This window comes from Kluyvera fluvialis (genome assembly GCF_059725275.1).
The window spans coordinates 3,213,649-3,271,319 of record NZ_AP046142.1; the positions used below are offsets into that span (position 1 = coordinate 3,213,649).

Annotated in this window: 53 protein-coding genes and 1 pseudogene (2 of these 54 only partly in view); 30 read left to right on the forward strand and 24 right to left on the reverse strand. The window is 51.3% G+C overall.

Going from position 1 to position 57,671, the window contains the following annotated elements:
* On the forward strand, nt 1-906 hold the 3' portion of the coding sequence (locus tag AC6I4B_RS15160; protein WP_497766244.1) for a VirK/YbjX family protein. 51 nt of this gene lie to the left of the window's left edge; only the last 906 of its 957 coding nucleotides appear in the window; its start codon lies off the left edge, out of view; it ends in the stop codon at nt 904-906.
* Here AC6I4B_RS15160 and AC6I4B_RS15165 read toward each other — a convergent pair.
* Nucleotides 903-2,561, reverse strand: coding sequence for an ATP-dependent endonuclease (locus tag AC6I4B_RS15165; protein ID WP_497766246.1), 1,659 nt, complete (start codon nt 2,559-2,561; stop codon nt 903-905). The genes AC6I4B_RS15160 and AC6I4B_RS15165 overlap by 4 nt on opposite strands.
* A 449-nt stretch (nt 2,562-3,010) precedes the next feature.
* Between AC6I4B_RS15165 and aqpZ the strand changes: the two genes are divergently transcribed.
* From aqpZ to hcr, 4 genes are all read left to right on the forward strand, one after another.
* Nucleotides 3,011-3,703 (forward strand): aquaporin Z, encoded by a 693-nt coding sequence (gene aqpZ, locus AC6I4B_RS15170; RefSeq protein WP_497766247.1) that lies wholly within the window; start codon nt 3,011-3,013, stop codon nt 3,701-3,703.
* Nucleotides 3,704-3,867: 164 nt separating this feature from the next.
* On the forward strand, nt 3,868-4,767 hold the full coding sequence (locus AC6I4B_RS15175) for a LysO family transporter (RefSeq protein ID WP_497766249.1): 900 nt from the start codon (nt 3,868-3,870) through the stop codon (nt 4,765-4,767).
* A gap of 147 nt (nt 4,768-4,914) precedes the next feature.
* Nucleotides 4,915-6,567, forward strand: coding sequence for a hydroxylamine reductase (gene hcp / locus AC6I4B_RS15180; RefSeq protein ID WP_497766250.1), 1,653 nt, complete (start codon nt 4,915-4,917; stop codon nt 6,565-6,567).
* An 11-nt stretch (nt 6,568-6,578) separates the two neighbouring features.
* Nucleotides 6,579-7,547, forward strand: coding sequence for an NADH oxidoreductase (gene hcr / locus AC6I4B_RS15185; protein ID WP_497766252.1), 969 nt, complete (start codon nt 6,579-6,581; stop codon nt 7,545-7,547).
* A gap of 71 nt (nt 7,548-7,618) precedes the next feature.
* Here the strand turns inward: hcr and AC6I4B_RS15190 are convergent, their stop codons facing one another.
* Both AC6I4B_RS15190 and AC6I4B_RS15195 read right to left on the reverse strand, forming a co-directional pair.
* Nucleotides 7,619-9,265 (reverse strand): hypothetical protein, encoded by a 1,647-nt coding sequence (locus AC6I4B_RS15190; protein WP_497766253.1) that lies wholly within the window; start codon nt 9,263-9,265, stop codon nt 7,619-7,621.
* A gap of 383 nt (nt 9,266-9,648) precedes the next feature.
* The gene (locus AC6I4B_RS15195; RefSeq protein WP_497766255.1) at nt 9,649-10,083 is read right to left on the reverse strand and encodes a DoxX family protein; all 435 of its coding nucleotides are present in this window, start codon (nt 10,081-10,083) and stop codon (nt 9,649-9,651) included.
* A 219-nt stretch (nt 10,084-10,302) separates the two neighbouring features.
* On the opposite strand from AC6I4B_RS15195, the gene ltaE reads away from it, so the two are divergent.
* The 3 genes from ltaE to AC6I4B_RS15210 all read left to right on the forward strand — a co-directional run bounded on the left by ltaE (nt 10,303) and on the right by AC6I4B_RS15210 (nt 13,860).
* Nucleotides 10,303-11,304 carry a low-specificity L-threonine aldolase gene (ltaE, locus tag AC6I4B_RS15200; RefSeq protein ID WP_497766257.1) on the forward strand — a complete coding sequence of 334 codons (1,002 nt, stop codon included), beginning with the start codon at nt 10,303-10,305 and terminating at the stop codon, nt 11,302-11,304.
* A 12-nt stretch (nt 11,305-11,316) separates the two neighbouring features.
* Entirely contained in the window at nt 11,317-12,759 is a 1,443-nt protein-coding gene (locus AC6I4B_RS15205) for a DUF2867 domain-containing protein (protein WP_497766258.1), read from the forward strand.
* A gap of 87 nt (nt 12,760-12,846) precedes the next feature.
* Nucleotides 12,847-13,860 (forward strand): 3-beta-hydroxysteroid dehydrogenase, encoded by a 1,014-nt coding sequence (locus AC6I4B_RS15210; protein ID WP_497766260.1) that lies wholly within the window; start codon nt 12,847-12,849, stop codon nt 13,858-13,860.
* A gap of 9 nt (nt 13,861-13,869) precedes the next feature.
* Here the strand turns inward: AC6I4B_RS15210 and AC6I4B_RS15215 are convergent, their stop codons facing one another.
* Together AC6I4B_RS15215 and AC6I4B_RS15220 are read right to left on the reverse strand one after the other, a co-directional pair.
* A complete protein-coding gene (locus AC6I4B_RS15215; protein WP_497766262.1) occupies nt 13,870-14,706 on the reverse strand; it encodes an N-acetylmuramoyl-L-alanine amidase in 837 nt (278 codons plus the stop codon).
* Nucleotides 14,703-15,026 carry a heavy metal-binding domain-containing protein gene (locus tag AC6I4B_RS15220; protein WP_497766264.1) on the reverse strand — a complete coding sequence of 108 codons (324 nt, stop codon included), beginning with the start codon at nt 15,024-15,026 and terminating at the stop codon, nt 14,703-14,705. The genes AC6I4B_RS15215 and AC6I4B_RS15220 overlap by 4 nt, the downstream gene beginning before the upstream one ends.
* A gap of 244 nt (nt 15,027-15,270) precedes the next feature.
* Here AC6I4B_RS15220 and AC6I4B_RS15225 point away from each other — a divergent pair, with 244 nt between their 5' ends.
* From AC6I4B_RS15225 to artJ, 6 genes are all read left to right on the forward strand, one after another.
* Entirely contained in the window at nt 15,271-15,786 is a 516-nt protein-coding gene (locus tag AC6I4B_RS15225) for a lipoprotein (RefSeq protein ID WP_497766266.1), read from the forward strand.
* A gap of 310 nt (nt 15,787-16,096) precedes the next feature.
* Nucleotides 16,097-16,825, forward strand: coding sequence for an arginine ABC transporter ATP-binding protein ArtP (gene artP / locus AC6I4B_RS15230; protein WP_497766268.1), 729 nt, complete (start codon nt 16,097-16,099; stop codon nt 16,823-16,825).
* A 17-nt stretch (nt 16,826-16,842) separates the two neighbouring features.
* The gene (gene artI, locus AC6I4B_RS15235; protein WP_497766269.1) at nt 16,843-17,574 is read left to right on the forward strand and encodes an arginine ABC transporter substrate-binding protein ArtI; all 732 of its coding nucleotides are present in this window, start codon (nt 16,843-16,845) and stop codon (nt 17,572-17,574) included.
* A gap of 6 nt (nt 17,575-17,580) precedes the next feature.
* Nucleotides 17,581-18,297, forward strand: coding sequence for an arginine ABC transporter permease ArtQ (gene artQ / locus AC6I4B_RS15240; protein WP_497766271.1), 717 nt, complete (start codon nt 17,581-17,583; stop codon nt 18,295-18,297).
* Nucleotides 18,297-18,965, forward strand: a complete 669-nt coding sequence (artM, locus tag AC6I4B_RS15245) for an arginine ABC transporter permease ArtM (RefSeq protein WP_497766273.1) — start codon at nt 18,297-18,299, stop codon at nt 18,963-18,965. Before artQ ends, artM begins: the two co-directional genes overlap by 1 nt.
* Nucleotides 18,966-19,158: 193 nt before the next feature.
* On the forward strand, nt 19,159-19,890 hold the full coding sequence (gene artJ, locus AC6I4B_RS15250; RefSeq protein WP_497766274.1) for an arginine ABC transporter substrate-binding protein ArtJ: 732 nt from the start codon (nt 19,159-19,161) through the stop codon (nt 19,888-19,890).
* Between the two features lie 68 nt (nt 19,891-19,958).
* Here artJ and AC6I4B_RS15255 read toward each other — a convergent pair whose 3' ends face one another.
* The 13 genes from AC6I4B_RS15255 to AC6I4B_RS15315 all read right to left on the reverse strand — a co-directional run bounded on the left by AC6I4B_RS15255 (nt 19,959) and on the right by AC6I4B_RS15315 (nt 32,402).
* Complete coding sequence (locus AC6I4B_RS15255; RefSeq protein ID WP_497766276.1) at nt 19,959-21,452, reverse strand: sulfatase; 1,494 nt, start codon at nt 21,450-21,452, stop codon at nt 19,959-19,961.
* 13 nt (nt 21,453-21,465) lie between these two features.
* Entirely contained in the window at nt 21,466-21,789 is a 324-nt protein-coding gene (locus AC6I4B_RS15260; protein WP_497766278.1) for a PTS sugar transporter subunit IIB, read from the reverse strand.
* Between the two features lie 28 nt (nt 21,790-21,817).
* Complete coding sequence (locus tag AC6I4B_RS15265; protein ID WP_497766280.1) at nt 21,818-23,161, reverse strand: PTS sugar transporter subunit IIC; 1,344 nt, start codon at nt 23,159-23,161, stop codon at nt 21,818-21,820.
* A gap of 296 nt (nt 23,162-23,457) precedes the next feature.
* Complete coding sequence (gene rlmC, locus AC6I4B_RS15270; protein ID WP_497766282.1) at nt 23,458-24,585, reverse strand: 23S rRNA (uracil(747)-C(5))-methyltransferase RlmC; 1,128 nt, start codon at nt 24,583-24,585, stop codon at nt 23,458-23,460.
* A 42-nt stretch (nt 24,586-24,627) separates the two neighbouring features.
* On the reverse strand, nt 24,628-25,116 hold the full coding sequence (locus tag AC6I4B_RS15275; RefSeq protein ID WP_497766283.1) for a YbjO family protein: 489 nt from the start codon (nt 25,114-25,116) through the stop codon (nt 24,628-24,630).
* Between the two features lie 60 nt (nt 25,117-25,176).
* A complete protein-coding gene (gene potI, locus AC6I4B_RS15280; RefSeq protein WP_497766285.1) occupies nt 25,177-26,022 on the reverse strand; it encodes a putrescine ABC transporter permease PotI in 846 nt (281 codons plus the stop codon).
* Nucleotides 26,019-26,972 (reverse strand): putrescine ABC transporter permease PotH, encoded by a 954-nt coding sequence (gene potH, locus AC6I4B_RS15285; RefSeq protein ID WP_497766286.1) that lies wholly within the window; start codon nt 26,970-26,972, stop codon nt 26,019-26,021. The genes potI and potH overlap by 4 nt, the downstream gene beginning before the upstream one ends.
* A gap of 9 nt (nt 26,973-26,981) precedes the next feature.
* Nucleotides 26,982-28,115 (reverse strand): putrescine ABC transporter ATP-binding subunit PotG, encoded by a 1,134-nt coding sequence (potG, locus tag AC6I4B_RS15290; RefSeq protein WP_497766288.1) that lies wholly within the window; start codon nt 28,113-28,115, stop codon nt 26,982-26,984.
* 133 nt (nt 28,116-28,248) lie between these two features.
* Nucleotides 28,249-29,361, reverse strand: a complete 1,113-nt coding sequence (gene potF, locus AC6I4B_RS15295; RefSeq protein ID WP_497766290.1) for a spermidine/putrescine ABC transporter substrate-binding protein PotF — start codon at nt 29,359-29,361, stop codon at nt 28,249-28,251.
* Nucleotides 29,362-29,802: 441 nt separating this feature from the next.
* A complete protein-coding gene (locus AC6I4B_RS15300) occupies nt 29,803-30,282 on the reverse strand; it encodes a type III secretion system chaperone family protein (RefSeq protein ID WP_497766292.1) in 480 nt (159 codons plus the stop codon).
* A 122-nt stretch (nt 30,283-30,404) separates the two neighbouring features.
* Entirely contained in the window at nt 30,405-31,307 is a 903-nt protein-coding gene (gene rimK, locus AC6I4B_RS15305) for a 30S ribosomal protein S6--L-glutamate ligase (protein WP_497766294.1), read from the reverse strand.
* 98 nt (nt 31,308-31,405) lie between these two features.
* Nucleotides 31,406-32,128, reverse strand: a complete 723-nt coding sequence (gene nfsA, locus AC6I4B_RS15310) for an oxygen-insensitive NADPH nitroreductase (protein ID WP_497766295.1) — start codon at nt 32,126-32,128, stop codon at nt 31,406-31,408.
* Nucleotides 32,112-32,402, reverse strand: a complete 291-nt coding sequence (locus tag AC6I4B_RS15315; protein ID WP_497766297.1) for a YbjC family protein — start codon at nt 32,400-32,402, stop codon at nt 32,112-32,114. The genes nfsA and AC6I4B_RS15315 overlap by 17 nt, the downstream gene beginning before the upstream one ends.
* 207 nt (nt 32,403-32,609) lie before the next feature.
* On the opposite strand from AC6I4B_RS15315, the gene AC6I4B_RS15320 reads away from it, so the two are divergent.
* Entirely contained in the window at nt 32,610-32,873 is a 264-nt protein-coding gene (locus AC6I4B_RS15320; protein WP_052284291.1) for a GrxA family glutaredoxin, read from the forward strand.
* A gap of 20 nt (nt 32,874-32,893) precedes the next feature.
* On the opposite strand, the gene AC6I4B_RS15325 is transcribed toward AC6I4B_RS15320, so the two are convergent.
* The gene (locus AC6I4B_RS15325; protein ID WP_497766298.1) at nt 32,894-33,280 is read right to left on the reverse strand and encodes an inner membrane protein YbjM; all 387 of its coding nucleotides are present in this window, start codon (nt 33,278-33,280) and stop codon (nt 32,894-32,896) included.
* A gap of 330 nt (nt 33,281-33,610) precedes the next feature.
* Between AC6I4B_RS15325 and AC6I4B_RS15330 the strand changes: the two genes are divergently transcribed.
* The gene (locus tag AC6I4B_RS15330; protein WP_497766300.1) at nt 33,611-35,299 is read left to right on the forward strand and encodes an aspartate:alanine antiporter; all 1,689 of its coding nucleotides are present in this window, start codon (nt 33,611-33,613) and stop codon (nt 35,297-35,299) included.
* A gap of 205 nt (nt 35,300-35,504) precedes the next feature.
* Here the strand turns inward: AC6I4B_RS15330 and AC6I4B_RS15335 are convergent, their stop codons facing one another.
* A complete protein-coding gene (locus tag AC6I4B_RS15335) occupies nt 35,505-36,053 on the reverse strand; it encodes a TetR/AcrR family transcriptional regulator (protein ID WP_497766302.1) in 549 nt (182 codons plus the stop codon).
* Between the two features lie 24 nt (nt 36,054-36,077).
* Here AC6I4B_RS15335 and AC6I4B_RS15340 point away from each other — a divergent pair.
* Both AC6I4B_RS15340 and AC6I4B_RS15345 read left to right on the forward strand, forming a co-directional pair.
* A pseudogene (locus AC6I4B_RS15340) lies at nt 36,078-37,337 on the forward strand (MFS transporter); the annotation flags it as partial.
* Complete coding sequence (locus AC6I4B_RS15345) at nt 37,337-38,149, forward strand: Cof-type HAD-IIB family hydrolase (RefSeq protein WP_497766303.1); 813 nt, start codon at nt 37,337-37,339, stop codon at nt 38,147-38,149. The pseudogene AC6I4B_RS15340 and the gene AC6I4B_RS15345, both read left to right, overlap by 1 nt.
* A 36-nt stretch (nt 38,150-38,185) precedes the next feature.
* Here the strand turns inward: AC6I4B_RS15345 and AC6I4B_RS15350 are convergent, their stop codons facing one another.
* On the reverse strand, nt 38,186-39,421 hold the full coding sequence (locus AC6I4B_RS15350) for an MFS transporter (protein ID WP_497766305.1): 1,236 nt from the start codon (nt 39,419-39,421) through the stop codon (nt 38,186-38,188).
* 274 nt (nt 39,422-39,695) lie between these two features.
* Between AC6I4B_RS15350 and ybjG the strand changes: the two genes are divergently transcribed.
* Nucleotides 39,696-40,304, forward strand: coding sequence for an undecaprenyl-diphosphate phosphatase (gene ybjG, locus AC6I4B_RS15355; RefSeq protein ID WP_497766306.1), 609 nt, complete (start codon nt 39,696-39,698; stop codon nt 40,302-40,304).
* A gap of 71 nt (nt 40,305-40,375) precedes the next feature.
* Nucleotides 40,376-41,134, forward strand: coding sequence for a DNA-binding transcriptional repressor DeoR (gene deoR / locus AC6I4B_RS15360; protein ID WP_497766308.1), 759 nt, complete (start codon nt 40,376-40,378; stop codon nt 41,132-41,134).
* A gap of 7 nt (nt 41,135-41,141) precedes the next feature.
* On the opposite strand, the gene dacC is transcribed toward deoR, so the two are convergent.
* Complete coding sequence (dacC, locus tag AC6I4B_RS15365) at nt 41,142-42,344, reverse strand: serine-type D-Ala-D-Ala carboxypeptidase (protein WP_497766310.1); 1,203 nt, start codon at nt 42,342-42,344, stop codon at nt 41,142-41,144.
* 234 nt (nt 42,345-42,578) lie between these two features.
* Between dacC and AC6I4B_RS15370 the strand changes: the two genes are divergently transcribed.
* Nucleotides 42,579-43,199, forward strand: coding sequence for a glutathione S-transferase family protein (locus AC6I4B_RS15370; protein ID WP_497772193.1), 621 nt, complete (start codon nt 42,579-42,581; stop codon nt 43,197-43,199).
* 5 nt (nt 43,200-43,204) lie between these two features.
* Here the strand turns inward: AC6I4B_RS15370 and AC6I4B_RS15375 are convergent, their stop codons facing one another.
* Nucleotides 43,205-44,215 (reverse strand): LacI family DNA-binding transcriptional regulator, encoded by a 1,011-nt coding sequence (locus tag AC6I4B_RS15375; RefSeq protein ID WP_497766311.1) that lies wholly within the window; start codon nt 44,213-44,215, stop codon nt 43,205-43,207.
* 144 nt (nt 44,216-44,359) lie between these two features.
* Here AC6I4B_RS15375 and AC6I4B_RS15380 point away from each other — a divergent pair, with 144 nt between their 5' ends.
* Nucleotides 44,360-45,439, forward strand: a complete 1,080-nt coding sequence (locus AC6I4B_RS15380) for a glycoside hydrolase 5 family protein (protein ID WP_497766313.1) — start codon at nt 44,360-44,362, stop codon at nt 45,437-45,439.
* 24 nt (nt 45,440-45,463) lie between these two features.
* Nucleotides 45,464-46,750 carry an ABC transporter substrate-binding protein gene (locus AC6I4B_RS15385; protein ID WP_497766315.1) on the forward strand — a complete coding sequence of 429 codons (1,287 nt, stop codon included), beginning with the start codon at nt 45,464-45,466 and terminating at the stop codon, nt 46,748-46,750.
* Between the two features lie 59 nt (nt 46,751-46,809).
* Here the strand turns inward: AC6I4B_RS15385 and AC6I4B_RS15390 are convergent, their stop codons facing one another.
* Nucleotides 46,810-48,858: a beta-galactosidase gene (locus AC6I4B_RS15390; RefSeq protein WP_497766316.1), complete on the reverse strand. Its 2,049-nt coding sequence runs from the start codon at nt 48,856-48,858 to the stop codon at nt 46,810-46,812.
* 231 nt (nt 48,859-49,089) lie between these two features.
* Between AC6I4B_RS15390 and AC6I4B_RS15395 the strand changes: the two genes are divergently transcribed.
* From AC6I4B_RS15395 to AC6I4B_RS15425, 7 genes are all read left to right on the forward strand, one after another.
* Entirely contained in the window at nt 49,090-50,172 is a 1,083-nt protein-coding gene (locus AC6I4B_RS15395) for a LacI family DNA-binding transcriptional regulator (protein ID WP_497766318.1), read from the forward strand.
* Between the two features lie 254 nt (nt 50,173-50,426).
* Nucleotides 50,427-51,671 carry an oligosaccharide MFS transporter gene (locus AC6I4B_RS15400; RefSeq protein ID WP_497772195.1) on the forward strand — a complete coding sequence of 415 codons (1,245 nt, stop codon included), beginning with the start codon at nt 50,427-50,429 and terminating at the stop codon, nt 51,669-51,671.
* Between the two features lie 215 nt (nt 51,672-51,886).
* Complete coding sequence (locus AC6I4B_RS15405; RefSeq protein WP_497766319.1) at nt 51,887-52,639, forward strand: MurR/RpiR family transcriptional regulator; 753 nt, start codon at nt 51,887-51,889, stop codon at nt 52,637-52,639.
* Nucleotides 52,639-53,961 (forward strand): 6-phospho-beta-glucosidase, encoded by a 1,323-nt coding sequence (locus AC6I4B_RS15410; RefSeq protein ID WP_497766321.1) that lies wholly within the window; start codon nt 52,639-52,641, stop codon nt 53,959-53,961. Before AC6I4B_RS15405 ends, AC6I4B_RS15410 begins: the two co-directional genes overlap by 1 nt.
* A 15-nt stretch (nt 53,962-53,976) precedes the next feature.
* The gene (locus AC6I4B_RS15415; RefSeq protein ID WP_497766323.1) at nt 53,977-54,666 is read left to right on the forward strand and encodes a 6-phosphogluconolactonase; all 690 of its coding nucleotides are present in this window, start codon (nt 53,977-53,979) and stop codon (nt 54,664-54,666) included.
* A 6-nt stretch (nt 54,667-54,672) separates the two neighbouring features.
* Complete coding sequence (locus AC6I4B_RS15420; RefSeq protein ID WP_497766324.1) at nt 54,673-55,974, forward strand: PTS sugar transporter subunit IIC; 1,302 nt, start codon at nt 54,673-54,675, stop codon at nt 55,972-55,974.
* Nucleotides 55,975-56,353: 379 nt separating this feature from the next.
* A protein-coding gene (locus tag AC6I4B_RS15425) for a hypothetical protein (protein ID WP_497766326.1) crosses the window boundary here: on the forward strand, nt 56,354-57,671 show its 5' portion. Its footprint extends 1,277 nt past the window's final position; 1,318 of the gene's 2,595 nt are visible here — the first part of the coding sequence; the start codon lies at nt 56,354-56,356; the stop codon falls past the right edge of the window.

A 57,671-nucleotide genomic window follows, 5' to 3' on the forward strand; every position in this document is an offset into this window, starting at 1 on the left:
AGTTGGCAGCTTTTCCGCTTACTGGCGAGCGGAGCCTTAACGCCGGGTCGCGCGTGGAATAATCCGGCGTATCGACGTAAGTTTGTCCTGCGTTCACTCACCACACCGCTGAAAACGCAGAAACTGTTGGCCCGTCTGGCAACACAGCCGCAATTGATGCAAATTTTGCACGTTCAGCCAGGCCTGCCATGCCGGTTACATCGGCCGTGGTTATCCATGCATATGAGCGCACAGCAGACAATTGATGCGCTGTGCTGGCATTATCAGCACCTGCTCGGCCAGCTTCCTGACAACATCGCGAAAGGCTACCTGTCGACCAGCGGCGCGCAGTTGGCGACGATTGCGGGCAAAGACGAGCAGTTGTACAGCATTCGTCTGCGCGCCGATGCCATGCTGGATAAAGAAGGTGAAGCGACGCTCACCTTTAATGATGAAAACAACACCGTGCTGGCAGAGTTAACCTTCACCCTTTGCCAATATAATGGTGTGAATACGTTCTTTATTGGTGGGCTGCAAGGGGCAAAAGCGAATGTTCCGCATCAGTTGATTCAGGGCGCCACCAAAGCCTGTCACGGCCTGTTCCCAAAACGTTTGGTGGTTGACGCGCTACTCACGCTGGGCACGTTGTTGTCGGTAGAGCACGTTCGCGCCGTCAGTAATGAAACGCACATTTATCGCAGTGTGCGCTATCGCCGCAAAAAACGTGACAAACTGCACGCAGACTACAACAGCTTCTGGGAGTCTCTGGGGGCTACGGTTGATGCCGAGAGCGACTACGTGCTGCCGCTGGCATTACCGCGTAAAACGATGGAAGAAATCGCCAGTAAGAAGCGCGCTGAGTATCGCCGCCGTTACACGCTGCTGGATGCGCTCCAGCAGCAGATTATTGACAACATCCAGCGTTAATCCGCTTTCCCGCGCGCCAGCCAGACGACGCGGGAAAACATCTTTTTCAGCAGCGGCGGCACGGCTTCAATTCCCCGCCGCCCAGCTTCCATCGCCACCTCAATCGCTAAATCCGGTTTTGAAGAACGGTGAATCGCTTTGGTTATCACGCGCCGCATGTTCATCGGGATATTTTCCGGCAGTTGCGCCACGCGGTGATACACATTAGAAAACCCCTGCTTATACATAAAGTGTTCCATGTCCAGCGCCGGTAGCGTGGTCAGATGATGATGCTCCAGCTCCTGGTTGTTATTCAGCAAGCCGCGCACGGTAGCCGCATATTTTTTCCCCGCTTCATCGCCATCGACCAAAACATGCCACTCAATGCCCATTCGGCGGGCAAATTTAATCAGCGGTTTTAAGCCTGACTGCGCAAATTCAATCACCTTTATCCCTTCAGCATCAAAATGGTGACCGCACTGGCGCGCCAGTTCGTTAATAACCCAGGTTTCAGTTTCGCCTTCCACCAGCAGCCAGCAGCGGGCAAACAGCGAAGACGCGCGATTAAAGCGAATATGGAAAGAGATACGGCGGCTGTCTTCGGCGTTCATCCCTTCCGGCCCTAAGCGCCAGGCCGAGACGCGAGATGACTCGCGCACCAATCGACAGACATTCTGCATCGGCGTTAGCGACAGCAACTCGCCGGAGTTCGTCGTCGCAATACGCTGCAAAGGCAGCAGATTCAACAGGCTCCAGGCAACGGAGAGCATTATCGGGTGCAGGCGCGTTTCCGGGTCTTCAACCAACAGCAGCGGGCGCGCGTCTTTATCCAGCCTGACCGTGCCTTTAGCTTGTAATAGCGTGGCGAACATCCCCAGCAAAATAACCCGATGGTTACGCGCCCCCGGCTTATCAATCACGCGGTTGATTAAATCCAGATACCGCCAGCTTCGCTGTTCATCGTGCGAGCGGCGGCGCATTAAACGTTGGATTGCCGGGCCAGAACCCTGCTCAGAAAAGTAGTGTTCCAGCAGTTGCCCCATTGCCGATAAGCCTTCACGAATTTGCCCATCGCTTAAATTCTGCGGGCTGGTGACTAATTCACGGGAAAGATAATCCAACTGGCGAGCGGTAATTTCGACATCAGGCACATTCGGCACCGTGCCATTGCGGATGCGGCGCATAAAGCGGGCATCGCGCAAACGCAGCACCGGCATCAGGCGGATAAGCTCACGCGCTTTGCTATCAATATCATCCAACTCAAGCGCCTGCCCATCGCGGTCGATAAAACTGCGCAGCGTCAGCACGCTACCGTCGGCGGCGAGTTCACCTTCCAGACGGTAAAAAATACGCTGATAACCGTCATCACACAGCGACCAACAATCTGATAAACCACGGTAGCGGCGTCCACGATAGCGCCCTGGTTCATGTTCGCGGAAGGTGAGGATAATATGCAGATGATGTTCACGCCCCTGGACATCGCCCGGCGGGAACCAGAAATCATTATGGACAAAATGGTACAGCCCATCATGCGGGGAAAGTAGCAGCGTTAACGCATCCAGCAGGCTCGATTTACCCCATGCGTTTTCGCCGATTAAGACGTTATTCTCCTCAAGCATTAACGATAAACGATTAATGCCGCGAAACCCTGCAATCTCGGTGCGTTCAAGAAGCATAACTCCTCCGTTACACGATACCTGCTGTCCTTTCATTATCGGCAGTATAGCGGGATGCGCATGGCTTGACACGCACTGCCCCCTACGCATAAGGACAATCTGCTGCTTTATTCACCAGCTAAAGTAATAAAGTGCGCTAGCAACCCTCCTTTGCGATTATTCCGAAAAGAATGCACTACACTCTAATTCATCACGCAAATTGTTTAAGGAATAACACCGCATTGTTTTGTATCAAATTTCGCGTATTTATTTAACTGGTTAAAGGATGACGTTCGTTTTTAAAATAGCGCCAATTATGCTGGCTTTTGAATATACCCCCAATAATTCGCGTTGCTTGTAGGCGGCAACTGAGCGAATCCCCTGGCAACGTGAAGTATGACGGGTATAAACAGGCGTAAATTGTGTCGTCATCCCTTGTGACGATAATATTTTTTGATACCGAGGTGGTTATGTTTAGAAAATTGGCTGCAGAGTGTTTCGGCACCTTCTGGCTAGTATTTGGTGGTTGCGGTAGCGCCGTTCTGGCTGCGGCATTCCCGGAACTAGGGATTGGTTTTGCAGGCGTTGCCCTGGCGTTTGGTTTAACTGTTCTCACTATGGCTTATGCTGTAGGTCATATTTCTGGCGGTCACTTTAACCCGGCGGTTACTCTGGGTCTGTGGGCCGGTGGTCGTTTCCCGGCGAAAGAAGTGATTGGCTACATTATTGCTCAGGTTGTTGGCGGGATCATCGCTGCCGCCATTCTGTATGTTATTGCTAGCGGTAAAGCAGGCTTTGACGCAGCAGCCAGCGGTTTTGCTTCTAACGGCTTCGGCGAACACTCTCCAGGCGGCTTCTCCATGCTGTCTGCTATCGTTATCGAAATCGTCCTGACCTGTGGCTTCCTGCTGGTTATTCACGGTGCTACGGATAAAAACGCACCGGCAGGTTTCGCACCGATTGCTATCGGCCTGGCACTGACCCTGATTCACCTGGTCAGCATTCCGGTTACTAACACCTCCGTTAACCCTGCACGTAGCACCGCAGTCGCTATCTTCCAGGGCGGTTGGGCACTGGATCAGCTGTGGCTGTTCTGGGTTATGCCAATCATCGGCGGTATCCTGGGTGGCGTTATCTATCGCACCCTGCTGGAAAAAAAGTAATGCGGTAACCCGGTCAATGCGCCCTGGCGCTAACGCCGGGAACACACCGACAGTCACTCCAGACCCGGGCTTTCCGGGTCTTTCTTTTTTCATGGCTTTACTCAGTATGCGGTTTTCTGTAGTGTCTGTGCGCGATGTAAATACTGCAAGGAACTGTGTCAGTCATGTTATCGGGATTGCTAATCATTCTGGTGCCGTTAATTATCGGCTATCTGATCCCTCTTACTCACCGAGGTGCGTTACAGCTCATTAATCGTCTGCTGAGCTGGATTGTTTATCTTATTCTCTTTTTTATGGGAATCAGCCTCGCATTTCTGGATAATTTAACCTCTAACCTGTTAGCTATTTTTCACTATTCTGCTATCAGTATTGTGGTTATTTTTATCTGCAATATGCTGGCACTCCTGTGGATTGAAAAAGTTCGTCCGTGGGGGCATCCGCATCATCAGGAGAAATTACCTTCCCGATTAGCGATGGCGCTGGAATCACTCAAGCTATGTTTTGTGGTGATTGGCGGGTTTGTCGTCGGTCTGAGCGGTTTGTCTTTTTTACAACATGCGACTGACGCCAGCGAATATACGCTTATTTTCCTGCTGTTCCTCGTGGGTATTCAGCTACGTAATAGTGGCATGACGCTGCGCCAAATTATTCTTAACCGCCGGGGAATGCTTATTGCCCTAGTGGTTGCTGCCAGTTCAATGGTCGCGGGCGTCATTAACGCTGTCATTCTCGACTTGCCGATTAAAACCGGGCTGGCGATGGCCTCTGGCTTCGGCTGGTATTCGCTGTCCGGTATTTTATTGACGGATGCATTTGGGCCTGTAATTGGTAGCGCCACCTTCTTTAACGATCTGGTACGCGAGCTGCTCGCGATTATGCTGATCCCCGGTCTGGTTCGCCGCAGCCGTTCTACGGCGCTTGGCCTGTGCGGCGCAACGTCAATGGACTTTACCCTGCCAGTGTTACAGCGCTCCGGCGGCGTAGAAATGGTGCCACCGGCCATTGTTCACGGCTTTATTCTGAGCCTGCTCGTTCCGATATTAATGGCCTTCTTCACCGCTTGATACTCCTAAGGCGGTAGCGTCTGCTGCCGCCAAAATTGCGCTAAATCAACCTCCCGCCAAGTTCCACTAAAAATGCCTTTTCAAGCGTATAGCACGGGCTTAACCTTAAACATGTATATTAAATATAACTTTAAAAAAGGTGTGACCATGTTTTGTGTGCAATGTGAACAAACCATCCGTACTCCGGCAGGAAACGGCTGCTCTTACGCGCAGGGTATGTGCGGGAAAACGGCTGAAACGTCGGATCTACAAGACTTGCTGATTGCTTCCCTGCAAGGTCTGTCCGCATGGGCGGTCAAAGCGCGTGAATACGGCATTATCGACCACGAGATTGATAATTTTGCCCCGCGCGCGTTCTTCTCTACTCTGACCAACGTTAACTTTGACTCCCCACGCATCGTCGGTTACGCGCGTGAAGCCATTGCTCTGCGTGAAGCGCTGAAAGCACAATGCCTGGCAGTAGACGCCAACGCCACCGTAGACAACCCAATGGCTGAGCTGCAATTGGTGAGCGATGACCTCGGTGCGTTGCAACAGCAAGCCGCAGAATTTACCCCAAACAAAGACAAAGCAACCATTGGCGAGAACATTCTCGGCCTGCGTCTGCTGTGCCTGTACGGCCTGAAAGGCGCGGCAGCTTACATGGAGCACGCACACGTTCTGGGTCAGTACGACAACGACATCTATGCTCAGTACCACAAAATCATGGCATGGCTGGGGACCTGGCCTTCCGATATGAACGCTCTGCTGGAGTGCTCAATGGAAATCGGCCAGATGAACTTCAAAGTGATGAGCATTCTGGATGCCGGTGAAACCACCAAATACGGTCACCCAACGCCCACTCAGGTCAACGTAAAAGCGACTGAAGGCAAGTGCATTCTGATCTCCGGTCACGACCTGAAAGACCTCTACAACCTGCTGGAACAAACCGAAGGCACTGGCGTTAACGTCTATACCCACGGTGAAATGCTGCCTGCGCACGGCTACCCGGAGCTGCGTAAATTCAAACACCTGGTGGGTAACTACGGTAGCGGCTGGCAGAATCAGCAGGTGGAGTTCGCACGCTTCCCTGGCCCCATCGTAATGACCTCTAACTGCATCATTGACCCAACCGTTGGCGCCTACGACGACCGTATCTGGACCCGTAGCATCGTCGGCTGGCCAGGCGTGAGCCACCTCGAAGGCGACAACTTCGGCCCGGTTATCGCTCAGGCGCAGCAAATGGCAGGTTTCCCGTACAGCGAAATTCCACACCTGATCACCGTCGGTTTCGGTCGTCAGACCCTGCTGGGTGCGGCGGATACCTTAATTGACCTTGTAAGCCGTGAAAAACTGCGTCACATCTTCCTGGTCGGCGGCTGCGACGGCGCACGTGGCGAACGTAACTACTTCACCGACTTCGCCACCAGCGTACCGGACGACTGCCTGATCCTGACCCTGGCGTGCGGGAAATACCGTTTCAACAAACTGGAATTCGGCGATATCGAAGGCTTGCCGCGCCTGGTCGATGCTGGTCAGTGTAACGACGCTTACTCTGCCATCATCCTGGCGGTGACTCTGGCCGAGAAACTGGGCTGTGGCGTGAACGACCTGCCGCTGTCTCTGGTACTGTCCTGGTTCGAACAGAAAGCGATCGTTATTCTGCTGACCTTGCTGTCTCTCGGTGTGAAAAACATCGTCACCGGCCCAACTGCACCGGGCTTCTTCACGCCGGATCTGCTGGCCGTTCTCAACGAAAAATTCGGTCTGCGTTCCGTGACCACCGTTGAAGAAGACATGAAGCAACTGCTGAGCGCGTAAGGAGTTTAACCATGACGATGCCAACCCCTCAGTGCCCGTGGCGGATGCAGGTTCATCACATCCATCAGGAAACGCCGGATGTGTGGACGATTTCGTTGTTATGCCACGACTATTATCCGTACCGCGCCGGCCAGTATGCACTGGTCAGCGTACGGAATTCGGCGGATACGCTGCGTGCCTACACCATCTCCTCGACACCGGGCGTTAGCGAATACATCACGCTGACCATTCGCCGTATCGATGATGGCGCTGGCTCTCAGTGGCTGACCCGCGATGTGAAGCGCGGCGACTACATTTGGCTGTCTGATGCAATGGGTGAGTTTACCTGTGACGATAAAGCAGAAGACAAATTCCTGATGCTGGCGGCGGGTTGTGGCGTAACGCCGATTATGTCGATGCGTCGCTGGTTGGCAAAATATCGCCCACAGGCGGATGTACAGGTTATTTTTAACGTGCGCTCGCCTGAGGATGTGATTTTTGCCGAGGAGTGGCGTCAGTATCCGGTGACGCTGGTTGCAGAAAACAATGCCACCGAGGGCTTTGTTTCTGGCCGACTGACCACCGACCTGCTGAAAAGCGTGCCAGATTTAGCCTCGCGCACCGTAATGACCTGCGGGCCAGCTCCGTACATGGATATGGTTGAGCAGGAAGTCAAAGCGCTGGGCGTAACCCGCTTCTTCAAAGAGAAGTTCTTTACTCCGGTTGCCGATGCCGCAAGCAGTGGCCTGAAGTTCACCAAACTACAGCCAGCACAAGAGTTCTACGCACCGGTAGGCACTACGCTACTGGACGCGCTGGAAAGCAATAAAGTGCCGGTGGTTGCTGCCTGCCGCGCGGGCGTTTGCGGTTGCTGCAAAACCAAAGTGGTTGATGGTCACTACACCGTCACCAGCACCATGACGCTGACCGACGCTGAAATTGCCGAAGGCTATGTGCTGGCCTGCTCTTGCCACCCGCAGAGTGATTTAGTGCTGGCATAATCAGTCGCGTAAAAGTAAAAACGCCGCTCGGGGTCAACCAGAGCGGCGTTTTTTTAGTCATTAAAGAGTCATCACCCTTCCGCCAGCGGCGAAGGCGGTGTCACTGCCGGTGTTTTCTTCAGGCAAAGCATAATCTTCTGTTTATTCTGATCGAACGTATAGATAGCTATCAGAGGGATAGCCATCACAATCATCCCCGATAATACCGAAGAGATCTGGCTATTAAATTTATTCAGCAATGGCACTCCACTTATTGCCGTCGTGATAACACGCTGCACATATACACCCGCAATTGCTGAAGCCGTTCCAAACATAATAACTTTCAGGCTATCCAGTTTCCCGTCGTCATTGCTGCACAACACGCGAACGCTGCGCACCACACTCAGCGTACTTTCTCTGATGATGGTATACACGAAGGAAGGCATCTTCACGAACAGAGAAATGATTATCTGAGGCAGAACGCTTAGCGCACCGGAAACGCCAGACTCAATCCCCAGCTCACGTGCTCTTGCCCAAATTTGTCGTTCTTCAAATCGCTGATTTAAACGGGAATGGATTCGTTCTTTTTTCTCCTGAAGGTCTTTCACCAACCCATCTTTAGTCATCAGTTTGAAGTTTTTAATTTCATCCATGAATACATCTAAGGTTTCAACGACAATCAGGCCAACCACCTGCTGTAACGCCATACCCGCTCCACTTTTTACGATCGTAGAGGCAACTTCCAGGCCTGCATAAAGCCTGGCTTCACGCACCGCCTTTTTACTATTGTCATAAGCATCTTCAAGGTCGCGCTTATCAAGCACCCGCTTCTCGCCCGTACTTCTAATAGTGATCACCACTTTATTATCATCGGGCTGATCAGCATCTTTGAATTTATCAATCCATTCCCAGAGATCGTGATCGCTTTTCTGGCAGTTTGTTTTTTTATCTGCATAAACCAAATTGCGGCTGTCATTCATGACATCGCCGAGTTCTTTATTGGTTAAGCCAACACTGAGTAACACATCGCTGAAAAGCGCTTTACGTGACGTCACGTGTTCAACGTCAATATTCCCTTTTTGTTTAATCAGCGGATCATCACGGTTATAGCCATTATCAACAATCATGCCGTCATCTTTGATGGCGTTTTTCATTTCGGCATAGTTTTGATGTTTTGATCCAATAAGACTATCGTTTTCACTGTTTTTACGAAACTCTTGCCAGTTAACGCTGAGTTTGTCGTATTTAAGAGCGCTTTGATCATCAAGGTTATTAAGGATTGGCCCTAACATAAAGACAGAAACAGCACGACGAAGGGCTTCATCCCGACATTGATCAAATATCTGGTCAACCGTCGATACTGGCGTAGGCAAGCGGGAACGAATTTCATCGACGACTTCCATCGTTGTTTTATCAACTTCGAGGGTTTTCCTGAAATAGTCAGTCGTCTTCGAGACACCGCGTGAAACCAGCTCGTTCGCCTTTTCTTTGCTGCTTTCTAAGTCAAAATTTTGCACCGCATCAACGGTATCTCCCGCCATTTTTTTGGCGGCATGGGTCGCTTTATCCCCAGCGTCTTTAGCCTTAGCACCCCAATCTTTACCAGTGTCTATGGCGGCATTACCCAGATTACCGGCCGAGTCTTTCAGTGAACCGGCCGTTTCTAGCGCTTTGTTTTTGGCACTTTCTACTTTGTCTTTTAAATTTCCTATTGAGAGCTTGTTCCCTAAAAACGCCATATTTACTCCACTGATATAACGATGTTGTATTTTATAAAATCGTAACATAATTAAGATGAATGTAGATGTTCACCTTGTTTAATTTGAGTTAGGGCGCAAATAAATTTTATCGGCATCATTACGCCACCGAATGGGCGCAGATAATACAGACATATGAGTCAACAGCTTTTTGTAATGCATTCAGATGATATCTAATAACATCAAAAAATTATTTCAGCGGTATTCCTGCCGAAATACGATAAATGCTGGCAAAATTTTATTTATGGCAGAGAGATCATCTCTATAAAGGAAGATATTGAGCGAGGTTACACCCATCATTATTCAATGACCTCACCCAACATAAAGTCGAGTGAGGTTTTCCCATGCCGAGTGGCATGTCCGATTTACCGCCAGGCGGAATTGCCGCCTAATGCGTATTTTCCCGCGCCGAGGAAGGCGATGGCTAAACCGGCAACAAAGAAATACACCAGGCTTTCAATCGCCCATGCGCCAGTTTTATCCAGCATGGAGGTTTCATCCAGCCCAACCATCAGCCAGGCAACGATCATCGTAAAGGCTAGCACCAGCGCCGCCGGGCGAGTCAAAATGCCCAAAATCAGCAGGATGGGCGCTACCACTTCACCAATCAACACACCGTAAGCGATGAATCCCGGTAGCCCTTTCGCCACCAACATACCGCTAATACCGTCTACGCCATCAAAAAGTTTATGCAGCCCGTGAAATAACATCAGCCCGCCAACCACAAGGCGCAATAACAGCTTGCCGAAATCCTCATGCGACAGCGTGCGGTTCACTCCATTTAATAATGATGTAACCATTTGAATTTAATCCTTGTTTTAGCCTTATTTGTTTACACTACGACGCCTGATGGCGAAAATAAACCCACCTAAAATAAGGGGAATGAGAAGGATAACGATTCTTTTTATAAAAACGTGTACGCAATGTCACAGTTAGGCAAATCTCTGATCAAACTAGCGTAAACACATCGGCTCAGGTAAAACTGGAGTCATTATTCCGCGTCCCTATAAGGAAATGCCGTGATTGATTTACGCAGTGATACCGTAACCCGCCCTACACAAGCCATGCTTGATGCCATGATCTCCGCCCCGGTTGGCGATGACGTCTATGGCGACGACCCAACCGTTAACGCGCTCCAGCAGTATGCCGCCGAACTGGCGGGCAAAGAGGCCGCGATATTTTTACCTACTGGAACACAGGCCAACCTGGTGGCGTTACTCAGCCACTGCGAGCGCGGCGAAGAGTATATTGTGGGCCAGGGCGCTCATAACTATCTGTATGAAGCCGGTGGCGCAGCGGTGCTGGGCAGTATTCAACCGCAGCCGATGGATGCCGCGCCGGATGGCACATTGCCGCTCGATAAAGTGGCAGCCAAAATCAAAGCTGACGATATCCACTTCGCGCGAACCAAACTGCTGAGCATTGAAAATACCCACAACGGCAAAGTGCTACCGCGTGAATACCTGAAAGAAGCGTGGGACTTTACCCGCCAACGAGGCCTGGCGCTGCATGTCGATGGCGCGCGTATTTTCAACGCCCTGGTCAGCTACGGCTGCGAGCTGAAAGAGATTACGCAATACTGCGACTCGTTCACTATCTGCCTGTCAAAAGGGCTGGGCACACCGGTAGGCTCTCTGCTCGTGGGCAATCACGACTACATCAAGCGCGCTATCCGCTGGCGCAAAATGACCGGCGGCGGTATGCGCCAGGCCGGGATCCTCGCGGCGGCGGGGATGTATGCGCTCAAAAACAACGTCGCTCGCCTGCAAGACGATCACGACAACGCCGCCTGGCTTGCCGAACAACTGCGCGAAATCGGCGCGGATGTGATGCGCCATGACACCAACATGCTGTTTGTTCGCGTCGGAGAAGCCAACGCCAGCGCGCTGGGCGCATTTATGCTCGACCGTGGCGTGCTGATTAACGCCTCTCCTATCGTGCGCCTGGTGACGCATCTGGACGTTAACCGCCAGCAGTTGACTGAAGTCGTCAGTCACTGGAAGGCCTTTTTAGCCCGCTAAGGAGAATGCGACGTGCCACAAACTATTTTGGTGTTTGGTGCTAGTGGTTATATCGGCCAACATCTGGTCAGTGAACTCAGCCAGCGCGGGCATACGGTGCGGGCGGTGGCGCGTCGAATCGAGCGGCTGCAAAAATTACAACTGGCGGGAGTCACCTGCTATTCGGTGGATCTGGAAAAAAACCGTGATTTTTCCGCGCTGCTGAGCGGCGTGGATACCGTCTATTATCTGGTGCACGGCATGGGCGAGAGCAAAGATTTTATCGCCCATGAACGCCGGGTTGCGGAAAACGTGCGCAACGCGCTGCGAGAAACGCCGGTTAACCAACTGATTTTCCTAAGCTCGCTCCAGGCTCCGGCTCATGAACAGTCGGCACACCTGCACGCGCGCCAGCTTACGGCTGATATCCTGCGCGATGCAGCCGTGCCCGTCAGCGAACTGCGCGCAGGGATTATCGTCGGTGCGGGCTCTGCGGCGTTCGAAGTGATGCGCGACATGGTTTATAACCTGCCGATACTCACGCCGCCGCGCTGGGTGCGTTCGCGCACTACGCCGATAGCGCTGGAGAATTTGCTGGTTTATCTCGTAGAGTTGCTCAACCACCCCGCCGCCGAGCACCGTGTCTTTGAAGCGGCAGGGCCGGAAGTGCTGACTTATCAACAGCAGTTCGAGCATTTTATGGCGGTCAGTGGCCGCCATCGGTTGTTGATTCCCATCCCACTGCCCACCCGTTGGATTTCGGTATGGTTCTTAAATGTGATTACTTCCGTACCGCCGACGATCGCCAAAGCGTTGATCCAGGGGCTGAAACACGATCTTGTGGCAGACGATCGCGCATTACGCGCGTTGATCCCACAAACGCTGATCCCTTTTGATGAAGCCGTTCGACGCACGCTGGAAGAAGAAAAAAAGCTCATGAACTCCAGCGACTGGGGTTACGACGCGCAGGCTTTCGCCCGCTGGCGTCCTGAATACGGTTTTTTTGCCAAGCAGGCCGGTTTTACCGTTAGCACTTCGGCAAGCCTGTCGGCGCTGTGGCAGGTGGTTAACCGTCTCGGTGGCAAAGAGGGCTATTTCTTCGGTAATGCTCTGTGGAAGACTCGTGCGGCGATGGACTTGTTAGTCGGCCATCGGCTGGCAAAAGGCCGCCCTGCCCGCCCACTGTTGCAAACGGGCGATAATGTCGATAGCTGGAAAGTGATTATCGTTGAGCCGGAAAAAGCGCTAACTTTACTGTTTGGCATGAAGGCTCCCGGCCTGGGTCGCCTCAGTTTTACGCTGGTGGATAAAGGCAGCCATCGCGAGCTGGACGTTCGCGCCTGGTGGCATCCACACGGTATGCCAGGATTAATGTACTGGCTGTTGATGATTCCCGCGCACCTGTTTATCTTCCGAGGAATGGCGAGGAAAATTGCCCGCTTAGCAGAAGAAGCGACAGGAAAAAGTGCGCTTTAAACATTTTTCCTCTTAGTTTCCCATTGCATACAAGTGAAATACACGGAAGAATGCGTACGAAACTCTTTTTTTACACTGTGGATTACTATGAAGGTATTGGTCACCGGCGCAACCAGCGGCTTAGGCAGAAACGCGGTTGAATATCTACGCAGCAGAGGCATTAGCGTCAGAGCGAGTGGTCGCAATGAGGCAATGGGCAAACTGCTGGAAAAAATGGGCGCAGAATTTGTCCATGCCGACCTTACCGAGCTTGTCTCCTCACAGGCTAAAGTGATGCTGGCGGGCGTAGATACCCTGTGGCACTGCTCCAGCTTTACATCCCCCTGGGGCACACAGGCGGCCTTTGATTTAGCCAACGTTCGCGCCACCCGCCGTCTTGGCGAATGGGCCGTAGCCTGGGGCGTACGCAACTTTATCCATATCTCCTCGCCGTCCCTTTATTTTGACTACCATCACCATCGGGACATCAAAGAAGATTTCCGCCCACACCGTTTTGCCAACGAGTTTGCGCGAAGCAAAGCCGCCAGCGAAGAAGTTATCCAACTGCTGGCACAAGCCAACCCGAATACCCGCTTCACCATCTTGCGTCCGCAAAGTATTTTTGGCCCCCACGATAAAGTCTTTATTCCACGCCTGGCGCAGATGATGCACCACTACGGTAGCGTGCTGTTGCCGCGCGGCGGCCATGCGCAGGTGGATATGACCTATTACGAAAACGCCGTTCACGCGATGTGGCTTGCCAGCCAGCCGCGCTGCGACAATCTGGCGTCCGGGCGCGCCTATAACATCACCAACGGCGAGCCGCGCACGCTGCGGAACATTGTTGAGCGGTTAATTAATGAGCTGCAAATTACCTGCCGCATTCGCTCTGTTCCGTATCCGATGCTGGACATGATTGCCCGCAGCATGGAGCATTTCGGTAATAAATCAGCCAAAGAGCCTTCGTTGACCCATTATGGCGTCTCAAAGTTGAACTTCGACTTTACGCTGGATATCAGCCGTGCGCGGGAAGAATTAGGCTATGAGCCGATTGTTTCGCTGGACGACGGTATTATTCGTACCGCCGCCTGGTTGCAAGATCACGGTAAACTGCACCGCTAGCATTACATGTTAACTCTGGCCGTATTTTTCCAGTAGTGCTTCCGCTATCGCCTGGCTTTGCGCATCGGCAACGCCGTCCCAGCGCGTCGGGCGAAAATGCATCTGGAAGGCAGCAATCACTCGCATTTGCTGCATCCGCGTCATATTGGGTTTGACCTCATAGCCATAGCGCGCCAGTAGATCCAACAGGTTGGCGGTTGACACTGGCGCATCCGGCGAACGCCCATTGAGATAGAAACTTACGCGATTCTCATCGGGCCACGCCCCAATCCCCTGCTGCGCCAGCGACTGCCACGGGAACAACGGGCCGGGATCATCCTTACGCTGCGGCGCGATATCCGAATGCGCAACCACGTTTTGCGGCTCAATGTTGTAGCGTTTGATAATATCTTTCGCCAGTGGAATCAGCGCCTGAATTTGCGTCGGCTCAAACGGCGTAAAGAACTTAGTACCATCTGACTTTTGCCAACCCAGGTTTTCCAGCTCAATCCCCACCGAGGTGTCATTAATGCGCGTTGCGCCTCGCCAGAAGCTCACGCCAGCGTGCCATGCCAGCTTAGACTCCGGAACCAGTTGCATTATCTCCGGTTTACCACCAATCAACGGCGGTACGGCAGGAATCAAATAATGCACGCTAACCTGATCGCCGGTCAGCGCCTTAAGCGAACCGTCAAAATCATCCGCCGTGTAGTGAATAACCAGAACCTTAACGCGAGGGTACGCCGCAGGTGCTGAACGGCTGGTGTCCAGTACATATCCCGCTTTGGCGATTACCGTTTTTTTCTCTTCCCCAGCGCATCCCGCCAGCAACATTGCCAGCATTACCACGGTCAGGAAACGTTTCATTTGCGCGTTTTTACCGCCGTGCCGCTTACGCTGACCATCAACATACTGCTGTCTTTACCCACAGTTTCATAATCAATATCAATACCGACTATCGCATCCGCACCCAGCGCTTTAGCCTCTTCGCCCATCTCTTTAAAGGCGATTTCCCGCGCTTTGCGTAGCTCTTTTTCGTAGGCGCCTGAACGACCACCGACGATATCGCGGATACCGGCAAAAAAATCACGGAAAATGTTTGCCCCTAAAATCGCTTCTCCGGTCACTACACCGCAGTATTCGACAATAGGTTGCCCTTCAAGAGTGGGGGTCGTTGAAAATTGCATGGACTGCTCCTTCGTTAACGTTCAATACCTTAGCTTTCAGCGCGACACGCATTATCGAACCGATACGCTATGCTTGAAAAGGGATTACTCCATTATCGTATACATTAATCGCGCCCGCTGCATGGCGGTGGCTAATGCCCCATCTATGCTGAATCATTCACATTGCATTGAATCGGCAATTGAATGAATCTTCAGCGAGGCATGGCGACGCGATGAATGTCGAGACGACTAACAAGGAATTACTATGCGATACTCCACTCTTGCACTTCTCCTCCCTTCCGCGCTGCTACTCAGCGCCTGCACCACAGTGACACCGGCGTTTAAAGATATCGGCAGCCGTAGCGGGCCGTGCGTAGAAGGCGGCCCGGACACCGTGGCACAGAATTTTTACAACAGTCAAATTCAGCGTCGCGGCACTGACATCACCGCCCTTCGCCCCTATTTCAGCGACAACCTGGCGAAACTGCTGAATGACAGCAGCCAGGATGCGAGCAAACGCACATTAATGCAGTCTGGCCTGTTCTCCAGCAGCACCAGCGTGCCGGACAGCGCCGATGTCGCCAGCGCCTCAACGATACCGAATACCGATGCGCGGAATATTCCGTTACGTGTTGATTTTAAACAAGGTAGCCAAAGCTGGCAGGATGAAGTGTTGATGATTCGTGAAGGCCAATGCTGGGCCGTTGATGATGTGCGTTATCTGGGGGCGAACGCTCATGCTCCGGCGGGCTCGTTGCGTCAATCTCTCGAGAAACGTTAATAAGCTGTAAACAAATTCTGCTAAAGCGATTATTCCGGCAAAATGTCTGGCATTCCGACTGGAATGCCGACATTTATTCCCTCGCCCCACCCCGACCGTTATTTTGTGCTAACTTTAAAAGAAAAGTTGGTTTATATTTAAGTTTTAACGCACAAATATTGCATAACTATTCTGTCAAAGGTACTATTTGTGGCCTCAATTGCTAATAATTCCTCAGTGGCTGATACCTTCAGCGAGGAACCCATTTATAGCAACAGAGTAAGCACCTGGCGTTTCCAGGGCGAGGACAACACATTCGTGACGGGTATCAATGAGCATTAAATTAGACGGCATTAACTGCTTTTATGGCGCACATCAGGCGCTATTCGACATCACGCTTCAATGCCCGGAGGGCGAAACGCTGGTGCTGCTTGGCCCTAGCGGTGCGGGTAAAAGCTCACTGCTGCGCGTGCTGAATCTGCTAGAGATGCCGAAATCTGGCACGCTGGCGATTGCGGGTAACCATTTCAATTTTGCCAAAGCCCCGTCTGACAAAGCGATTCGCGAACTGCGTCAAAACGTGGGTATGGTCTTCCAGCAGTACAATCTGTGGCCTCACCTGACGGTGGTGCAGAATCTTATCGAAGCGCCGTGCCGCGTGCTGGGGCTAAGCAAAGATAAGGCCATGCAACGAGCAGAAAAACTGTTGGATCGTCTGCGCCTTAAACCGTTTAGCGATCGCTATCCGCTGCACCTTTCCGGTGGTCAGCAGCAGCGTGTCGCCATTGCGCGTGCGCTGATGATGGAGCCGCAGGTTCTGCTGTTTGACGAACCAACCGCTGCGCTTGACCCAGAAATTACCGCCCAGATAGTCAGCATCATTCATGAACTGGCTGAAACCAACATTACTCAGGTTATCGTCACCCACGAAGTGGAAGTGGCGCGTAAAACGGCCAGCCGCGTGGTGTACATGGAAAACGGTTATATCGTCGAACAAGGCGATGCAAGCTGCTTTAACAGCCCACAGACTGAAGCATTTAGAAGTTATCTTTCTCACTGAGACTCAGGACAATGACTATGAAAAAAGTACTGATTGCCGCGCTGCTCGCCAGCTTCAGCCTTTCTGCAACCGCTGCTGAAACTCTGCGTTTTGCAACCGAAGCATCTTACCCTCCGTTTGAGTCAATGGATGCCAACAACCAGATAGTCGGCTTTGACGTGGATCTGGCGAATGCGCTGTGTAAAGAGATTGATGCCACCTGTACCTTCAGCAACCAATCCTTCGATAGCCTGATCCCAAGCCTGAAATTCCGCCGTATCGACGCAGTCATGGCAGGGATGGATATCACGCCAGAGCGGGAAAAACAGGTGCTGTTCACCACGCCGTACTACGACAATTCTGCCCTGTTTATCGGTGTGAAAGGCAAGTTCACCGGCATCGACCAGCTGAAAGGCAAAAAAGTCGGCGTCCAGAACGGTACTACGCACCAGAAATTCATCATGGATAAACATCCGGAAATCACCACTGTGCCTTACGACAGCTACCAGAATGCGAAGCTGGATCTGCAAAATGGCCGTATCGACGCCGTGTTTGGTGACACTGCAGTCGTGACCGAGTGGCTGAAATCTAACGATAAACTGGCGGCCGTAGGCGATAAAGTGACCGACAAAGGTTACTTTGGTACTGGCCTGGGTATTGCCGTACGTCAGGGCAACACCGAGCTACAGCAGAAATTTAATGCTGCGCTGGAAAAAGTGAAGAAAGATGGCACTTACGCCACTATTTACGCCAAATGGTTCCAGAAGTAAGACTTGATGAACGAAATGCTTCCTTTAGCAAGCGCCGCCGGCATGACCGTCGGCCTTGCCGTTTGTGCACTGATTATCGGGCTAGCGCTGGCAATGTTCTTTGCGGTGTGGGAGTCAGTAAAATGGCGTCCTATTGCATGGATTGGTTCCGCGCTGGTTACGGTACTTCGCGGCCTGCCAGAAATTCTGGTCGTGCTGTTTATCTATTTTGGTTCTTCACAGCTACTGTTAACGCTCTCTGATGGCTTCACCCTTAACCTCGGTGTCGTGCAGATTCCGATACAGATGCAGATTGAAAACTTTGACGTTAGCCCGTTCCTGTGCGGCGTGATTGCGCTCTCTTTGCTGTACGCGGCCTACGCCTCGCAAACCCTGCGCGGCGCGCTGAAAGCCGTGCCAGCGGGTCAGTGGGAATCGGGCCAGGCGTTGGGGCTGTCGAAAAGCGCTATCTTCTTCCGGCTGGTGATGCCGCAAATGTGGCGTCACGCGCTGCCGGGGCTGGGTAACCAGTGGCTGGTACTGTTGAAGGACACCGCGCTGGTGTCGCTGATTAGCGTGAATGACCTGATGCTGCAAACCAAAAGCATCGCCACCCGTACCCAGGAGCCATTTACCTGGTACATCGTAGCGGCTGCCATTTACCTGGTCATCACCCTGCTGAGCCAGTACGTTCTCAAACGCATTGACCTGCGTACGACTCGCTTTGAACGGAGACCAGGCTGATGCTCGAGTATTTACCGGAACTGATGAAAGGGCTGCACACCAGCCTGACGCTGACCGTCGCCTCGATTGTTGTGGCGCTGGTACTGGCACTGATTTTCACCATTATCCTAACCCTGAAAACACCGGTGCTGGTGTGGCTGGTTCGTGGCTACATCACGCTGTTTACCGGTACACCGCTGCTGGTGCAGATTTTCCTTATCTACTACGGGCCAGGGCAGTTTCCAACGTTACAGAACTACCCGGTGTTGTGGCATCTGCTCTCTGAGCCGTGGCTTTGCGCGCTGATTGCGCTGTCGCTCAACAGTGCGGCCTACACCACACAACTGTTCTTCGGAGCGATTCGAGCCATTCCAGAAGGCCAGTGGCAGTCCTGTAGCGCATTGGGGATGAATAAGAAAGACACGTTGGCAATCCTGTTGCCTTATGCCCTTAAACGCGCGCTCTCGTCTTATTCCAACGAAGTGGTGCTGGTGTTCAAAAGTACCTCGCTGGCTTATACCATCACGTTGATGGAGGTTATGGGCCACGGGCAGCTACTGTACGGGCGCACCTATGATGTGATGGTGTTCGGCGCGGCAGGGGTGGTTTATCTGGTGGTTAACGGCCTGCTAACGCTACTGATGCGCCTTATCGAGCGCAAAGCGCTAGCCTTCGAGCGCCGGAACTAAGGTAGATCTTACTTACACTCTTTTGCATAAACAAAATACACGCAAGCGGATAAGCCACTGGCCTATCCGCTTTTTTGTTTTTGTGTAAAAATATTTACTCAAATATATTGCATACAAATTCACTCAATGGCATTGTTAACTCATGCCACACGCAGGGCAGCATCCAATAAGTCAGACAGACAGGAGCTCATTCATGAAAAAATTAGTATTGGCCGCCTTACTTGCCACCGTTGCCGTAGGGGCCAGCGCCGCAGAGAAAATCAGTTTCGGCGTTTCCGCAACCTATCCACCGTTTGAATCAATGGATGCGAATAACCAGATTGCGGGCTTTGATATCGATCTCGCCAACGCGCTGTGCAAACAGATGCAGGCTGAATGTACGTTTACTAACCATGCCTTCGACAGCCTGATCCCTGCGTTGAAATTCAAAAAATATGACGCGGTGATTTCCGGTATGGATATCACGCCAGAGCGTAGCAAGCAGGTGGCGTTTACCGATGCTTATTACGCCAACTCCGCGCTGGTGATTGCTAAAAAAGGCGAGTTCAAAACCTTTGACGACCTGAAAGGTAAACGTATCGGTATGGAAAATGGGACAACCCACCAGAAATACCTGATGGATAAACACCCGGAAGTGAAAACCGTCGCCTACGACAGCTATCAGAACGCAATTATCGACCTGAAAAATGGTCGTATCGACGGGGTATTTGGCGACACCGCCGTAGTGAATGAGTGGCTGAAAACCAACCCTCAGTTGGGTGCTGCAACAGAAAAAGTCACCGATCCGCAATATTTTGGTATCGGCCTCGGCATCGCAGTACGCCCGGATAATACCGCGCTGCTGACCAAACTGAACGGCGCGTTAAAAGCCATTAAAGCCGACGGTACTTACCAGAAAATCTCTGATAAATGGTTTGCTGAGTAATCCACTTATCCCGGCGGCGCTAAGCCAGAAAGGCAAAAAATAACCCGGCGGTGGCCGGGTTATAGCTATCACGTCTCTACTCGGCAAATTCCCAGCCGCTGAAACTGTTCATCAGGTGCATCATTCTCCGCCATCAAGCGGGATAACACCGCCAACATACGAGTCTCGATAGACGAGTCCTGAAGGGGACGAGCCTGATGTGGATCGTTTTCTATATCAAACAGAAGATGGCCAAACTGGCTAAGCCCCGGATATTTCTCCTTCGCCGGAATACGGAGCGTTTGGACTCCTTTGGTAAACATAAAAGGCGGCGCTAATGTGATGGAACGCAGCTCATTTGGCTCAAAGCGGCAATTCATTTTTATTGGCATCAATGTGTAATTGGCGAGCAGGCATTCATTTCCCGACTGCGCGGCTCGCATATAGACATACCGGCCATCGGTGACATTGACATGACCACTGAATACACCAAATAAAGCGGCATCACGCACTGGCGTATCATCCGCTATCGTGCTGGCTAACACCTTCCCCTGCATATCGGGCGGAACAGGCTGCTGAAAGAAATCCAGCACCGTAGGTCCCCAGTCAATCATCTGCACCAGCGCCGATCGCCGCTCTCCTTGCACTGCACTTCGCGGATCCCAGATAAACAACGGCGTATTGGCGATTTCGTTGTAGTACGGCATCTGATTTTTCGCCCAGTAGCCATGCTCTGCCAACAGAAACCCGTGGTCGGTGCCAACAATCAGCAGCGTATCGTGCCAAAGATCGTGTTTATCCATCAAATCAAGGATCCGCCCAAGATTCCTGTCACACATGGAAACCAGAGCACGATAACGGTTCTGGATATGCGCTATCGCCTCTTCACTTTCTTCAACTTTGCCGCGAGGCCAATCATAATGCGGGCCAGACCAGGTATCGTCATATAATGATAGATACTCTTCTGTGGTATAAAACGGCTCGTGGGGGTCGAACGTTTCGACCTGTAACAACCAATTATCCTGCGAATGGTTTTTCGCGATAAATTCACAGCCAGCGTTGAAAACCTGTGTCTGCGGGAAATCTGCCTCCCGTTGGATATACTCGCGATTAACCCAGTCATGCCGCCACAGCCCGGACACCCCGCCACCACTCTGTTTCTGTGGAACGCGAAGCACCGATGGGATCACTGGCTCGGCAACGCTCCCCTTCCAGTGATCCCCTTCCTGACCGCGTACAATTTCCCATGAGCTGTAGCGATTGTGGTAATTGCCGCCGCCATCTTCCCAGTAATGCAAGTGATCGCTGATGAGATGCGTATAGATTCCCGCTTTGGTCAGAAGCTCCGGCATGGAATCATCAAATGGCTCCAGCGGCCCCCACTCGCGGTGTAAAAAATTATATCGCCCGCTGTGCAACTCCCGTCTTGCGGGCATACAAGGCATACTGCCGACATAGCTATTATCAAAGGTCGCGGCTCGCTCAGCCAGGCGTCTGAAATTGGGTGCTTGAGTCAGCATATCCCCATAGGGTGGGAGATAGTGTTTATTCAAACTGTCAAATAGCAGAATAATCGTCTTCATGACGCACCCTCAGTCAGTCTTTTTTCAATAAATGAGGAAAATGCTTTTCAACAACTTCATAAATTTGGCTACCTATTTTTTCCCCATCCATAATATTTTCAATCGGTATTAAATATTGACCTTGCTTCGGGTCGAGGCTAACAACATCAATCAGTTTCTTGGATATTGCATAAATATTTGCCCAATCAGTAAAGCCACCCACTTCTCCCGCCGCCGTATGCTCCATATCAAAAGCAAAATCATATTTTGCCAATGCTTTTGTTACGACGGTTTGTAACATCACACTACTGCCAACACCATAACCACAAACAAACAGAATATTAATTTTCGTATTCATTTTTTAATCCTTAAATCGTGATTGTTGTTTACGCCGCAAATGGGCCGAGATGGAATGTTGATGCAATAAATTTAAGCATTTCACAGATAGCGGGCCACACCGTTGCCCAGTCAAAAATACCCGTCCAGCCAACGCCCTCTTCTGCTAAACCGGTTAATGGAATGGCCCACACCGTACCAAATGTTTGAATCATGCCTAATAAGAACGTACAAATAATAACGGAACGATATCCCCCCATTCGGTTGGCTAATACGCCAATCGGACCACCTGAAAAGAATAACGGGACAAAACCGGGTAAAACCATAATCGGGCTTTTAAATAGCAGGAGAAGCCCCATTGAAAAAATGGTGCCAAAGGTACAAAAAATAAAACCTAACGTGGCAGCATTGGGGGAGAAAGGCAACAAAGCAGCAACATCAACGGCGGGAATGGCATTCGGAATAAATCGATCCTGCCAGCCTTTAAAGGAGGCATTAATCTCGCCAACCATCATGCGAACGCCTTGCAGGAGAATAACCATATACATCGAAAACTGCAGGCCAAGATTAATGATGTATATATACCAGGGTTTTCCTTTTGCCATCAGCTGTACATTATCAATCCCCGTTGCCAGTAGAAATCCACCGACAAAAATAGTCATGACAATCGCAATTGCCGTTACATTATGGTTAAAAATAGCCAGCCAGCCCGGTAGTTTGAGGTTTTCGGCATCGTGTTTTTCAGGATCGCCAAACTTGTGCGCAAATTTAGAGAAAAACCACAGACCAATCATTTGGTTATGCGCGATGGTAAACCCAGCATTATTGGTGATTTTGGCAATCGGCTTAACAATGAGTGTTGTTGAAAACGCCCAGAATACGCCCGTCAGAATACCGGCAATAAGAATGGATTGTACCCAACCAAATCCCAGCCAAAAAACAATTAGCCACAATATGGCCTGAGAATGAGACACACCGGTATTACCGGTAAGAAATATCCCCTTCGCGCCGGTAAAACGACCAAACAACACTAAAATGAGGTTGGTAAAAAAAGCCAGAACAAAGACATAACCTACATAACCAAAATTATCTCCTAGCGCAATTTGCGTCGCCGCTTTCATTGCGTAAGAATCCATTAAATAGCCATGTACGCCATAGGCTTTACTTACTGCCTCGGCAACAGGTTTAAATGTTGCTGAAAATTGAAAACCACCAAATAAAATCATCATTAAACCGACCATCGCACTCACCATGCCGGTAATAATTTTTATGGGTGATTTTTTATCAAGTGCATAACCTATACCAACTAATAGACCTATTAATATTGCTGGTTCAGTAAGGAATGTCTGAATAACATCTATAAATTTGGAAAACATTGTCCGAGCGCCCTCCATAAGCGAATAAGTCCACAGCCATTGAACAGAGCTGTTACTGACATTAATTACTTCTTCACCCTATAGTTTTCGATTTATCCGATAATATTGACCCCTGCTAAATATTCCTTAACAGCACACTAGTGATCAAATTAGGTCATTAAAAGATTTATGGTGATTAAATGTGATTCATTTTGCAAAAATAAACATATCAATAAATGCAATCAATGTTTTAATTAATTGCATTTATTTGAATGATATTTTTTTATGAATATCTATAGATTAATAATTTATTAAATAGATAAGGATGAGAACCATCAGGATTTAATTAACAGCGTCAGCACTTCATAATGTGCCGTATGCGGGAACATATCGAACAACTGTACACGCTCTACGCGGTAGCCCGTAAGATGGGCAAAATCCTTCGCCATGGTCTGGGCATTACAGCTGGAATAGACAATATACTGCGGCGCCATTTGGCTTAAATAATCACACAACGCTTTACCAATGCCGCGACGTGGCGGATTCACCAGCACCAGTTGGGGTATGTCGGCCTGAGCGGTAGCGAACTGAGTCGAGTCCAGCGCCTGAAAATGCAGCTTTTGTAGCCCCAATTGCGCTGCTGACTGCTTCGCACAGGCGATGGCTTCAGGGGCAATTTCAATCCCGGTCAGGGTCATATCTGGCGTGGCGCAGTGCAGGCCAAAACCGCCAACGCCGCAGAACAGATCCCACATATGATCAACCGGCAGTGCCCTCACCCAGTCTCGTGCAGTCGCATACAGCGCGCTGGCAACGCTCGGGTTAGTCTGGAAGAAACTTTGCGGGCGGATCCACAGCGGCACGCCGTTGAATGTTTCCGCCAGCGCCTGCTGTTCGGTGAGGAAGATTTCCTGCTCCCCTTCCAGAATCGCCATATGCACCGGCTGAATATTGGCGGTGATCACTTTCAGCTGTGGTAACTGCGCCTGAAGCCACGGCAACGCGGCTCGCAGTTGCGCCAGTTTGCTCTCAGAACGCAGGACAAAACGCAGCATCATGCCGCCATCCAACTGGCTTTCGGTAAGCAGCAGGTACTTAAGCTCACCGCGTTTGCGCGCTACGTTATACGGCGTTAAACCCGCACGCGCAATAAACGGCTTCAGCGCGGTAAACACCGGCGCAAAGCTGTCGGGGTACAGCGGGCAGTCGGTTAAATCTTCCGGCGTACCGTCGCGATGCAACATTCCAAGCAACGGTTTTTCGACGCTGCCGCTCACCACCATTTTCGCTTTATTGCGAAACCCCTGCTCTGGGCCAGAAACCGGTGCGCACCATGACGTGACGGTAAAATCCGCCAGCAAAGCGTGGAGATCGGCCATTTTATCCGCCAGTTGTTCGGCGATTGGCCGCTCAATCCACTGACATGAACGACAACGATCGGCATCATAAAGTGCGCACTGCATAGCAAAACCTTGAGAAAAATGGGGGCGTGGATTGTATCACCGTTATTGTAAGCGGAAAAATCGTCGAGAGGATGCGGGGATAAAAAGCAGGCACAGTACCAGCAGATCCGGCATTTTTTGCATCACCAGCGAACGGAAGATCTCCCGTTTTGTCTCGCCCGCAATGCTGAATAACTCTGGATAGCCATAGCCCAGCGAAGCGGCCCACAGATAACTGGCAGCAATCATTTGGGTGAGCAAATACAGCCAACGCGCCCAGTTCCGCCCTTTTATCAGTGAAAAAGCACAGCCAATTTCGACAAATACCAGCACCAGGCTGCTCAAAAATACCAGCGTCAGCGTCCAGGTTTGTACGCTACGTTGAATAAACTCGCCGATACCATTCAGCCCCAGCAAATTAATAATCATCAGCAGGTCGAGACAGCGAATTAAAATAATGGCGAGCGCCGCCACCTGCACCAAAACAGGGACATTCAGGCGAGCATGTGACCGACGGCTTCGAGTAAACAGTTCCAATGTGTTGCCTTCCATGAAAACAGTGCCGCGAACGTTCACGGCACAGACAGCATATCCTTATCGATTTTAAGTGGATTATCCGCGTCTTGCACGTTGGATATCACGCAGGCGTTGCTTTTCCGCGCGTGCCATCAGATACCAGGCGATAAATCCGACAATTCCGACCACGCTAAGAATCAGTGACGCCAGGGCGTTAATCTCTGGATTAACCCCCATTCGCACGCTGGAGAACACCAGCATCGGTAATGTGGTCGCCCCTGGGCCGGAGACAAAACTGGCAATTACCAGGTCGTCGAGCGACAGCGTAAACGCCAGCAACCAGCCAGAAATTACCGCAGGCATAATCATCGGCAGCGTAATAATGAAAAAAACTTTTAGTGGCGTCGCGCCAAGATCCATCGCCGCCTCTTCGATGGATCGGTCCAATTCACGCAGGCGCGAGGAGATAACCACCGCCACATACGCCGTACAGAAAGTGACATGCGCCAGCCAGATGGTCAGCATCCCACGATCCGCTGGCCAACCAATGGCATGAGCCAACGCAACAAACAGCAGCAACAGCGACAAGCCAGTGATGACATCGGGCATCACCAACGGTGCAGTTATCATAAAAGCGAAGCCGTTAGCGCCACGAAAGCGGCCAAAACGCACCATCACCATGGCGGCAATCGTGCCCAAAATCACTGCCATGGTCGCCGCCGCAGCGGCAATGGTCAGGCTCAGCCCCACCGCACTCATCATCGCATTATCGCGGAACAACTCGCCGTACCAGCGCGTTGACCAGCCCGCCCAAACCGTCACCAGTTTGGAGCTGTTAAACGAGTACACCACCAGCATCAGCATAGGGGCGTAGAGGAAAGTAAAACCTATCACCAGAATCAGAATACGCCACGGCGAGCGCACTACCGGTAGGTTGTTCATCCGTGTTCCCCCATCTGTTTTTGCTGATATTTATGGAACCACATGATAGGGACTATCAGCAGCAACAGCATGACAATCGCCACCGCCGAGGCCACCGGCCAATCGCGGTTGTTAAAGAACTCTTGCCATAGCACGCGACCAATCATGATGCTGTCCGGGCCGCCCAGCAGTTCCGGTATCACAAACTCGCCCACCGCCGGGATAAATACCAGCATTGAACCGGCAATAATCCCGCCTTTGGTGAGCGGCACTATCACGCTGAAAAAGGTTTTTAACGGGCGCGCGCCGAGGTCAAGCGAGGCTTCCACCAGCGAGTAATCGATCCGAGTCAGTGCGGTGTAAATCGGCAGTACCATAAACGGCAAATAGGCGTACACAATACCGATGTACACCGCCAGATTGGTGTGCAGAATGGTCAGAGGCTGATCGATAACCCCAAGCCACATCAAGAAATTATTCAGCACACCGTTGTTTTTCAGAATCCCCATCCATGCGTAGACGCGAATTAAAAAGGACGTCCATGAGGGCAGGATAACCAGCAATAGCAGAATGTTGCGGGTCGCCGGTTTACTGTGCGCCACCGCCCAGGCCAGCGGATAGCCCAGCAGCAAACAGCAAAGGGTCGAGATAGCCGCCACCTGCAAAGACTGGAGATAGGCTTCAAAATAGAGCGGATCGTCGGTCAGTTGCAGGTAATTGCCGATATTGAGCGTCACGGTGAGCTGGTCATCCGCCCACGCGATTAAATCAGTGTACGGTGGAATGGCCCGCGCCATTTCTGCCAGACTGATTTTAAAAACAATCAGGAAAGGCAGTAAAAACAGCAGAATAAGCCACACATACGGCAGCGCAATCACCAACTTGCGCCCGTGTTTCATATTGAGGCGCGCCAGCCACAGGGCGATACCGCCCGGTTTGCGCCAACGAGCCGGAGGTTCATAGCTACTCATCGCCGCTCCTTAAACCGTCAACACCACACAGCTATCGGCTTCCCAGCACAGACGCACTTCATCGCCCCAGGTTGGCAAGCCTTTCTGGTAACGGTGAGCATTCTGTAGCTGCGCGCTGATCATCTGCCCGCTTTTAAGGCGCACGTGATAAATAGAGAGATCGCCAAGATAAGCGATGTGCACCACTTCCCCGACGGCAAAATTGTAGCCATCCGCCGGAGGGTCTTCACAGAGCATGATTTTTTCCGGGCGCAGCGCCACATAGACCGGCACGTTATCCACCACGGAAGCATCTGCATCCACCTTCAGCGGATGGACAAGCCCCGGAGCATCAATCACCAGGCCATCGTCTTCGCGTGATTTCAGCACACCGTCAAACACATTAACCGAGCCAATAAATTCAGCGCTGTAACGGGTGGTCGGGTGCTCGTAAATCTCCTCCGGTTCGCCAATCTGCACAAATTTGCCACGGTTCATAATCGCGATGCGCCCCGCCATCGTCATCGCTTCTTCCTGGTCGTGAGTGACCATGACGCAGGTGACGCCTACGCGTTCCAGAATATCCACCACTTCTAATTGCATCCGGTCGCGTAGTTTTTTATCCAGCGCGCCCATCGGTTCATCAAGCAACAGCAGTTTTGGCCGCTTCGCCAGGCTGCGCGCCAGCGCCACACGCTGACGCTGGCCGCCAGAAAGCTGATGCGGTTTACGTTTCGCGAACTCCTGCATATGCACCAGCGCCAGCATTTCGGCAACGCGAGCGCTAATTTCCGCTTTCGGCAGTTTGTCCTGCTTTAGGCCAAACGCGATATTTTGCTCAACGGTCATATGCGGGAACAGCGCGTAAGACTGGAACATCATGTTGATAGGGCGCAGATACGGCGGCACGTGGGCTAAATCAACGCCATCCAGCACAATTTGCCCGGCGGTTGGCTGCTCGAAACCGGCCAGCATACGCAGCAAGGTTGATTTACCGCAGCCGGAAGCCCCCAGCAGGGCAAAAATTTCACCTTTATAAATCGTGAGGTTTACGTCATCTACGGCGTGCTGACCATCGAAAGATTTGGTCAGGTTACGGATTTCCAGCAGCGGGGTCAGCGCTTTGCGGGTTTTCGCCTGTGGGCGGGGAATAGCGTCGTTCAATCTGGTGCTCTCCGGCAAAAAACAAATATCGATATGACCCGGTTGTCATATCAACCCCTGGACACCAGCCCGACAGCCAGTGTCCAGATTGGGGCAGTTGCACTGCCCCGGTGCACATGCAAAGCCTGACGGGTTACTTCCCGCTTTTTACTTTCGTCCACGCACGCGTTCTTACGCGGTCAATTTTTGGATCCTGGACTTTAAGCGTAAACAGCTTGGCAAAGACGTCTGCCGGTGGGTAAATCGCCGGATTATCGCGGATGGTAGCGCTCACCAGCGGTGTCGAAGCCTTGTTGCCATTCGCGTAGAACACGTGATCGCTGATATGGGCAATCACATCCGGGCGCATCAGGTAGTTAAGGAACTGATACGCTTCATCTTTGTTTTTTGCATCGGCAGGCATGGCGAAGACATCAAAGAACGCCAGCGCGCCCTCTTTCGGAATGAAGTAGGAAACATTCACCCCATTTTTCGCCTCTTTCGCCCGATTAGCCGCCTGCCACACATCCCCAGCCCAGCCTATTGCGACGCAAATATCCCCGTTGGCGAGGTCGTTAATGTACTGCGAGGAGTGGAAGTAACGAATATTCGGGCGCAGCTTGAGCAGAAGATCGGTCGCTGGGCCGGTATAATCATCGGCTTTCATGCTGTTAGGATCTTTACCTAAGTAGTTAAGAACGGTCGCGAAAATTTCTTCAGGTGCATCGAGGAACGACACCCCACAGCTTTTTAGTTTTTCCAGGTTTTCCGGCTTCATCACCAGATCCCAGCTATTCAGCGGCGCATCTTTACCCAGCACGGCTTTCACTTTATCGACGTTATAGCCGATACCCGTCGTGGCCCACAGGTAAGGCATGGCGTATTTGTTGTCTGGATCATGCTTAGCAACCAGCTTTAGCACTTCGGGATCGAGGTTTTTCCAGTTGGGTAGCTTGCTCTTGTCGAGCGGTTGGAAGACCCCCGCCGTCAGTTGGCGCTCAAGGAAACTTGCCGATGGCACGACCAGGTCAAAGCCGGTGCTGCCCGCCATCAGTTTGCCTTCCAGCACTTCGTTGGAATCGAATACGTCGTAGACGACTTTTATTCCGCTCTCTTTTTCGAAATTTGCTACCGTGTCCGGCGCAATATAATCAGACCAGTTATAGATATGCAGCGTTTTTTGTTCCGCAGCGAGCACGCTGGCCGAGGCGGCTATCAGCGCCCCCGTCACCAGACCCGTTAACCATTTTTTATTAAAGCCGGCCATATCTCTTATCCTTCTCGTCACCCGTTAACAAACGGACTGAATACACGCAATTTAGAGTATGCAGAAATCATGCATATTTTTTCACACTACATGAAAGAGAAGAGACCCGGCTCCCCTACAGTCATTGCCTGCACTATCAATGCAAAATTCTCGCCAACAATGATTACTGCCAGCAATAACGAGGGGGTGCACCGATATGTCGCAAGAATAACTGTAGCCAGGTTAAGAGACTATAGGTCAGCGAAAAAAACGCCTTTTATCAATTTTTTATGCAAGATCATTCTATCTGATAAGCCAAAAGAGGCTTTCAGGCAGTGAAAGAATCTTTAAAGAAAGGTTAAATGCAGAATAAAAGAAGGTGATACGCAGCCACATATAGTAGCGACTGCGCGATATTCGTCATACTTCAGGTTGCATGTTCGTGAGTGGTAACAGGCAGGATTAGTGCAGAAAGTGATATTGAATATCTTCTGGCGGCTGCTCTTCTTCTTCCGCTTTGTACAGCAACTGATGCGCGGAGGCCTCAAGGATCACCATCGATACCTGTTCTTCGCTTTGCTGGACGAAAGAAGCAAACTGTTCAAAACTCACCCCAACCGCGACGGATAAAGACTGGCAAACCACCAGTTTTGGCAGGTTATCATCCTGCATATCTAAAAACGCTTTCACGGTCAGTGAACTGGCGTTAATCGCCGATAAATCAGCCCCTAACGCTAACAGTGCGGATGGCTTGACCTCTGCCAGCGCCGAGAACAGCACGACGTTATCAATGAGGTCGATTTTGGCATCGAAAATGCCTTCAAAGTTTTGCATATGCGGCAGGTGTAACGCCTGGCAGGTATCACACTCAAAAAAGCTCATGCCCATTTCGTCGAGCCACTGACGTAACGTATCCAGACTCGGGACGACGAGAGAATCCATATTGCCTATGACCTCATACGGTAAAGTAACATTCAAAAACAACCGGGAGAAAGTGCCCCGAAAAAAGACGATATTCGCGCATAGCTTACGCAAAAAAGCGGTCATATACTACGACAGCCGTATTATCCGCCGATTTTCAGGCAAAAACCGGGATGCGCCTGACGCTCGATCCACTGGATCATTTTGCCCGCGATATCAATCCCGGTGGTGGTTTCAACCCCTTCCAGCCCCGGCGACGCATTCACTTCCATCACCAGCGGGCCACGGTTAGAGCGCAAAATATCCACTCCGGCGACATCAAGGCCAAGCGTCTGGCTCGCTTTAATCGCAATCTCACGCTCGGCAGGTGTAATATCTGCCACCGTCGCCACACCGCCACGGTGCAGGTTAGAGCGAAAATCACCGTCTTTCGCCCGCCGTTCAATGGCGGCAACCACTTCATTGCCCACCACCAGACAGCGAATATCGCGCCCTTTCGCCTCTTTAATATATTCCTGCACCAGAATGTGCGCGTTCAGGCCACGAAAAGCATCAATAACACTCTCCGCCGCCTGACGGGTTTCAGCCAGCACGACACCAATGCCCTGTGTGCCTTCCACCAGTTTCACCACCAGCGGCGCACCACCAACCATATCGATAAGATCACTGGTGTCATCCGGCGAGTGGGCAATACCGGTCACCGGCAAATCAATACCCTGCCGCGCCAAAAGCTGCAACGAGCGCAGTTTGTCGCGAGCGCGGGTAATCGCCACGGATTCATTTAACGGATAGCTACCAAGCATTTCAAACTGACGTAGCGCCGCCATACCGTAGTAGGTGATCGCCGAACCAATCCGTGGGATCACCGCATCATAATGCGGCAGTTGACGCCCTTTGTAGTGGATCGACGAGGCCGACGGGTTAATATTCATATAGCAAGAAAGCGGGTCGAGCACTTCAACAATGTGGCCACAGCGGGCAGCCGCTTCGCGCAGACGCTTGCACGAATAGAGCGTTCCATCCCGGGACAAAATGGCGATTTTCACCCTTTACCTCTCCAAAAGACCTCAACAAAAACCGGCGTATGATACCGCAGCTATTTGAGCACGTTCATGCGCCCGACCACAGATTTTTGCCTACAAAATTAACGTGTTGCCCAACCCTGCTTATGCAGATAATCGAGAATAAACGGCCTGCTTTCTTTCACCAGCGTACGGCGAATATGGTCGCTCCAGGTATCGCGGCGCGGGTTGCTGCTGCGCGACAAATAGTACTGCGCCAACTGCTCGTCATACTGTGCGAGCGCGTCTTTATCCAGCGGCTGATAGTGGTTTTCATGCACCAGAATCGAAGCGGGCAGACGTGGTTTGAGGTCAGGATGGCTATCCGGCCAGCCGAGGCACAGACCAAACAGCGGCAGCACATGTTTTGGCAGCGCCAGCAGTTCGGTAACGGATTCAATATTATTGCGCAGGCCACCGATATAAACGCCGCCAAGCCCCAGAGATTCCGCCGCAGTCAGCGCATTTTGCGCCATCAGCGCGGTATCCACTACGCCCAACAGCAACTGCTCAGCCAGCCCAAGCTGGGCTTCCGGGAAAATTTCCAGGTGGCGGTTAAAGTCGGCACAAAACACCCAAAATTCGGCGGCTTGCGCGACATGCGCCTGTCCGCCGGTCAGCTCGACCAACTGCGCACGCATGGCTTTATCCGTAATGCGAATAATCGAGGTGCACTGCAAAAAACTGGAGCTGGACGTCGCCTGAGCGCTGGCGATAATCGCATTACGCTGCGCTTCGGTTATCGGCTGCTCGGTGAATTTACGGATTGAACGATGGTTAAGCAGAACCTCAATGGTCGGAGTCATCTTTATTTTCCTTATTTCGTGGCGACGACGAGGGCAGGTTAGAGTTCATTAACTGCGGAGCCACGGTGCGGGCAATTCCCCAAAACAAAACCCCAGCGGCGGGCAGCATCAGCGCAATGCCGACAAAAATCATCACCACTGCGGCCAGTTGGCTGGAAAATGGCGCAGGCAGCGTAATGTACTGGTTGAGCGACAACCACGCCGCCGCCAGCACAATCATGCCGATAGTTTCCAAAATTAAGACGCTTTTCGGCAACTGTCCGAGCGAACGCATAACTCTCCTCCTGCGAACGTGTCCCACAAATCTATACACAATTCACGACGAGTATAACGCCCCGCCGATGAAAAATATTTAGCCAAACATAGCCTGAATGAATCGAAACAACAGGTAGAACCTTCTTTCGTCTTTGCTCATGAAGCGGCATCATAAGTGCCATTCGCCATCAGGCTTGATTATTCCCGCTCGTATGAGGAGAGATATATGTTTACCGTAATTTTTGGTCGCCCAGGCTGCCCGTACTGTGTTCGTGCAAAAGAACTGGCGGAAAAACTGACTCAGGAGCGCGACGATTTCAACTACCGTTACGTTGATATTCATGCAGAAGGCATCACCAAAGCTGACCTTGAAAAAACGGTCGGCAAGCCGGTTGAAACCGTACCGCAGATTTTTGTCGATCAACAGCACATTGGCGGTTGCACCGATTTTGAAGCATGGGCCAAAGAAAACCTCGGCCTGTTTGCTTAATGCCTGCCCGACGCCCGCATTCACAGCGGGCGTTTACCTTCCCGACGCTTATCGTGCAGCAGTGAGTTGACGCATAAAAAGCACAACGCACCGAGCGCACACCAAAATATCGCGCTGAATAACCACGCTAGTTCTTGCCAAATAGAACGGTCACTGCTCAGAAAAAGGCGCGCCAGCAGCAGGCACAGAGGCGAAGCCAGAATAGCTCCCAGCAACGGGCGCAGCACTCGACGACGCGAAGAGACGTAGCTTGCGACCGCGCCAGGGATAAGGAAAAACAGCAGACCTAACTCAGGGTTTCCAGAGGCGTGAAGCGTATCTTTTACATGCAGCATAAGCGCAGCAAAGACGGCAATAAATAATATGAAGCAGCAAATAACGCCTGCCCAACCACGTTCAGTTTTCACACGCATCTCCTGACATTATCTCTATCAAACACCCTACATCGTCCTATCGGACACCCAGTTGATAAAGTCCCCGGCATTCCTTGCCAAACTCCTTATATATATGCATAAAAGCACGCAAACCGACAAATGGGCCTGAAAAATTTTATGTAATGTGTGCTAAAAGCGATTGTTGCTAGCCGTAGCAATCAGGAACGATTAAACTACATGTCGCTATTTTTTGGTTATTCTTTGGGTACAGGATAGCAGCACACGAGCCATAACCCTTGGTCAACAGTAGACCAAATAACCATTCCTTTCAACACGTTACTGGTAAACGATAAGTTAGACTCCGTGAATATAAACGTCGCAGATTTGTTAAACGGGAATTACATCCTGTTATTATTCGTGGTATTAGCGCTAGGGCTTTGTCTTGGCAAATTACGACTTGGCTCGATCCAACTCGGTAATTCCATTGGCGTTTTAGTTGTTTCTCTATTATTAGGGCAACAACACTTCAGCATTAACACCGATGCGCTAAATCTGGGTTTCATGCTGTTTATTTTCTGCGTGGGCGTCGAAGCCGGTCCAAACTTTTTCTCTATTTTCTTCCGCGACGGTAAAAATTATCTCATGCTGGGATTAGTGATGGTCGGCAGCGCTCTGCTGATTGCACTAGGCCTTGGCAAACTCTTCGGTTGGGATATCGGCCTGACTGCTGGCCTGCTGGCTGGCTCAATGACCTCAACACCCGTTCTGGTGGGGGCTGGAGACACCTTGCGTCATTCCGGCATGGAAGCAGGCTTACTGGTACAGGCACAAGATCACCTCAGCCTCGGCTACGCATTGACCTACCTGATTGGTCTGGTCAGCCTGATCGTCGCCGCCCGCTACATGCCAAAATTCCAGCATCAGGATTTGCAAACCAGCGCCCAACAAATTGCCCGCGAGCGTGGCCTGGATACCGACACCAATCGTAAAGTCTATCTGCCGGTCATCCGCGCCTACCGCGTTGGGCCGGAACTGGTGGCCTGGGCTGATGGTAAAAATCTGCGCGAGCTGGGTATTTATCGCCAAACTGGCTGCTACATCGAACGTATTCGCCGCAACGGTATCCTCGCCAATCCAGACGGTGACGCAGTGCTGCAAATGGGCGATGAAATTTCGCTGGTGGGCTACCCGGACGCCCATGCGCGTCTTGACCCTAGCTTCCGTAACGGCAAAGAAGTATTCGACCGCGACCTGCTGGATATGCGCATTGTTACCGAAGAAATTGTGGTCAAAAACCATAATGCCGTCGGTCGCCGCTTAGCGCAGTTGAAACTCACCGACCACGGTTGCTTCCTTAACCGCGTGATTCGCAGCCAGATTGAGATGCCGATTGACGACAACATTGTGCTGAACAAAGGCGATGTGTTGCAGGTGAGCGGTGACGCTCGTCGCGTAAAAACCGTCGCTGACCGTATCGGCTTCGTCTCTATTCACAGCCAGGTCACCGACCTGCTGGCTTTCTGCGCATTCTTTATTGTCGGCCTGATGATCGGCATGATCACCTTCCAGTTCAGCAACTTTAATTTTGGGGTCGGCAACGCCGCCGGATTGCTGTTCGCCGGGATTATGCTGGGCTTCCTGCGTGCCAACCACCCAACCTTCGGCTACATCCCGCAGGGCGCGCTGAACATGGTGAAAGAATTTGGCCTGATGGTCTTTATGGCGGGCGTCGGCCTGAGCGCAGGTGGCGGCATCGGTAAAAGCCTCGGCGTTGTCGGCGGGCAGATGTTAGTTGCAGGGCTGTTCGTGAGCCTGATTCCAGTGGTAATTAGCTTCCTGTTCGGTGCTTACGTGCTGCGCATGAACCGCGCACTGCTGTTTGGTGCCATCATGGGCGCACGTACCTGTGCCCCAGCGATGGAAATCATCAGCGACACCGCGCGCAGCAACATTCCAGCGCTAGGTTACGCAGGGACTTACGCCATCGCCAACGTGCTGCTCACCCTCGCCGGTACATTGATAATCATCATCTGGCCAGGGCTAGGCGGCTAGCCCAATTCGATGGGGACAAAGAAAAGAAAAAATTTTTGCTACACGGCAGAACTTTTTACCCAGGCCTGAGTCTTAATTAGTGCCACTGCTTTTCTTTGATGTCCCCATTTTGTGGAGCCCATCAACCCCGCCATCTTTGGTTCAAGGTTGATGGGTTTTTTATTGCCCAGCATTTACCCACTCGCCGCCTTATCCCTTTTTCCCCCTAAAACCCCTCTCCCGCCATTCGCCCTACCATGCGACGAATATCTTCACGGCTGAGCGGTTGACGGTCGGTCACCACATGCAGCGTCATTCCTTCGATAAAGGCATCCAGTGCGCGCGCGGTGGCAGGATCGAACCACTGCTCCAGCGTTTGTTGGCTGCGCCGCATCCAGTTTTGCATAATCGCCTTCAGCGAGGGAGAGCAGCTGGCGAGCGCATACAGTTGATACATCAGGGTCATGTTTTTCGGCGTGGTTACCTGGCTATCAAAGATAAGCCCGGCGATAGCGTCACAGGCTTGCGCGGTTGTCCTGACCTCGGCAAAAAATTCGCTGTACTCTTCCGACATTCGCTCGGTAAAACTGCTGAACGCCTCAGCCAGCAGCGCATCGATACCGTCAAAATAATAGGTCATTGAACCTAGCGGCACATCGGCACAATCGGCGATTTTACGGTGTGTTACCGCATTAATCCCGTGGGTGGAAATGGTTTCCAGCGTGGCGTCAAGAATACGCTCCCGGCGCTGTGGATCATTGGGTCTACGAGCCATTAATCTCCCCTCTCTGGTTATGTACAAATGTACACAACCTTGATAGTGTTGTCTGCACACTTTCAGACCCGACGCGAATGGATGACAACGTTAACCTCCCGTAAAGCCCTGCGACTACGCATGTGGGCACTCTTTATGTTCTTCTTCTTACCCGGTTTATTGATGGCTTCCTGGGCTACGCGCACACCGGCGATCCGCGATATTTTGTCTGTCTCAACGGCAGAAATGGGCATTGTCCTGTTTGGTCTGTCGATAGGCTCGATGAGCGGTATTTTATGTTCTGCCTACCTGGTTAAACGCTTCGGAACTCGCACGGTTATCCGTACCACAATGTCATGCGCGGTCTTTGGCATGATGATTCTCAGCCTCGCACTGTATTTAAGCTCAGCCTGGGTGTTCGCGATTGGGCTGGCGATATTTGGCGCGAGCTTTGGTTCAGCGGAAGTGGCTATCAACGTTGAAGGCGCAGCCGTCGAGCGTGAAATGAAAAAAACCGTGCTGCCGATGATGCATGGTTTTTACAGCTTTGGCACACTGGTTGGCGCGGGCGTCGGAATGGCGGTCACCGCCTTCGGTTTAGCGGCCATGTGGCACATCCTGCTGGCGGCATTAGTGGGTATCGCCCCGATTATGATTGCCATTAAAGCTATCCCCGATGGCACGGGGAAAAACGCAGCAGAAGACGCGCAGCACCAGGAAAAAGGTGTACCGTTCTGGCGCGATATGCAGTTGATGCTGATTGGCGTGGTGGTGCTGGCAATGGCGTTTGCCGAAGGTTCTGCCAATGACTGGCTGCCGCTGTTGATGGTCGATGGGCACGGTTTTAGCCCGACGTCCGGTTCGCTGATTTACGCCGGTTTTACCCTCGGCATGACCGTGGGTCGCTTTACCGGTGGTTGGTTTATTGACCGCTACAGCCGCGTTACCGTGGTGCGCGCCAGCGCGCTGATGGGCGCATTGGGCATCGCATTTATTATTTTCGTCGATAGCGCCTGGGTTGCAGGCGTGTCGGTTATTCTGTGGGGGCTGGGTGCTTCACTGGGCTTCCCGTTGACGATTTCCGCCGCCAGCGATACCGGCCCGGACGCCCCTACCCGCGTGAGCGTTGTCGCCACTACCGGGTATCTGGCATTTTTGGTCGGGCCGCCGCTGCTCGGCTTCCTTGGCGAACACTACGGCTTGCGTAGCGCAATGCTGGCAGTGTTGTCGCTGGTTCTGATTGCCGCTCTGGTGGCGAAAGCGGTGGCTAAACCCGAGCCCCGCGTTGTAATGGAGAGTCATTGATGAGCGTTAAACTGATCGCTGTCGATATGGATGGCACGTTTCTGGACGATAAAAAATCGTACAATCGCGAACGTTTTCACCAGCAATATCAACAGATGAAAGAGCAAGGGATCCGCTTCGTGGTTGCCAGCGGCAACCAATATTATCAGTTAGCGTCGTTCTTCCCGGATGTTGTTGATGAGATTGCTTTTGTCGCCGAGAACGGCGGCTGGGTCATTGACGCAGGTGAAGATGTGTTCAACTGCGCAATGCCACGCGACCATTTTCATAAGATTGTAGATTTCCTGCATACCCGCCCGGAAATTGAAATCATCGTCTGTGGTAAGAAAAGCGCTTACACGCTGAATAGCTACGACGCCAGCTTCCACGATATCGCCGTGCGCTACTATCATCGCTTACAGTTGGTGGATGACTTCAACCAACTTGATGACACGATTTTGAAGTTCGCGCTCAATATCCCGGATAACAAAGTGCCGCAGATGCAGGAAGTGTTGCATCGCTCGCTGGGCGATATGCTGACTGCCGTAACCACCGGCCATAACAGCATCGACTTAATCATCCCAGGCATTCACAAAGCCAATGGCTTGCGGATGCTGCAAGATCGCTGGGGCATTCACGATGCCGAGGTTGTTGCCTTTGGCGACAGCGGGAACGATATTGAGATGGTACAGCAGGCCGGTTATGGCTTTGCGATGGCCAACGCCGCCGAGGCTGTTAAAGCGGTTGCCGGTTATCACGCGCCGCATAATAACGAAGAAGGCGTGCTGGAAATGATCGACAAAGCGTTAAGCGGCAAAGCGCCGTTCGCTTAAAGATGAATCAGCCCGGCGCAACACCGGGCTGCTTTTTTACTGCGGTTGCAGGCTGCCGCCCACCTTTTTATCCCACAAGAACAGCGTCACCAGCACCAGCCACAACACACCGCTGGCGAGGTTGAACAGGCTAAACAAGCCATTGCCTCCCAGCCAATAGATGTGTTTACTCAGCTCAATGCCAACCGTGAAAATCAGCATTTGCAACATGCCCATCGCGGCGGAAACCGTCCCTTTACTCATGTCACTGGCGAACAGCGTCAGGCGCACCATGCCCGCATTGGCAAGGCCAATGCCAAAGGCGTAAAAGCTTAACCCTGCGGTCATCCACAGATAGGCGTGAGACGAGACAACCGTCGCGGCTGCCGCCAATATCAGGCCGAACATAATCGGATATCCACCCGCGATAATCAGCGAACGTACCGTGCGGCGAGAGGTCTGGCGCGCCAGCACCAGGTTACCGAGGATCAGCGCGCCAAAAATCGGCACCTGCAACAGGCCATATTCATAGCTGCTGGCCTGCTCACCGCTGATGATAATGACCGGAGACTGCGCAATCCACGCCAGCAGCGGCAGGCTAACAAAGCCCGTTGCCAGCGCCCCGGCGACAAACCGGCCATTTCTCAGTACCAGGTTATAATCATGCCCCAGCTCTTTTAGCGACAGTTTTTCGCCAATGCGGGTTGCGCTTTCCGGCATCGCTTTATACAGGCCAACGTAGGCAATCGCCGCCAGCACCGCAAACAGAATAAACATGCTTTCCCAGCGCGCGACATGTACCCACGCAGCACCCACCAGCGGCCCCAATAGAGGGGCAATCAGCGCCACGTTCGCCATCAGCGCCGTTATTTTGATACAGGTGGCCTCGTCAAACGACTCCTGAATGGCGGCGTAACCCACTGCGCCAATAAAGCACAGGCTTATCCCCTGTAAAAAGCGCAGGAAGGTGAATTGCTCAATATTACTGACCAGCAGGGTTGCAAGGCAGGTAATGATAAACCAGATAACCCCAGTCAACATTACCGGGCGGCGGCCAATACGGTCAGACAGAGGGCCAAGCAGCCATTGCAGGAACATGCCACCAGCCATGTAGGCCGTCATTGATGTCGGAACCCATTCGTCGCCAGCGTTAAATTCTTTCACCACCGCAAGCATACCCGGCTGGATCATATCGTTGCCGATATAGGTAGAAAACTCATAGAGCACCAGGCAAAGCGGGAACAGGATCGCCTTACGCCCTAAACGTTTTCGAGAAGAAGAGGAACTGTCCATAATAGGCTCGCATCCATAATAAAAACACGCCAGTTTAATCAATGCACAATAGTGGTGATAGTTAATTATCACGCACAATAATAATTTCGCACAATTTGCAGCCGTTAAGATTGGCTTAAGGTAGCAGGCGCTATACTCTACGCCATCCAATACAAGGCCTTAATGTCGCCCACGTATACGCTGATAGCGCGATTCAGACAATACCGCTTTACCGTCGTGGCCCGACTTTTTAAGGTAGCCGTCATAAAACCGTCATTTGTGAAGCCTGAACTTTATGCTGGAAAACCTTAACCACTCGCTATTTTTGCTTATCAACGCCACCCCCGACTCCGCGCCGTGGGTTATTTCATTAGCGACATTTATTGCTCAGGACTTAATTCTGATAGTGCCTCTGCTCGCCGCTGCCATGTGGCTATGGGGAGAACGTCAGCAGGTTCACGCGCAGCGCCATCTGGTAATCAAAGTGGCGCTGGCGATTGCCGTCAGCCTGTCGCTCTCGTGGGTGATTGGTCAGATATTCCCGCACGAACGGCCTTTTGTGATGAATGTGGGCTATAACTTCCTGCATCACGCGCCGGATAACTCCTTCCCAAGCGATCATGGCACGGCGATTTTCACTTTCGCCCTCGCCTTCCTGTTCTGGCATCGCGTGTGGTCAGGTCTGCTTCTGCTGGTCATTGGCGTCGCCATCGCCTGGTCACGCGTCTATCTTGGCGTTCACTGGCCGATGGACATGCTCGGCGGTTTCCTGAGCGGCCTGGTCGGTTGCCTGATATCACAAATGCTGTGGCAATTCGCGGGCGCAACGCTTTACCCTCGTTTGCAGCGAATTTACCGACTGATCTTCTCTGTGCCGATTCGTAAAGGCTGGGTACGTGACTAGCCTTGCGCTCACAGGTAAAATACTGCGCTGAGCCCCGACAATCTTAGCGGGGCATTTCCGGCAGAGGAATTATGGAAACACGACGCGACGAGCGAATTGGTCAACTGATTCAGGCACTGAAACGTAGCGACAAGCTGCATTTAAAAGAAGCGGCAGCGTTGCTCGGCGTTTCCGAAATGACGATTCGTCGCGATCTCAACAGCGAAAGCGGCCCTGTGGTGCTGCTCGGCGGCTATGTAGTGCTGGAGCCACGCAGCGTGCCTCATTATCTGCTCAGCGACCAAAAAACGCGGCTGGTTGAAGAAAAGAAGCGGGCAAGCCGCCATGCGGCAAAACTGCTGAAAGCGCATCAGATGGCATTTTTCGATTGCGGAACCACCACGCCGTGGATAATCGATGCTATTGATAACGACCTGCCGTTTACCGCCGTCTGCTATTCGCTGAATACCTTTCTCGCACTGCAAGAAAAGCCCAATTGTCGGCCAATTCTGTGCGGCGGTGAGTTCCACGCCAGCAACGCCATTTTCAAACCGCTCAGCGAGCAAGATACGTTGGCACACCTGTGCCCAGACATTGCGTTCTATTCCGCTGCGGGTATCGACATCGACATGGGCGCAACCTGTTATAATCTCGAAGAATTACCGGTGAAACACTGGGCAATGCGCCAGGCGCGCTACCACGTGTTAGTGGCGGATCACAGCAAGTTTGGCAAAGTGCGTCCTGCCCGCATGGGCGATTTAACACACTTTGATGTGATTGCCAGCGACACCTGCCCAGACGGCGACCTGGTGGCGCTGGCCAAACAGCAGCAAATTTCGCTGCTGTATTAGGCAAGAATTACGCGAACCAACTGCCGAACCATTCGTGGAATTTCATCAGCACAAAGTCCACCATGCGGTTAAAGAACCCACCCTCTTCGACCGCTTCCATCACGATCAGCGGGCGTTGCTCAATGGTTTTGTCGTTAAGTTTGAAATCAATCGTCCCAACGACCTGACCTTTGCTTAACGGCGCGGTCAGCTGCGGCTGCGTTAAGGTGTAGCTGGCTTTCAGGTTCTTTAACTGCCCTTTCGGAATGGTGACTGAACCCGCTTCACCCGCTCCCAGTTTCACTTCGCTGGTATCGCCAAACCACACGCGCTGGCTGATAAACGTCGCGTCCGGTTTAATCGGTGTGACGGTTTCATAGAAACGGAAACCCCAGGTTAGCAGTTTTTCTGACTCGTTAAAGCGCACGCGGTCGCTCTTCGTGCCCAGCACCACCGCCACCAGCCGCATATCGCCTTGCGTAGCCGATGACACCAGATTATAGCCCGCGCCTGCCGTCGTCCCGGTTTTCACGCCATCCACATTAAGATTCGTACTCCACAACAGACGGTTGCGGTTAGGCTGGCGGATATTGTTGAAGGTGAACTCTTTTTCTTTGTGTACCGCATATTCTTCCGGCACATCATGAATCATCGCTCTGGTCAGCAGCGCCATATCGCGCGCGGTGCTGAACTGCCCCGGCGCATCCAGGCCGTGAACGGTTTTAAAGGTGGTATTGGTCAGGCCGATTTTCTGCGCATAGCCATTCATCAGGCTCACAAATGAATCCTGGCTACCGGCGACATAGTCGGCAATGGCGATGCTGGCATCGTTGCCCGACTGAATAATCACCCCTTTATTCAGGTTTTCTACCGAAACCTGCTCACCCGGTTTGAGGAACATCACCGAGGAACCGCGCAACGCAGGGTTGCCGGTGGCCCACGCGTCACGGCCAATAGTGACCATATCGGTAAGCTTAATTTTCCCCGCTTTAAGCGCTTGACCCACGACGTAGCTGGTCATGATCTTCGTCAGACTTGCCGGGTCGAGTTTCTCATCGGCATTGCCTTCCGTCAGCACTTTACCGCTGGCGTAATCCATTAAAATCCATGCACGGGCATCAATAGCAGGAGCATCTGGCAGTTGCTCCGCTGCTTGCACCGCCGGTGCGACTAAAATTAAAAGCGCAGAGCCAGCCATCAGGTTCCGCAAGGCGTTAGTATTACACATCATAAAAGCCACCCAAGTATCCATTCCTAAAAACACGCCACGACAGTAACCGTGCTGCACCAGGCGGTGAGTAATAACGTAGAAACTCTCTCAAAGAAACAGTGAGTTGGTAAAGTTTTTTAAGTTTACGCAAGATCCCTGAGTTGTGCTGAAAACATGACGTTTTTTTTGACTGAGATTGCCTGTAGATTAACGTTGACCCAACATTCATTAACAATCATGAAAAGCGGAGTGGCTATGATTACGCTGTGGGGAAGAAACAACTCAACGAACGTGAAAAAAGTACGCTGGACGCTGGCGGAACTGGCATTGCCTTATGAACAGATAATGGCGGGTCAGGCTTTCGGTGTGAATCACGATGCGGCCTATCTGGCGCTCAACCCAAATGGCCTGGTGCCAATGCTGAAAGATGGCGATGACGTGCTGTGGGAATCGAACACTATCGTTCGTTATCTGGTAGCGCAGTATGGCGCTGACAGCCTGTGCCAGGCTAAGCCGATACAGCGCGCACAAAGCGAAAAATGGATGGATTGGGCGAACGAAACATTGTCGCCAGTGCATCGCCGTATTTTGATTGGCCTGGTCAGAACACCGGCGGAACAGCGCGACATGGAAGCGATCAACGCGGCAATAAGCGCCTGCGAACCGCTGCTGGAAATTCTTGATAACGCGCTGGCAAGGCAAACCTGGCTTTCTGGCGAGACATTCGGCGTGGGCGATATTGCCGTTGCTCCGTTCGTCTATAACCTGTTGGAAACGGTGAAAACCTGGCAACCGCGCCCACACCTGGCGCGCTGGTATCAGCAGCTTGCTGAACGCCCAGCCTACCAGGAAGCGGTAATGATCCCGGTAAGCTAACACGCTCAGGTGCGCTGGCTGCTGCCGCGCACCTGCAATTTACCCACCAGCCGAATATGCGCCGCCGCATCATCGCCATCACATAAATAACTTACGGCCATACGCCCCAGCTCGTTATACGCTAACTGCACACTGGTTAACGCTGGCGTCAGTTGATGCGCAATGCGTTGGTCATCATAACCACAAACCAGCACATCCCCCGGAATCGACACATTTAGCGTCGCCAGCGCCTGATAACAGCCCAGCGTCATCCAGTCACTGGCACAGAAAATAGCCTGCGGCGGCTGCGGTAAACGCATTAATTCCAGCGTGGCTTTAAAGGTGGCATCCAGCGACCAATCTGTTTGCTTAATGAGAGTGTCATCCACCGCGATACCCGCTTGCTGGAGCGTCTGCCGATAGCCTTCCAGGCGCAGCACGCTAGCGTCCATCCATTCGTCGCCCATGATATGAGCAATACGCGTAACGCCCTGAGCCAGCAGGTGATTTACAATCTGACAGGCGTTTGCCCGGTCGTCAGGTAAAAAGGTAGGCAGCAGCGGATGGTTGGGATCGTACTGGTTGAGCAGCACCACCGATTTATTCAGCAGCGACTCAAACGGAGTGAAATCAAACGCGCGGGTCACTGGGCTTGCCAGAATAACGCCCGCGCAGTGACGGCGCTCTAGCTGGCGGAGGATCTGCTCTGCCAGTTCAATATCATCGCCATATTCATAAACGGTTAACAAGGTATCCCGCTGCCAGGCGGTCGTGCTGGCCTCGCTAATCGCATCCGCAAACGGGTCGTAATTGGGTATTCCGCACAGCAGCAGGGCTATCTCCTCCTGGCCGTCACGACGATGGGGCACGATGATTTTTTGATAACCCAGCGCCTGTGCTGCGGCATACACCCGTGCGCGCGTTGCCTCGCTGAGGCGGATCGCTCGGCTATTGTTGAGCACCAGAGACACAGTCGCCTGAGACACACCCGCTTCCCTGGCGATATCACTCATCGTTATCTTATTTTTTTTTGGCATGTTTACTCCTTGTCGCCGCCGACTATAGCACAGATATCATGCGTTTTTTTTGTGAACAACTCGGCATATTAGCCGCTTTAAGATTGCGTATCGCTCACTAGTTAATAAATATTAGCTAATAATTATTAGCGATGGAGAAATGATATGCACTCGCAATGGAACGAAGCACAAGCTCAGGCATGGTATCAACAACACGGTTGGGCCTGCGGGTTTAACTATTTACCGCGTAGCGCGGTCAACTGGACAGAAATGTGGCAGGCCGAAACCTTTGATGTCGCCACAATCGATCAAGAACTCGGCTGGGCACATGACTACGGCTACAATGCGCTGCGCACCAATCTGCCATTTATCGTCTGGGAAGCCGATCGCGATGGCCTATTGGAACGTATTGATACCTTTCTTAGCCTGGCGGCGAAGAACCAAATTCAGGTCATGCTCACGCTGATGGACGACTGCGGTTTCTCCGGCGATGAACCCTATCTCGGCCCGCAAAAAGCGCCACGCGAAGGCGTACATAACAGCCAGGCCGCTGCCAGCCCTGGCCGCGCTATCGTGATGGACAGTGCACAATGGCCACGCGTTGAAGCCTACGTTCGCGATGTCCTGACGCGATTTAAAGATGATGAACGCATTACTATTTGGGATCTCTACAATGAGCCGGGCAACCGTGGAATTAACCTTTCAGCGACAGAATCAATGGAATTTGACGAAGCACTGGAAGGCTTCGCCCTTGAACTGATGGTCGCCACCTTTGGCTGGGCACGTGAAGTGGGGCCAACGCAGCCGCTGACCGTTGGCGCCTGGCATATCGACCATGATCAATACGACGCTCTCGAACACCCCATTGATGTCGCGGCTATGGCGTTGTCAGACATTATCACCTACCACAACTACAACACCGCTGCGTGCCAGTTGCGCATGCTGGAAAGCCTGTCGCAATGCAACCGCCCGGTGCTGTGTACCGAATGGCTGGCACGTCATATGGATGGCGTATTTAGCGAGCAACTGCCGCTATTTAGCGCGTTTGACACCGGCTGTTATCAGTGGGGGCTAGTGCAAGGCAAAACGCAGACGTGGATCCCCTGGACCGGCGTTAATAAAAATCACCCTAATCCTCAATCGATCTGGTTCCATGATGTTCTGACGCCAGAAGGTAAGCCGTGGTGCGAGCAGGAAATGCAGTTAGTGAAAGGCCTGACAACGTTTCGTCGCCAGCGCCGCTAATACTGTTACACGGAGGATTCATCCATGAGAAAGTCAACTCTGTTCCTGCTTGCCTGTTGCAGTCTTGGTGCTATGCCCATCGCGCATAGTGCCGATCAGGTGGAACTCCGTTTTGCATGGTGGGGCGGTAAAGCGCGCAACCAGGCTACGCTCAAGGCCCTGGAAGCCTTTGAAGCGCAATATCCTAATATCAAAGTGAAGGCGGAATATACCGGTTGGGACGGTTTCTATTCCCGTCTGACCACGCAAATTAACAGTAATACCGAGGCCGATGTTATCCAGACCAACTGGAACTGGCTGACGCTGCTGTCGAAAACCGGCGACGGTTTTTATGACCTCAACAAGCTCAGCCAACCGATTGGCCTTGAGCAATATTCGCCGGAGTCGCTCGCCAGTACCACGGTCAACGGCAAGGTGAATGCCATTCCCGTTTCCGCTAATGTGATGCTGTTTTATTACAACTCAGCGACATGGAAAAAAGCCGGGGTCACGCTGCCAAACACCTGGGAAGAGCTGTTAAAAGCCGGCCCGGTGTTTAAACAAAAACTGGGCGATAACTATTTTCCGCTGATCCTCACCGAACAAGATGCCCTGCTGTTGCTCAACTCCTACGTATACCAGGGCAATCAAAAACCAATGGTGGATGAAAAAGCCCGCAAACTTGGCTGGGATCATGCCGATTTAGTGGAAGCGTTCACTTTTTATCGCCAACTGGTTGATTCTCATACGATCCCCGATGCCCGCACAACAGCGTCATTCGGTAAGGGGGTGGCTTACGAAATGAAGCCGTGGATTAACGGTGAATGGGGCGGCATTTATAACTGGAACGTGCTGTACCCAGCGCAATCACAAAACCTCAGCAACCCCAAAGATCTGGTAATGGGGCCTTATCCGATGCGTGAAGGCGCGAAGGATGCCGGTCAGTTCAATAAAACTGCGCTGATGCTGTCTATCAGTAAAAACACGCGCTACCCACAAGAGTCGGCAAAACTGGTTAATTTCCTGATGAATGTGAAGGAAGGTATCGTACCTGTTGGGCTGGAGCGCGGCGTACCGCTGAGTAAAGCGGGGGAAAAAATTCTGCGCGATGCAGGCCTGTTGACCGACGAGGATCCGGTTATCTCTGGGCTGTTGCAGTCTGCTGCTTTACCGAACACCTCGAAAGCGCTGCCTTACCTGGAAGATCCGCAGTTCGGCTCGCAGTTTACCGCCGCGCTGCAAAGTATTGATTACGGTAAAGCGACTATCGACGAGGCCGCAACCAATTTTGAAGAGCAAGCCAACCGTATTTTGCGTCGCATTATGCGTTAACCCCGACGGCGCTGCGCTTAAATTGGTAGGCCTGATAAGCGCAGCGCCTGACGTCAAACTCAAACGGCGCTTTCCAACACCTCGCATCCCCACGCCGCCAACTCAATAGTGCCTTCAACGCGACCGCCGGACACTGCGTTAAGCCAGCTTCCCGGCAACAGCACCTGCTGCGCGTTATCGGTATAGTTCTGCACAAATACCCATTCGCGCTCGCCATCCGTTCGCCGCGTAGTGACAACACCGGGCGGCAGGGATGTTTCAAGCGCACGCGGAATGGCTAAATCCTTCACAAGCCAGGCAGTAAAGGCCTGATGGAAGGCATCGTCGTTGCGCGAAGCCACATAAAACGCCTTGCCTTTACCCACGCAATTTTGCGTAAGCGCGGGGTAACCTGCATAAAAATCATCGGTATAGCACGCCAGCACGCTTGCCCCCTCCGGGTGAATCACTTCACACAGTTCACGCGCGCGCCAACTTCCGCTTAACCCACTGCCAGGCAACGCCTCGACACCATTGCTTTGCTCATCGGTCAGGCAATCAATCTCTTCCGCCCAGACTCCCAGCAGCGGCCTTAACGGGCCAGGAAAACCACCGAGATGGCATAAATCAGTTTCATTAACAATGCCCGACCAATAGGTTGTGACAAAATAGCCCCCCGCGCGAACAAACGCCTCCGCACGCTCGGCAAAACCCTCTCGCACCATATACAGCATTGGTGCAATCACCAGTTGATAGGCGGATAAATCGCTGTCGGCATTGATAATATCGACGGCAATCCCCTGCTCCCAAAATGGCCGATAGTGATCCACCACCGTTTGTTCATAGTGAATACCGCAGTTACGCGGGCCTGCGGCATCGTTCACCGCCCAGCGATTTTCCCAGTCAAAAATAATCGCCACCCGCGCCTGCGTTTTGCTGCCCACCAGCGGGCTAAGCTGCGTCAGCACCTCGCCAAGTCGGGTCACTTCCCGCCCGGTGCGCGTATTAAGATGGCCGACGTGATCCACCACTGCGCCATGAAACTTCTCAATCGCACCACGGCTTTTACGCCACTGGAAATACTGCACCGCATCCGCGCCGTGGGCGACGGCCTGTAACGAAGAGAGAATATGCATACCCGGTTTTTTCAGCTTGCTGGTAGGCTGCCAGCAGGTCTGCCCCGGCGAAGACTCCATTAACACAAACGGCTTCCCTTTAAGCGTGCGCATCAGGTCATGATACATCGCCGTTTTGCAGGCTACCGCGCGCTCATCCTGCTGTTTGTGCCACATCGGGTAGCTGTCCCAACTGACAAAATCCACCACATCTTTGAGCTGCCAGTAATCATAATCATTGAAATACCACATGAAATTCGTGGTGGCAGGCAACTCCGGGCGCTCGGCCTTCAGCGGAGCGGCTTCTGTCAGATAAAATGCTTTCACCTGTGACGTCACAAAACGTCGCCAGTCCAAATTAAGCCCGTGATTCGATGTTTCGCCCTGCGGCGCAGGAGATTCAATCTGCGACCAGTCGCTGTAGGTGTGGCTCCAAAAACTGGCCCACCAAGCGTGATTCAGCGCATCCAGCGTTTCATAACGTGCCTGTAACCAGTGACGAAACGCCTGCTGGCAGCCCGCGCAATGGCATTCGCCGCCGTATTCATTATTAATATGCCAGCCCAGCACCGCAGGATGATGCGCGTAGCGCTGCGCCAGTTTCTGGTTGATCAGCGTGACTTTTTCTTTGTAGACCGCAGAAGAAAGGCAGTGGTTATGACGCCCGCCGTGCAACGCGTGTACCCGCGCTGGGCTAACGCGTAATGTTTCAGGATAACGCGCCGCCAGCCAGGCGGGTTTTGCGCCGCCGGGCGTGGCGAGGAATACCGAAATACCGCCAGCGTGGAGTTTATCCAGCACCGTATCCATCCAGCCGAAGGTGAACTCCCCTTCTGACGGCTCCAGCGCCGACCAGCTAAATATCCCCACCGACATGATATTGCATCCCGCTTGTTGCATCATTTCGATGTCTTTTTCGAGGATCCCCGGCACATGCAGCCACTGCTCAGGATTGTAATCTGCGCCATGCAGTAGCCAGGGGGCGCGGGGATTTAACGGCAGATGCTTGTCCATGTCGGTTCCTTTATGTCACATAAAGACAAAAAATGTTATTCGTTCACAATAACGCTGTTCTACGCGCACAGCGCTGATCCCCGCAACCTATGCCGGTGAAAAATGTGATCATTCACGCGTTTTTGTCCGCTTATCGCGCTAAACGCCACCCGTCGCCTATGCGTGCTCCGCTTAAGTGACACGTACGACAATAGCTCGGGTATACTGAGGCAAATTTTTGATGGGGCGAGTATGAAAACCAAAGCAGCAACTCTCGCGGATGTCGCGCATCACGCCGGTGTCTCTTATCAGACTGTCTCCCGCGTGTTGAACAATTCAGCCAATGTCTCGGCAAAAACGCGCAAGAAAATCGAACAGGCCATTGCGGAACTGAAGTACGTACCGAATAGGGTGGCGCAGCAACTGGTCGGCAAAGAGAGCAAAACACTGGGGCTAGTCACCACCTCTTTAGCGCTACACGCGCCGTCACAAATCGCGGCGGCAGTAAAGAAATACGCCAGTGAGTTGGGTTATCAGGTGCTCATTTCAATGATTGATAACGCCAGCGACAGCAGCATTCAGAACGCCATCAATGAACTTAAATCGCAGCGCGTTGAGCGCGTTATCATCAACGCGCCGCTGGAAACACCGCTCGCCGAAAACCTGGTCGCGGAAAACCCGGATGTGCTGTGCCTGTTCCTCGACGTTGACCCTTATAGCTCGGTTTTCAACGTGACGTTCAATCCGGCAGAGGGCGCGCGCGCCAGCGTGAAGCACTTGTACGATCTCGGTCATCGCCAGTTTTGTCTGCTGTCCGGCCCAGAAGACTCCGTCCCTGCCCGTCTGCGTCTGAATACCTGGCGCGACACGCTGGCGTCCTACCAAATCACGCCGCTGGCGGTGCATTACGGGCAGTGGGATGCGCAAAGCGGTTATTTGGCCACGCTCCAAATGCTGCGCGAAACCCCGCAGGCCACCGCATTGCTGGTTGCCAACGACCAGATGGCGCTGGGTGCTCTGAGCGCTTTGCATCAGCAAAAACGCAAAATCCCACAGGATATTTCGCTGATCGGTTACGACGATACCTACGAGAGCGCATTCTTTGAACCGGCGCTAACGACTGTCGCTATCGACTTTGATTTACAGGGGAAAATAGCTGTTCAACAGCTTCTGCAACCCCACGAAACATCGCAAACATTACGCGCCTCAACCATCCTGCCTAGCCGCCTGGTGGTGCGTAATTCTGCGGGGCCACTGCGTAACCCGCAAACCGATCTGCTCAGCATTGCCGAGAAACTCCGTTCACTGGCGGATCAACTCACGCCTAAAAGCTAAAAAGTCATACGTTCTCAAAAAATGATTAAGTGATCGCCATCGCTAATCAGCGCGAAAACCACCACACAGTTGTGAAATAAATCACAATTAACCGCTATGGGGATTGCTCCCCCATAGCGTTCAGATGTCAGATTGAAAACGAAATTGTTAACGTATGACATTTTTAGAAGAAACATACCAAAACAAGGTTCAGTGGGGACACGACCGTGGTTGTGTACCGAGGGGATGGCCTGATATTTGATGAGGATGTGGCGATGCTACTACCCGGCAAGCGCAATTATATTCTGCTCAGTATGTTCGATTTTCTCTACCTGTTCGCCTGGTCGGCAACCATGGCGTTTTTTGTTATCTGGACCACGCAGCACTTAGGCATCAGCGCAACACAAACCGGGCTGCTCTATTCCGTTAACGCCTTTATCGCCCTGCTGATGCAGCCATTCTTTGGCTTTATCTCCGACAAATTTGGCCTGAAAAAACAGCTCATCTGGATAATCGTCGCGCTGTTATTGCCCGTTGGCCCATTCTTTATCTACGTCTACGCCCCATTGCTGGTGCATAACTTCTGGCTCGGTGCGGTGTTAGGCGGCGTGTATCTCGGGGTTATCTTCAACTCTGGCTGTGGCGTTATCGACTCTTACATAGATAAAATCTCGCGCCGCTACCACTTTGAATATGGCCGCGTGCGGATGTGGGGGTCGTTAGGCTGGGCGGCAGCGGCGTGGATTGTCGGTAAATATATCGACTCAATCCCTAACCTCTCGTTTTGGCTGGCTAGCGGCGCGATTGTCGTCGCCGCCGTTTGCTTTATGATGACTAAAATCGAGCTGACCAACGCCGAGATAGAAAAAACCAGCTCGCTGAAAGTTATCCACGCGCTGGAGTTAGCCAAAAATAGTCAGTTCTGGATGCTGCTTATCTTCACCCTGTTTGTGACGCAAATCTACGACACCTACGATCAACAGTTCGCGCAATATTTCTCGATGCAATTCCCGACCAAAGAGGAAGGCAACCACTGGTACGGGATGCTTGCCTCGGTGCAGGTGTGCGGTGAAACACTATTCCTGTGCCTGATGCCGTGGTTCGTTAACCGTACTGGCGCAAAATGGGCACTGGTTATCGCGGGGGCGATAATGTCGCTGCGTATCGCAGGGTCAGCCATCCCGCTCGGACCTGTGTGGATTGCCGCAGTAAAAATGATGCACGCTATCGAAAAACCGCTGATTCTGGTGTCGGTGTTTAAATTTATCTCCGCCAACTTTGATAACAAACTGTCATCGACGGTGTACCTGCTGGTGCTGTTTGTCGCCTCGATTGCCACGGCAGTCTACTCACCGATTGCCGGCCATTTGTATGACACCATCGGCTTTGCCGATACCTATCTGATTCTTGGCGCGATTTCCGGGTTCTTCACTATTTTCGCCGTCTTTACGCTGCGAGATTCAAGAGCCGACAGACCCGCCACACCGCAGCCCATCGCGGAGCCGGTTGTCAGGTCATAATTTGCGTAAGGGGGCAAACTCGCCCCCTTTCTGCCTCTCTCTTTATCCGCCTCTCGCCTCTCCCTTTCACGCTTTGAAAAGCGCGCACTTAGAAATTTATAACCGAGATCACGGAAATTAATTTCTAAAACATAAAATCTATTTCCAGCATTCGCTTGCTAAAATTCCCCCTAAATCCGATGTCGTGCCCGCACCGCATCTACGCAGGAGTTTCCATGCGCAAAGATTTAACCAGCAATGAGCTGAGAATTTATAAATTTTGTCAGGAGAATCCTTCTGACGTTTACGAAATGAGAATTCATGAACTTGCCGAGCGCGCATACACTACCGCACCGTCAATTTCTAAACTGGTAAAAAAGTTAGGCTTCAACAGTTATCAAGAATTTAAAGCCAACATTCGGGATGTGTTCTCAAAGTCGCAAAACTCACAGAATCACAATTTATTTACGAGCCAGTACATACAGGAAATACAAGACTCCTTAAACAAGGTTTCTGAAGACGAAGTTAAAAAATTCATAAATTTCTTATCTAATTGCAATTCAATTATCACTTGGGGTTATGGGACATCCGACAGCGTCGCTAAATACATCAGTTATAACTTAATGGTTTTAGGTTTTAATGTTTTCAATGAAACAGACTATACCAATTGTAATGTACGAAGCCGCTTTTTAGCTCATACTGACTGCCTGCTCATTGTTTCAAATAGCGGTGAGTCTGAGATGTTAGAAGAAATTATTAGAAACGCCAAAAAGTATGGCGTAAAAGTTGCAGCAATAACCAGCCGACATAATTCAACGCTGGAGCGGCAGGCGGATGTCGCTTTGCTTTACAAAAACGCCATTATTAAGGACAGTGCATTTGAAAATATTAGTTTCTCAATGCAGGTAGCCATCGTCGATATTATGCTTTTCCATTTATCCAACGTTCGGAAAGTGTCGTTGAAGTTTAATTCTAAGGAAGAAGATTAATGAACAAAGTCAAATTGGTTGTTATCGGTGCCGGTAGTAGCTATACCCCAGAATTAATTGATGGCGTGATTAAAAACCACGCTCAACTGCCTATTTCTCACATTGCCTTTGTTGATGTTGAAATGGGTAAAGAGAAAATGAATATCATTTTCCAGTTGACCCAACGAATGCTGGCAAAAGCGGGCTTACCTATTCAGGTAACACAAACGTTGGATCGCCAGTCCGCATTGCAGGATGCAGACTTTGTCGTGACCCAGCTACGCGTCGGTGGAATTGACGCACGCATCATTGATGAAAGCCTTCCGAAGTCCTACGGTTTTATCGGCCAGGAAACCAACGGCGCAGGCGGCATGTTCAAAGCGCTGCGCACTATCCCCGTTATCATTGAAATCGCTAACCAGATGAAGGAAATCTGCCCGAATGCATGGTTAGTTAACTTCACTAACCCGGCGTCCATGGTTACTGAAGCGGTACTCAAATACAGCAATAACCAACGGGTTATCGGCCTGTGCAATGGCCCAATCAATATGACCCACAAAGTGGCTTCTTTGCTGAACGTTAACGTTGAAGATCTGTACGTTGAGTTCAAAGGCTCTAACCACATGAACTTTATCACCAGGATTCTGTGTCATGGTGAAGATCGTATGCATGAAGTCATCAATATAATGAATGCATCAGACGTTGATGAATTGGGCTTTAAAAATGTAAATAACGAGCAATTCAACAAAGAGCTGTTATCAGCAACTAATCTCATCCCATCGTCTTATTTAAAATATTATATTAAAACGGATGAACTGCTTGCCGAGCAAAATGCGGCTGAGCTATCACGCGGTGAAATCGTTAAAAATATTGAAACTGAATTATTTAAAAAATATCGCGATGAAAATCTGGCAGAGAAACCCAAAGAGCTTGACGCCCGAGGCGGTGCGCTCTATTCCACTGCGGCACTGAACGTCATCAGAGCTATCTATCTGGACGATAAAAGTATTCAGACCGTCAACGTGCTCAATAATGGCGCCATCACCAATTTACCGGCGGATGTGGTGGTTGAAGTCAACTGTGTGTTGACGAAAAATGGCCCAATGCCAATTTGTACCGGTGAAATTCCATCACCAGCCAAAGGCATTGTCTCAATGATGAAAGATTACGAAACCCAAGTTGTGACAGCAGCGGCAACCGGTGATTATCAAAAACTTATTTCTGCCTTTGTCTTTAACCCATTATGTTCAAGCGACAATAACGGCGTCGAACTCGTCAAAGAAATGTTAAAAGCGAACAAACAGTATTTGCCGCTGTTTGCAAAAACAATTGAATCACTTTAATAGCGAGAAAGATCAATGAATAAGATCTCATTTCAAGATAACGATGCTCTTGCCAAACAAATTGTTGCTGAGCTATCCGCGTTGGAGCCACATTCGCGCGTATTAATCCCTTCAGGTAGCACGCCACGTTGGGTATATAATGCGCTAGCCGCGACCGATATTACTAAAAACTTAACTTTTTTTGCCCTTGATGAATGGGTAAATGTGCCGAGTGAATTAGATGGCAGTTGCCTGAGCATGATTAATGCCGATTTTGTACATAAATGCCAAAATCCTGTGCGCCTGGTTCATTTCGACCCTTTCGCCACCACAGAGCAAAATATCGACATCTATCAGTCAGCACTTGAGGGCATGGAATTTGACTATGTCATTCTGGGCGTCGGCATGAATGGGCACATTGGTTTAAATGAGCCGGGCGTGCCGTTTGACGCCGATTATCTGCAAACCAAACTGGATGAGGTGACTATCAAGGTTGCCAGCAATAAATACTTCTCCGGCGATGTTTCGTTATCAGAAGGTATTACCGTCGGCTTGAACAAGATAATCAAAGCCAGGAAAGTGGTGGTCATTATCAACAGCGAAGAGAAAAAAAGTATCTACCAGGAAATTGCTCACGGCGACCCGCACCATACCCATATTCCAGCGATATACCTTAAACAATTCCCTCAGGTTAACTATTACATTACCGATTCTCTACAAGGATAACTGGCAATGAGCATAACCTCGATACTTGAACAAAGGATGTTACCATTAGCCGAAAAAATATCGTCTAACATTTATCTCTCTGCATTGAAAAATGCCTTTATCTCTTTAATGCCATTTTTGATTGTTGGTTCTTTTTTCCTTTTACTGACCAACTTTCCCATCAATGGCTACAGCGAATTGATGACGTCCCTTTTAGGTAAAGGGACGTTAGAGAAGCTGAATTATGGTATTGATGCCAGCTACGGTTTAATGACGTTATTAGTGATTGTAACGTTTTCAAAAGAGCTGGTTGAGAAAATGCAGCTAAGCCAAAGTACCGCCATTCTGCCGGTAGCGATATTTTTCTTAATGGCGCCGGGGCGCATCACCACCGAGTCGGGGGAAATAGTCTCATCAGCCTACGCGTTGCTCGATTTTAGCTCACAATCGATGTTCTTAGGCATCATTATCACCGTTGTCACCATCAAGTTGAGCCAATTTCTGGAGAATAGAAGTTTTACCATTAAGCTACCCGACAGTGTACCGAGCGAGATTGCTAAATCCTTTAAATCTTTAGTGCCGATCCTGCTGGTATTACTCTTTTGGATAGGTGTTAAGGTATTATTCGAGTCCACTCGTTTTGGTACACCGGGTAATTTTATTAGCGTCATGTTACAAGAACCGATGCTCCATTTGGGCAATTCTATCTTCTCGCAATTGATCGCCGAGATGATGATTAGCCTGTTCTGGTTTTTTGGTATTCATGGCGACTCTATTGTCTCTTCTGTCATGGGGCCTATTTGGTATACGCTCAGTGCACAAAACCTGGCGCAAACACAGGCGGGTTTGGCGGCAACCAATATTATCACTCAGCAATTTAGAGACGTTTATTTAATTGCCGGGGGGACTGGATTTACTGGCGCACTGCTTATCAGCATTTTTATGGTGGCGAAAAGCACTCGGTTGAAACAACTGTCGAAACTGGCTGCCCCTGCGGCGATATTTAACATCAACGAGCCGATTATTTTTGGTCTGCCTATTGTGTTAAACCCGCTAATGTTGATTCCTTTCCTGATTACACCGATGGTGTTATGTACGTTTACGTATATTGTCATTGCGTTAGGCTGGGTTCCCCCAACCTCAGGAATTGCGATCCCCTGGACCACGCCTATATTTATGTCAGGATTTCTGACAACCGGCATCTCTGGTGTTATTTTACAAGCGGTTAATCTCGTGATTGCCACGATGATTTATATCCCCTTTGTGAAGGTGCTGGATAAACAGTATCTTCATGAGGAAAATCAGGCCGCGAGCGAGCACATCGCTTAACCCCTACGGAGCCGATACGTCCCCAGTATTGGCTCCATTTTTTTACCGCCATTGCCCGCCCCCCAATAATCTCGGGATTTAAACGAGGAAATGAAGGCACAGCGGCGTAATAGTACACCTCATCAGGCATCATTCTACCGCTTACCTTTATCATTACAGCCTTTCTTTCTTGCGATATATCAGAAAACAAAAACACTCAAGATAACATTAAATCACGCCACCTCATCTCTTTAGCCCCGCTGCTGCATTTTTCTTTTTCGTCGCTTATAACATTAACGGCGCAAACGCTGAATGAACCCTGTAACGAGAAAAAAGATTCTCTGGTTCAGATGCTTCATCGCTCAATATTTAAATAATAACATTTTAAAAGGAATGAAAAATGCAATTAGACTACACAATTCAGTTCAGCAATGACGTTTGGTATCCGACAGCGGATATTACCCATTTTAAATCCAAAACGGGTGGCAACATCGATGTAAAAGAAAAAATGGTGCTGACCTTTACCGCGCCGGGAAAAATAACGGAAGGTGATATTACTGTATCAACCAACCCGTGGCGTGAACTCAAAATAGATCTGGAGTCGAACGAAATTGCCGGTGGGGTTCATGATATTAAACTCACCATTAAAGCTGCCGATGGCAACGCAATAGGTAACGCGGTGGCCCAAATTCACATGGGGGTGAATGTCGCTTCTGATACAGCACCGAAATGGTCAACCTTTAGCAACACCTTTAGCATCGCCGCTGACGAAGAAACCAACGTGATGGGTGAATTAGAGGTGAATTGCCCGCGATTACCCGCAGGGCTGGAAAACGCGCCGCTTGAACTGGTACTGGTGCGTGGCGACAAAAAAGATATTCTGCCACTCAAAGCAGGCATGAATATCTTTGCGGTCGCGGCGGGAACGTACAGCGCGACCATTGCTGAATTGCGGACAGCCGCTGGCACTATTCGTGCTGGCGTACAGCTAAGCACGGCAGAAGTCACGATTAACACCGCGAAGCGCACCCAGCTTAATATCACCTTCGCCAAAGCGGAGCGCAGCACAACGCTGGATATCGCGATTGATTTACCGAACACCCACCCGCTGCACGGGGAAGTTTTGGAAGTGATTTATCTGGAAAATGGTGTTGAAAAACAGTCACTGGCGATGAAATCGGGCGACCAAACGAGACTGGAGAATCTGCCGGTCAGCGGCCAGTACGCGGTACGTGTTAAAGATATCAGACTGAATAACACTCGCTACCTGTTTACGGCGGCAAACGGCGCGCTGGATAACCAAATCCACACAGTGACGTTTTCTGCGACGAAAATTCAGCAGCGCAATGATAGCCAAACCGGCTCCGCTGAGCTGGCTATCAACATTACTGCGGACAAAAAGGTGGCGGCACAATTCGATTTACGCCTGATTGGCGATGACAACCGTCAGTACCTTTTCACCGGTTTGCCAATGCAGTCCGGCCACCATGCGCAAACGGTGATGCTGGCGCAGGGCGTTTATCAAATCGTCTCTGGCTCCGTTATTTGTGACGGTGTGGTGCACTATATCGATGCCACCCCGGAAATTCTGCACGTCAACAACAGTGCGCCAATAACACTGGCGATTAACGTAAGCGAAGGGGCAAACCTGAATGTTAAAGGCTTCCCAGATTTCCTGAGCTTCGGTGGCTGTGCCGACATGTCGCCAAGTAACCCGG

Bases quoted from the DNA above. Each gene is read 5' to 3' on its own strand.
- AC6I4B_RS15165 (WP_497766246.1), bottom strand. From the start codon at position 2,561: ATGCTTCTTGAACGCACCGAGATTGCAGGGTTTCGCGGCATTAATCGT.
- aqpZ (WP_497766247.1), top strand. From the start codon at position 3,011: ATGTTTAGAAAATTGGCTGCAGAGTGTTTCGGCACCTTCTGGCTAGTA.
- AC6I4B_RS15175 (WP_497766249.1), top strand. From the start codon at position 3,868: ATGTTATCGGGATTGCTAATCATTCTGGTGCCGTTAATTATCGGCTAT.
- hcp (WP_497766250.1), top strand. From the start codon at position 4,915: ATGTTTTGTGTGCAATGTGAACAAACCATCCGTACTCCGGCAGGAAAC.
- hcr (WP_497766252.1), top strand. From the start codon at position 6,579: ATGACGATGCCAACCCCTCAGTGCCCGTGGCGGATGCAGGTTCATCAC.
- AC6I4B_RS15190 (WP_497766253.1), bottom strand. From the start codon at position 9,265: ATGGCGTTTTTAGGGAACAAGCTCTCAATAGGAAATTTAAAAGACAAA.
- AC6I4B_RS15195 (WP_497766255.1), bottom strand. From the start codon at position 10,083: ATGGTTACATCATTATTAAATGGAGTGAACCGCACGCTGTCGCATGAG.
- AC6I4B_RS15210 (WP_497766260.1), top strand. From the start codon at position 12,847: ATGAAGGTATTGGTCACCGGCGCAACCAGCGGCTTAGGCAGAAACGCG.
- AC6I4B_RS15215 (WP_497766262.1), bottom strand. From the start codon at position 14,706: ATGAAACGTTTCCTGACCGTGGTAATGCTGGCAATGTTGCTGGCGGGA.
- AC6I4B_RS15220 (WP_497766264.1), bottom strand. From the start codon at position 15,026: ATGCAATTTTCAACGACCCCCACTCTTGAAGGGCAACCTATTGTCGAA.
- AC6I4B_RS15225 (WP_497766266.1), top strand. From the start codon at position 15,271: ATGCGATACTCCACTCTTGCACTTCTCCTCCCTTCCGCGCTGCTACTC.
- artP (WP_497766268.1), top strand. From the start codon at position 16,097: ATGAGCATTAAATTAGACGGCATTAACTGCTTTTATGGCGCACATCAG.
- artI (WP_497766269.1), top strand. From the start codon at position 16,843: ATGAAAAAAGTACTGATTGCCGCGCTGCTCGCCAGCTTCAGCCTTTCT.
- artQ (WP_497766271.1), top strand. From the start codon at position 17,581: ATGAACGAAATGCTTCCTTTAGCAAGCGCCGCCGGCATGACCGTCGGC.
- artM (WP_497766273.1), top strand. From the start codon at position 18,297: ATGCTCGAGTATTTACCGGAACTGATGAAAGGGCTGCACACCAGCCTG.
- artJ (WP_497766274.1), top strand. From the start codon at position 19,159: ATGAAAAAATTAGTATTGGCCGCCTTACTTGCCACCGTTGCCGTAGGG.
- AC6I4B_RS15255 (WP_497766276.1), bottom strand. From the start codon at position 21,452: ATGAAGACGATTATTCTGCTATTTGACAGTTTGAATAAACACTATCTC.
- AC6I4B_RS15260 (WP_497766278.1), bottom strand. From the start codon at position 21,789: ATGAATACGAAAATTAATATTCTGTTTGTTTGTGGTTATGGTGTTGGC.
- AC6I4B_RS15265 (WP_497766280.1), bottom strand. From the start codon at position 23,161: ATGGAGGGCGCTCGGACAATGTTTTCCAAATTTATAGATGTTATTCAG.
- rlmC (WP_497766282.1), bottom strand. From the start codon at position 24,585: ATGCAGTGCGCACTTTATGATGCCGATCGTTGTCGTTCATGTCAGTGG.
- AC6I4B_RS15275 (WP_497766283.1), bottom strand. From the start codon at position 25,116: ATGGAAGGCAACACATTGGAACTGTTTACTCGAAGCCGTCGGTCACAT.
- potI (WP_497766285.1), bottom strand. From the start codon at position 26,022: ATGAACAACCTACCGGTAGTGCGCTCGCCGTGGCGTATTCTGATTCTG.
- potH (WP_497766286.1), bottom strand. From the start codon at position 26,972: ATGAGTAGCTATGAACCTCCGGCTCGTTGGCGCAAACCGGGCGGTATC.
- potF (WP_497766290.1), bottom strand. From the start codon at position 29,361: ATGGCCGGCTTTAATAAAAAATGGTTAACGGGTCTGGTGACGGGGGCG.
- AC6I4B_RS15300 (WP_497766292.1), bottom strand. From the start codon at position 30,282: ATGGATTCTCTCGTCGTCCCGAGTCTGGATACGTTACGTCAGTGGCTC.
- nfsA (WP_497766295.1), bottom strand. From the start codon at position 32,128: ATGACTCCGACCATTGAGGTTCTGCTTAACCATCGTTCAATCCGTAAA.
- AC6I4B_RS15315 (WP_497766297.1), bottom strand. From the start codon at position 32,402: ATGCGTTCGCTCGGACAGTTGCCGAAAAGCGTCTTAATTTTGGAAACT.
- AC6I4B_RS15320 (WP_052284291.1), top strand. From the start codon at position 32,610: ATGTTTACCGTAATTTTTGGTCGCCCAGGCTGCCCGTACTGTGTTCGT.
- AC6I4B_RS15335 (WP_497766302.1), bottom strand. From the start codon at position 36,053: ATGGCTCGTAGACCCAATGATCCACAGCGCCGGGAGCGTATTCTTGAC.
- AC6I4B_RS15345 (WP_497766303.1), top strand. From the start codon at position 37,337: ATGAGCGTTAAACTGATCGCTGTCGATATGGATGGCACGTTTCTGGAC.
- AC6I4B_RS15350 (WP_497766305.1), bottom strand. From the start codon at position 39,421: ATGGACAGTTCCTCTTCTTCTCGAAAACGTTTAGGGCGTAAGGCGATC.
- ybjG (WP_497766306.1), top strand. From the start codon at position 39,696: ATGCTGGAAAACCTTAACCACTCGCTATTTTTGCTTATCAACGCCACC.
- deoR (WP_497766308.1), top strand. From the start codon at position 40,376: ATGGAAACACGACGCGACGAGCGAATTGGTCAACTGATTCAGGCACTG.
- dacC (WP_497766310.1), bottom strand. From the start codon at position 42,344: ATGATGTGTAATACTAACGCCTTGCGGAACCTGATGGCTGGCTCTGCG.
- AC6I4B_RS15370 (WP_497772193.1), top strand. From the start codon at position 42,579: ATGATTACGCTGTGGGGAAGAAACAACTCAACGAACGTGAAAAAAGTA.
- AC6I4B_RS15375 (WP_497766311.1), bottom strand. From the start codon at position 44,215: ATGCCAAAAAAAAATAAGATAACGATGAGTGATATCGCCAGGGAAGCG.
- AC6I4B_RS15380 (WP_497766313.1), top strand. From the start codon at position 44,360: ATGCACTCGCAATGGAACGAAGCACAAGCTCAGGCATGGTATCAACAA.
- AC6I4B_RS15385 (WP_497766315.1), top strand. From the start codon at position 45,464: ATGAGAAAGTCAACTCTGTTCCTGCTTGCCTGTTGCAGTCTTGGTGCT.
- AC6I4B_RS15390 (WP_497766316.1), bottom strand. From the start codon at position 48,858: ATGGACAAGCATCTGCCGTTAAATCCCCGCGCCCCCTGGCTACTGCAT.
- AC6I4B_RS15395 (WP_497766318.1), top strand. From the start codon at position 49,090: ATGAAAACCAAAGCAGCAACTCTCGCGGATGTCGCGCATCACGCCGGT.
- AC6I4B_RS15400 (WP_497772195.1), top strand. From the start codon at position 50,427: ATGCTACTACCCGGCAAGCGCAATTATATTCTGCTCAGTATGTTCGAT.
- AC6I4B_RS15405 (WP_497766319.1), top strand. From the start codon at position 51,887: ATGCGCAAAGATTTAACCAGCAATGAGCTGAGAATTTATAAATTTTGT.
- AC6I4B_RS15410 (WP_497766321.1), top strand. From the start codon at position 52,639: ATGAACAAAGTCAAATTGGTTGTTATCGGTGCCGGTAGTAGCTATACC.
- AC6I4B_RS15415 (WP_497766323.1), top strand. From the start codon at position 53,977: ATGAATAAGATCTCATTTCAAGATAACGATGCTCTTGCCAAACAAATT.
- AC6I4B_RS15420 (WP_497766324.1), top strand. From the start codon at position 54,673: ATGAGCATAACCTCGATACTTGAACAAAGGATGTTACCATTAGCCGAA.